Raw genomic sequence first — 57671 nt, forward strand, 5'->3', positions numbered from 1 at the left:
CGGGAAGCCTGCTTCGAGATGAGGACTCCCACCCCCTTGAGGGGTTAAGGCTCCCAGTAGACGACTGGGTTGATAGGCCGGATGTGGAAGCCCAGTAATGGGTGGAGCTGACCGGTACTAATAAGCCGAGGGCTTGTCCATAGGTTGCTCGCGTCCACTGTGTAGTTCTGAAACAACGAACCCCGGTTCGTACAGTTTCATAGTGTTTCGGTGGTCATAGCGTTAGGGAAACGCCCGGTTACATTTCGAACCCGGAAGCTAAGCCTTTCAGCGCCGATGGTACTGCAGGGGGGACCCTGTGGGAGAGTAGGACGCCGCCGAACAATTCTTCAGCCGTGCCCCCGGACTTCTGTCCGGGGGCACGGCTATTTGCGTGGGCAACACCCGTTGTTCATGTTGAGATCAGCATCCACTCACCGGTCACCGTAATCCTGGCGTTGACGGGCAAGTGGAGGTGGGCCTGATGCAGCAGTTCCTGGATCGGGGTGCTGAAGTCGCGGCGCTCGAGGACGAGTTCTCCTCGGCGGTGGACGATCGCCATACCGTCGCGGTGGATTCCGCGACCTCCGCCCTTCACCTTGCGCTGCTGTCGCTGGGTATCGGTGCCGGCGAGGAAGTGATCCTCCCGTCGTTCGCCCCGGTGGAGACCGCGGACGCGGTCCGGCTGGTCGGCGCGGTGCCCGTGTTCGCGGACATCGATCCGCTCACCTTCTGCCTCGACCCGGAGGCCGTCGCTGCGGCGATCACGCCGCTGACGGTGGCGATCCTGCCGGTGCACCTGTTCGGTCATCCCGCGGCCGTCGACCAGCTCGCGGACCTGGCGGCGCGGCACGGCCTGGCGATCGTCGAGGACGCCACCCAGGCGCAGGCCGCGACGCTTGCCGGCCGGCGGGTCGGCACGTACGGCGCGCTGAGCGTCTTCGCCCTCGCGGAGGGCGCCGTGGTGACCACGGAGCACCCCGAACTGGCCTCCTGCGTCAAGCGTTTGAGGGACGGTGCGCACTCGGCGGCGCGACTCGCCGACAACCGGGCCGCGAGCGGACGCGCCGCGCTGCGCAAGCTGGAGGGCTCGATCGCGCGGCAGCGGGCCCACTGCCGGTACCTGGACTCCGCCCTGACGGGCGTGCTGGTGCCGTACGTCGAGCCGGGCGCGCACCACGTCTACCACCGCTACACGGTCCGCATACCGGGCAACGGCCGCCCCGACCGCGACGCGTTCGCGATGGCGCTGGCCTCCCGCGGCGTGCGGGCCGATGTGAGCATCCCGACCCCGGTGCACCGGATGCCGAAGTACCGGTCGCAGTCCTTCCTGCCGCGGACCGAGGCGGCCTCCGGCGAGACGCTGTCCCTGCCGGTCCACCCCGGGCTCACGGAGAAGGAGTTGAAGCGGATGGCCGAGGCGTGCAACACCCTCGGCGGACTGCTCTGAGTGGACGCCGGGCGGATTTCCGAACCCGGCGGTCGATGGGTTAAGATCCTTCACGTCGACGCGCCCCAATAGCTCAGTCGGCAGAGCGTCTCCATGGTAAGGAGAAGGTCTACGGTTCGATTCCGTATTGGGGCTCAGAGAAAGAAGGCCCCCGCCATTCGGCGGGGGCCTTCTTCATTTTGGTGCTTCATTTTGGTGTTCGTCGGTGCAGGGCTACGCGGGCAGTTCCGGAACGCGCATGGCGAGAATGGCCATGTCGTCGGAGGGCGCGTCGGAGGCGAAGCGCTCCACCGCGCGCTGGATACGGGCTGCGACGGCACCGGCGGTGAGGCCCGTGCAGGTGGCCAGGACGTCGGCGAGGCCGTCGTCACCGAGCATGCGGGTGCCCTCGCGGCGTTCGGTGACGCCGTCGGTGACGCAGAGCAGCACGTCACCGGGGGCGAGAGTGACGTTCTGCTCGACGAGTTCGAGGTCCTCGATGACGCCGAGCAGGGGCTGGGGCTCGGCCGCGGGCTCGACGGCGCCGGTCTGGCGCAGACGGAGCGGCAGCGGGTGGCCGGCGCAGACGACCTTCAGTTCGGCGCTGCCGTCGGCCTGGGGCCACAACTCGCCGTACAGGAGGGTCAGGAAGCGGCTGCGGGAGCCCTCGTCGAGGATGGCCGCGTTGAGGCGTTCCAGGACGGACGGCCCGCTGAAGCCCTCGCGGGCGAGCAGGCGCAGCGCGTGCCGGGCGAGGCCGGTGACGGCGGCGGCCTCGGGGCCGGTGCCGCAGACGTCGCCGATGGCGAAGCCCCAGCAGCCGTCGCGGATCGGGAAGACGTCGTAGAAGTCGCCGCCGACCTCGTTGCCCTCGCCGGCTGCGCGGTAGACCACCTCGACCTCGACACCGGGGATGACCGGCAGGCCGGGCGGCAGGAGGCTGCGCTGGAGGGACTGGCTGATGGCCGTGCGCTCGCTGTAGAGGCGGGCGTTGTCCAGGGCGAGGGCGGCGCGGCGGGAGAGGTCCTCGGCGAGTTCGAGGATCTCCTGCCGGAAGCGTTCGTCGGCGGCCCTGCCGAGGGTCAGCATCCCGATGACGCGGTTGCGGGCCACCAGGGGCAGCACGACGGTCTCGCCGCCGACCGCGGCGGCGGTCGCCAGGGCCGTGCCGGGGCCGGCGGCGGGCCGCCCCGTCTCGCCGAGCCCGAGGCTGCGCAGGGAGGCGCGCAGGGCCGTGGAGTGGGCGGCGTCGGACGGGGCGGTCCAGATGCGTGCGCCGGGCGTGGGGTCGGGCCGGGGCGGGGCGAGGCGGGACAGGAGCGCCTTGATGCCGTCGATGCGGTCCTCGTCCTCGTGCAGGACGAAGGCGAGTTCGGGCTCGGAGGCCTGGTCGGCGATGGTGTAGACGGCGCACCAACTGGCCAGGGTGGGCACCGTCATCTGGGCCATCAGCGCGAGGGTCTGGTCGCGTTCCAGGGTGCCGGCCAGCAGGTCGGAGGCCTCGACGAGGAAGGACAGCGAGCCGCGGCGCAGGCGTTCGAGCTCCGTGAGCCGGGCGCTCTCGACGGCGAGGGCGATGCGGTCCGCGGCGAACTGGAGCCGCAGGGCCTCCTCGTTGCTGTAGCGGCCGGGGGTCTCGGCGGCGACGCCGAGGGATCCGGTGAGGCGTCCTTCGACCTTGAGCGGCACGGTGATGACGGACCGCATGCCGGTGCCGGCGAGCAGCGGGACGGCGCCGGGGACGGCCGTCAGGTCCTCGTGGACGGCGGGCATGCGGGCGCTGCCGTAGCGGCCGGTGCCGGCCTCCACGGGGACGCGGGCGAAGCGCTGACGGGCCGAGGGGAGGCCGGTGGAGGCGCGTACCTCCAACTCGGTCTCGTCGTCGGTGGCGAGCAGCAGGTAGGCGGCGTCGCCGTCGAGCATGTCGCGGGCGCGCTCCACGGTGCGCTGGAGCAGGCCGTCGAGGTCGTCGGGCGCGGGGGAGCCGATGAACGACTCGAAGGGGTCGGCGGCCTTGCCGCGGTCCATGCCGCCGTCGGCGGAGACGCCGCCGCCGCGTCCGGGGTTCTGCAGCACGGCACGCGCGTCCTCGCGCACCAGCAGGCAGACGGTGGAGGGCTCGCCGGAGGTGTCGCGGACGCGCAAGTGGGTGCCGTACACCGGCATGATGCGGCCGTCGGCGCCGCGGACGCCGTAACTGCCCTCCCAGCGGGAGAGCAGCAGGGCCTCGGCGATGCCGTGGCCGGTGCCGGGGGTCTGCGGCCAGGCGGCGAGATCGCCGAGCGGCTTGCCGACGATCTGCTCGTCGGGGTGGCCGAAGAGTTCGGCGGCGTCCTGGTTCCAGCGCGTGATGATGCCGGCACGGTCGACCTGGACGACGGCGACACGGACCTGCTCGTCGGCGAGCGGCAGGGCGGCGGCGGGCAGGGCCGGTCCGGCGGAGCGGGTGCCGGCGGGGCGCTGGGGCAGGTCCAGGTGGAACCAGACGTGCTTGTTGGCCGGCGTGTACTCCACGCCCCAGCGGGCGGCGAGGGCCGAGCACAGGAGCAGGCCGCGGCCGCCCTCGTGGTCGGGGTGGATCTGCTTCTTGGCGTCGTGCAGCGGCAGCTCGCGCTCGGGGTAGCGGTCGGCGACCTCGATGCGGACGGCGGATTCGTAGCGCAGGCACTGGACGTCGGCGGCGGTTCCCGCGTGGACCACGGCGTTCGTGACCAGTTCGCTGGTGAGGACGACGGCGTCGTCGACGACCTCGGCGAAGCCCCAGCCCTGGAGCGTGTCGCGGACGAAAGCGCGTGCGGTGGCGACCGAGCGTCCCACCGGCTCGAAGGTGGCCGCTGCGCGCGCCGTGATCACAGATCTCCTTGTTTGTCCGGGGACGTCACCATGTGTCATCCGCTGTACTGTCACCACCGGCCCCCACTTCGAGGTGTACGCCCGGCCCAAGGTGGGCAACCGCATGCCAGGTTACTTACCCCCGGCGACCACGCGTGTGCCGGTTGGGGGTGTTCCTGCCCCGATCGTGGCGACGGTCATATGCGATGCTGCCGAACTGTTATGGCCGGGTGCGGGCATGGTGAAACACTGGGCATGCCTGAACGAGGCACATGCAGTTCGGTCGACCCTCCGGGAGGGACACGGTGGAGTCTGGCGCATCGGCGCGAGGCGGCGCGGCACCCGCGGCGAAGCGGGGTGGTTCCGCGCGGGTGAAGCATGCGCGTTCGCGCACCAATGGGACCGTCGAGGTGGACTCGGCCGCACTGCACAGATTGCTGTCCGCCCTGGAGTCGATGCGGGACGGCAACTTCCGCAAGCGGCTCACGGTCACCGGCGACGGCGTCATGGCGGAGATCGCCGCCGTGTTCAACGAGGTCGCCGACCGCAACCAGCACCTCACCGGTGAGCTCGCCCGGGTCCGCCGGGTCGTCGGCCGGGAGGGCAAGCTCGCGGAGCGCCTGGAGACGGGGGCGTGCGAGGGCTCGTGGGCGGCCGCCATCGACGCCTCCAACGCGCTGGTGGACGATCTCGTGCGGCCCATGTCCGAGGTCGGCCGCGTGCTGTCGGCGGTCGCCGAGGGCGACCTGGAGCAGCGCATGGAGCTGCGCTCGCAGGGGCCGGACGGCGCCGCGCACCCGCTGCGCGGCGAGTTCCTCAAGGTCGGGCGCACGGTCAACGGGCTGGTCGACCAGCTGTCCACGTTCACCGACGAGGTGACCAGGGTGGCCAGCGAGGTCGGCACCGAGGGCAAGCTCGGCGGCCAGGCCCGGGTGCGCGGCATGGCCGGCTCCTGGAAGGACCTGACCGACTCGGTCAACACCATGGCCTCCCGGCTGACGGCGCAGGTGCGCGACATCGCGCTGGTGACGACGGCGGTCGCCAAGGGCGACCTGTCGCGCAAGGTCACCGTGCACGTGGCCGGCGAGATGCTGGAGCTGAAGAACACCGTCAACACGATGGTGGACCAGCTGTCCTCCTTCGCGTCCGAGGTGACCCGGGTGGCCCGCGAGGTGGGCACCGAGGGCCAGCTCGGCGGCCAGGCCAAGGTGGCCGGCGTCGACGGCGTGTGGAAGGACCTGACCGACTCCGTCAACCTGATGGCCGGCAATCTGACGGCCCAGGTGCGCGACATCGCGCAGGTCACGACGGCGGTCGCCAACGGCGACCTGTCGCAGAAGATCACCATCGGCGCGCGCGGCGAGGTCGCGCAGCTCGCCGAGACCGTGAACGCGATGACCGAGACCCTGCGCACCTTCGCCGACGAGGTGACCCGCGTCGCCGGCGAGGTCGGCGCGCAGGGCCGCCTCGGCGGCCAGGCGCAGGTGCCGGGCGCCGCGGGCATCTGGAAGGACCTCACCGACTCGGTGAACATGGCCTTCCGCAACCTGACCGGCCAGGTGCGCGACATCGCGCAGGTGACGACGGCGGTCGCCAACGGCGACCTGTCGCAGAAGGTCACCGTGGTCGTCTCCGGCGAGATGCTGGAGCTGAAGAACACCGTGAACACGATGGTCGACCAGCTGTCGGCCTTCGGCGCCGAGGTGACCCGGGTGGCCCGGGAGGTCGGTGTCGAGGGTGAGCTGGGCGGCCAGGCGCAGGTGCCGGGTGCGGCGGGTCTGTGGAAGGACCTGACGGATTCGGTGAACACCGCCTTCCGCAACCTGACCGGCCAGGTGCGCAACATCGCCCAGGTGACGACGGCGGTCGCCAACGGCGACCTGTCGCAGAAGGTCACGGTGGACGTCTCCGGCGAGATGCTGGAGCTGAAGAACACCGTGAACCGGATGGTCGACCAGCTGTCCTCCTTCGCCAACCAGGTCACGCGCATGGCGCGCGACGTGGGCACCGAGGGCCGGCTCGGCGGTCAGGCGCGCGTCGACGGCGTGAGCGGCGTGTGGAAGGAGCTGACGGACTCCGTCAACTTCATGGCGGGCAACCTGACCTCGCAGGTCCGCCAGATCGCCCAGGTGACGACGGCCGTGGCCCGCGGTGACCTGTCGCAGAAGGTCGACGTGGACGCGCGCGGCGAGATCCTGGAGCTGAAGAACACCATCAACACGATGGTCGACCAGCTGTCGGCGTTCGCCGAGCAGGTGACCCGGGTGGCCCGCGAGGTGGGCACCGAGGGCCGCCTCGGCGGCCAGGCGCAGGTGCCCGGCGTGGCCGGTGTGTGGCGCGACCTGACGGACTCGGTGAACGGCATGGCCGGCAACCTCACCGCCCAGGTGCGCAACATCGCCCAGGTCGCGACCGCGGTGGCCCGCGGTGACCTGTCGCAGAAGATCGACGTCGACGCGCGCGGCGAGATCCTGGAGCTGAAGAACGTCCTCAACACGATGGTCGACCAGCTGTCGGCGTTCGCCGACCAGGTGACCCGGGTGGCCCGCGAGGTGGGCACCGACGGCATCCTGGGCGGTCAGGCCGAGGTCAAGGGCGTGTCGGGTACGTGGAAGGACCTGACCCAGTCGGTCAACTTCATGGCCAACAACCTGACCATGCAGGTGCGCAACATCGCCGAGGTCACCACGGCGGTCGCGCAGGGCGACCTGTCGAAGAAGATCACCGTCGACGCCAAGGGCGAGATCCTCGCCCTGGTGACGACCGTCAACACGATGGTCGACACGCTGTCCGCCTTCGCCGACGAGGTCACGCGCGTGGCCCGCGAGGTGGGCACCGACGGCATCCTCGGCGGCCAGGCCCGGGTGCGGGACGTCTCCGGCATCTGGAAGGACCTCACCGACAACGTCAACCTGATGGCCAACAACCTGACCGGTCAGGTGCGTTCGATCTCCTCCGTGGCCACGGCGGTCGCCAACGGCGACCTCACCAAGAAGATCACCGTCGAGGCGCGCGGCGAGGTCGCCCAGCTCGCCGAGACCATCAACACGATGGTCGACACGCTGTCCGCCTTCGGTGACGAGGTCACGCGAGTGGCCCGCGAGGTGGGCACGGACGGCATCCTCGGCGGTCAGGCCCGCGTGCCGGGAGTGTCCGGCTCGTGGAAGGACCTCACCGAGTCCGTCAACAACATGGCGTCCAACCTGACCGGCCAGGTCCGCAACATCGCGATGGTCACCACCGCGGTGGCCCGCGGCGACCTGTCCAAGAAGATCGACGTCGACGCGCACGGCGAGATCCTGGAGCTCAAGACCACCATCAACACGATGGTCGACCAGCTGTCCGCCTTCGGTGACGAGGTCACGCGAGTGGCCCGCGAGGTGGGCACCGAGGGCCGCCTCGGCGGCCAGGCGCGCGTGCCGGGTGTCTCGGGCATCTGGAAGGACCTCACCGAGTCCGTCAACCTGATGGCCAACAACCTGACCCGTCAGGTGCGCAACATCGCCCAGGTGGCCACCGCGGTGACCCGCGGCGACCTCAACATCCGCACGGACGTGGACGCGGCCGGCGAGATCCTGGAGCTGCAGGACTACATCAACACCATGATCGTCCGGCTCCGCGAGACCACGCTCGCCAACAAGGAGCAGGACTGGCTGAAGGGCAACCTCGCCCGCATCTCCGGTCTGATGCAGGGCCGCCGCGACCTCAACGACGTCGGCGGCCTCATCATGAGCGAGCTGACGCCGGTCGTCTCGGCCCAGCACGGTGCCTTTTTCCTCGCCGAGGAGCCGGCCACCGAGGACATCGCCGAGGAGTACGAGCTGCGCCTGATCGGCAGCTACGGCTTCTCGCCACGGACGATGCCCACCGTCTTCCTGCCCGGTGAGGGCCTGATCGGCACGGCCGCGGTGGAGAAGCGCAGCATCCTGGTGGAGAACGTGCCGCCGGGCTATCTGCGGATCTCCTCCGGGCTCGGAGAAGCGCCCCCGGCGCACGTCATCGTGCTGCCGGTGCTGTTCGAGGACCGGGTGCTCGGGGTGATCGAGCTGGCCTCGTTCCAGCCGTTCACGCAGATCCAGAAGGACTTCCTCGGCCAGATCACCGACATGATCGCGGTGAGCGTCAACACCATCAGCGTCAACACCAAGACCGAGTACCTGCTCAAGCAGTCCCAGGAGCTGACCGAGCAGCTGCGGGAGCGCTCCGCGGAGCTGGAGAACCGGCAGAAGCAGCTCCAGATCTCCAACACCGAGCTGGAGGAGAAGGCCGAGCTGCTGGCGCGTCAGAACCGCGACATCGAGGTGAAGAACACCGAGATCGAGGACGCCCGCCAGGTGCTGGAGGAGCGCGCGGAGCAGCTCGCGGTCTCCATGCGGTACAAGTCCGAGTTCCTGGCCAACATGTCGCACGAGCTGCGCACCCCGCTCAACTCGCTGCTCATCCTGGCCAAGCTGCTCGCGGACAACGCCGAGGGCAACCTGTCGCCGAAGCAGGTCGAGTTCGCCGAGACGATCCACGGCGCGGGCTCCGACCTGCTCCAGCTGATCAACGACATCCTCGACCTGTCGAAGGTCGAGGCGGGCAAGATGGACGTCAGCCCGACCCGGATCGCCCTCGTGCAGCTCGTGGACTACGTCGAGGCCACCTTCCGGCCGCTGACGGCCGAGAAGGGCCTGGACTTCTCGGTCCGGGTCTCCCCGGAACTGCCCGCGACGCTCCACACCGACGAGCAGCGGCTGCTCCAGGTGCTGCGCAACCTGCTGTCCAACGCGGTGAAGTTCACCGACAGCGGGTCGGTGGAGCTGGTGATCCGCCCGGCCGGCCAGGAGGCGCCGCAGGCGATCCGGGAACAGCTGCTGGAGTCCGGTTCGCTGCGGGCCCCGGACGAGCCGCTGATCGCCTTCTCGGTCACCGACACCGGCATCGGCATCGCGGCCAGCAAGATGCGGGTCATCTTCGAGGCGTTCAAGCAGGCCGACGGCACCACCAGCCGCAAGTACGGCGGCACGGGCCTCGGCCTGTCCATCAGCCGGGAGATCGCGCGGCTGCTCGGCGGCGAGATCCACGCCGACAGCCAGCCCGGCCGCGGCTCGACGTTCACCCTCTACCTGCCGCTCAACAGCGGTGAACTGCCGCCGCACGGCTACGCGCAACTCCCGCCCGGCGAGCCCTTCGCCGAGCCGGACGCCTACGCCGAACCGCTGCGCGGCACCGGTCCCGCGCACACCGGCGGGCGGCGCGGCGGCGCGGGAAGCAGCCTTGCGCGGCTGCGCCGCCGCTCGGCCCTCACCGAGCGGCCCATCGCCCAGGGGCAGCCGGACCGGCAGCCGCCGCCGGCCGCCGAGTCGTGGGTGGACGGGGCGCACTCCGACGCGTACACCGGCTTCGCGGGGGGATTCAGTGGCGAGAAGGTGCTCATCGTCGACGACGACATCCGCAATGTCTTCGCATTGACCAGCGTGTTGGAGCAGCACGGGCTCACGGTGCTGTACGCGGAGAACGGCCGGGAGGGCATCGAGGTGCTGGAGCAGCACGACGATGTCGCGGTCGTGCTGATGGACATCATGATGCCGGAGATGGACGGGTACGCGACGACGGCGGCGATCCGCAGGATGCCGCAGTTCGCGGGGCTGCCGATCATCGCCCTCACGGCAAAGGCGATGAAGGGCGACCGGGAGAAGAGCATCGAGTCCGGTGCGTCCGACTATGTCGCCAAACCGGTGGACACCGACCACCTGCTCGCGGTGATGGAGCAGTGGATGCACGCGCGGTGACGGAGCGTCGGACGACGGACGCGGTGACCGCCCGTGCGGTGGTCACCGCGGCGGTGCGGCCGGCCGCGGTCATGACACGGAGTGCTCACGGAGGTGTGAGGGTGCGGGAAACGGGGAACCTTCTGGTCCCCGCTTGCGTTTCTGCTACGTGCACAGTGACATGGCGGTGACAGGGTGTGGCGGACAGCGGGGTGCGGCTACCATGACCGGCACAAGGACGGACGGCGCTCAGGAGTCGTCCATGGGGGCGGCACCCGGTGCAGTGCCGGGACGAGGAGGGCGGGCCATGGTGCAGAAGGCCAAGATCCTCCTGGTCGATGACCGGCCGGAGAATCTGCTGGCGCTGGAGGCCATCCTCTCCGCGCTCGATCAGACACTGGTGCGGGCATCGTCCGGGGAGGAAGCGCTCAAGGCGCTGCTCACCGACGACTTCGCGGTGATCCTGCTCGATGTCCAGATGCCGGGCATGGACGGGTTCGAGACTGCGGCGCACATCAAGCGCCGGGAGCGCACGCGGGACATCCCGATCATCTTCCTCACGGCGATCAACCACGGTCCGCACCACACCTTCCGCGGCTACGCGGCCGGCGCGGTCGACTACATCTCCAAGCCCTTCGACCCGTGGGTGCTGCGCGCCAAGGTCTCGGTCTTCGTCGAGCTCTACATGAAGAACTGCCAGTTGCGCGAGCAGGCCGCCCTGCTGCGGCTGCAACTGGAGCAGGGCTCCCGGCAGGGTGCGGGCGGCGCCAAGGAGCCGGTCGGCCTGCTCGCCGAGCTGTCCGCGCGGCTGGCGGCGGTGGAGGAGCAGGCGGAGGCGCTGTCCAAGCAGTTGGACGAGTCGGCGGACGCGGCGGCGGTGGCGACCGCGGCCCATCTGGAGCGCAAGCTGACCGGACTGCGCCGGGCGCTGGACGCGCTGGAGCCGGGCACCGGCTCGGGCGACAAGAAAATTCCCTCGCAAGAGTGACTCCTGCCGGTCCTTTGACGGCCCGTCACCCTTGACGCGTACGGGGCGCGACACGAACGGGCGTATGTGCGGCCACGGGTGTCGCGCACGGGACGGAACGGTAACCTCGCACCATGGCCCCACGTACGTCCGGCACCGCGAAGAAGGCTGCCGCCAAACCTGCGGCCAGGCCCGCGGCGAAGAAGGCCGCCGCCAAGCAGCCGGCGGCGAAGAAGGCACCGGCCAAGAAGGCCCCCGCCAAGAAGGCGGCACCCCCCGCCAAACCCGCGCCCAAGCCCGCACCCTCACCGACCGGGGCCGTCTACCGGCTCACCCGGGCGCTGTGGCTGGGCCTCGCGCACGGCGTCGGCGCGCTCTTCCGGGGCGTGGGCCGGGGCGCGCGCGGTCTCGACCCGGCCCACCGCAAGGACGGGCTCGCGCTGCTGCTGTTCGGCCTCGCGCTCGTCGTCGCCACCGGGACCTGGTCCGATCTGCAGGGTCCGGTGGGCGACCTGGTCGAGATACTGATCACCGGGCTGTTCGGCCGGTTGGACCTGCTGGTGCCGGTCCTCCTGGGTGCCGTCGTCTGGCGCCTGATGCGCCACCCCCAGCAGTCGGACGCCAACGGGCGGATCGTCATCGGCCTGTCCACGCTCGCCGTGGGCGTGCTCGGCCTGGTGCACATCGGCTGCGGTTCGCCGGGCCGGGGCCAGGGCGCCGACGCGATCCGGGACGCCGGAGGGCTCATCGGGTGGGCGGCCTCCGCGCCGCTGCGCTACACGGTGGGGGCCCCGCTGGCGGTCGCCCTGCTGACGCTGCTGACCTTCTTCGGCCTGCTGGTCACCACCGCGACCCCCGTCAACGCCATCCCGCGCCGCCTGCGGGAGGCCGGCGTACGGCTCGGCCTGGTCGAGGTGCGGCCGGAGGATGAGCCCGACGAGGACGCCGTCCCGTTCGGCGACCTGTTCGAGGACGAGCCCGCCGCCGGACCGGGCGGCCCGGAGGCCGCGCCCCGGCGCCGCGGCCGGCGCCGCCAAGAGCAGCCCCCGCTGCCCGACCTGACGCCCGGCGGCCTCGGCACCGTCGACCTCGCCTACGGCGTCGCCGCGGACCTCGACGGCGCGCTGACGTACGGCGTGCCCGGCTCCTCCGTCGTCGCGGACCTCGTGCACCAGTCGGTGCCGCCGGCCCGGGACGACGGGTCCGCCGACACCGCGGAGGCCACCGGCGACCGCTCCGGGCGCTCCGTGCCGGACCTCACCAAGAAGGCGGCGCCCGACGCCGGGCAGCCCCTGCCGCCGCGCGCCGAGCAGTTGCAGCTGTCGGGCGACATCACGTACTCCCTGCCCTCCCTGGACGTGCTGGAGCGCGGCGGCCCCGGACGTACCCGCAGCGCCGCCAACGACGCGGTGGTGGAGTCGCTCAAGAGCGTCTTCTCGCAGTTCAAGGTCGACGCGGCGGTCACCGGCTTCACCCGGGGGCCGACGGTCACCCGCTACGAGGTGGAACTCGGACAGGCCGTCAAGGTCGAGCGGATCACCGCGCTCGCCAAGAACATCGCGTACGCCGTCGCCAGCCCCGACGTGCGGATCATCAGCCCGATCCCCGGCAAGTCCGCGGTCGGCATCGAGATCCCCAACAGCGACCGGGAGATGGTCAACCTCGGCGACGTGCTCCGGTCGGCGGACGCCGCCGGCGAGGAGCACCCGATGACGGTCGCCCTCGGCAAGGACGTGGAGGGTGGCTATGTGATGGCCAACCTCGCGAAGATGCCGCACATCCTCGTCGCGGGGGCCACCGGCTCCGGCAAGTCCTCCTGCATCAACTGCCTCATCACCTCGGTGCTCGCCCGGTCCACGCCGGACGAGGTGCGCATGGTGCTGGTCGACCCCAAGCGCGTGGAACTGACCGCGTACGAGGGCGTCCCGCACCTCATCACGCCGATCATCACCAACCCCAAGCGGGCCGCCGAGGCGCTCCAGTGGGTCGTGCGCGAGATGGACCTGCGCTACGACGACCTTGCCGCCTACGGCTTCCGGCACATCGACGACTTCAACGCGGCGGTGCGCAGCGGCAAGGCGAAGCCGCCGGCGGGCAGCGAGCGCGAGCTGGCCCCGTACCCCTATCTGCTGGTGATCGTGGACGAGCTGGCCGACCTGATGATGGTCGCGCCGCGGGACGTGGAGGACGCGATCGTCCGCATCACGCAGCTCGCCCGCGCGGCCGGCATCCACCTGGTGCTGGCCACCCAGCGGCCGTCCGTGGACGTGGTGACCGGTCTCATCAAGGCCAACGTGCCCTCGCGGCTGGCGTTCGCGACCTCCTCGCTCGCCGACAGCCGGGTCATCCTGGACCAGGCCGGTGCCGAGAAACTCATCGGAAAGGGTGACGGGCTGTTCCTGCCGATGGGCGCGAACAAGCCGATCCGCATGCAGGGCGCCTTCGTCACCGAGCAGGAGATCCACGCCGTCGTGGAGCACTGCAAGGCGCAGCTGACGCCTGCTTACCGGGACGACGTCGTGGTCGGCACCGGCCCCAAGAAGGAGATCGACGAGGAGATCGGCGACGACCTCGACCTGCTCTGCCAGGCGGCGGAGCTCGTGGTCTCCACCCAGTTCGGCTCGACCTCGATGCTCCAGCGCAAACTGCGTGTCGGCTTCGCGAAAGCGGGCAGGCTCATGGACCTGATGGAATCCCGCGGGATCGTCGGTCCGAGTGAGGGGTCGAAGGCCCGCGACGTGCTGGTCAAACCGGACGAGATGGACGGGGTGCTCGCGGTCCTGCGCGGCGAGACCGGCGCGTAGCCCGTTCGTAGCCCATCCGTAGCTCACTCGTAAGTGGGCGGGGAGCAACCGTTTCTCCTGCCCGTACGTCAAGTTAGTGCAAGGGGAAGCCGTATGGCCGTCCGTCATCGGTGCCGGTCACGACGGCAATCCTGATGGCGGACAAACAACGTCCGCCCGCTTGCCCGACCTTTTGCAACCCCCCCTAGACTGAGTCTCCAGCAGGTGGCTACACGCTCGAAAGGCGCACCCGTGTCCATCGGCAACCCGCCCCCCGACGACCGTCCCTCGGTCGGTCGTGCCCTCGCCCGAGCCCGTCTCGACGCCGGGCTCACCGTCGACGAGGTCAGTTCCACCACCCGAGTGCGGCCGCCCATTGTCCATGCGATCGAACAGGACGACTTCTCCCGCTGCGGCGGTGACGTCTACGCCCGCGGCCACATCCGCGCGCTGGCGCGCGCCGTGGGCCTCGACCCCGAGGCCCTGGTGGCGCAGTTCTCCACCGAGCACGGCAGCACACCGTCCCCCACCCCCGTAGCACCGCTGTACGAGGCGGAGCGGATGCGGCCCGAGCCGCGCCGCCCCAACTGGACCGCCGCCATGGTGGCGGCCATCGTCGCGGTCGTGGGTTTCGTCGGCTTCACTCTGTTCAACGGCGGCGACGACAGCGGCAAGCAGCCCGTCGCCGGCAAGCCGTCCCCGCAGAGCCCCGCCGCCAAGCCCTCCGCGACCCGCAGGACCAGCCCCTCACCGGAGGCGACCGACAGCGCCATCGCCGCCGCCCCCGGTGACAAGGTCACGGTCAAGCTCACCGCCGACAACGGCAAGAGCTGGATCCAGGCCGTCGACAGCAACGGCAAGCAGCTGTACCAGGGCAGCCTGGAGCAGGGCGACGCCAAGACCTTCACCGACAAGAAGAAGGTCAACCTCATCATCGGCAACGCCGGCGCCGTCGACCTCTTCGTCAACGGCAAGGACCTGGGCCCCGCGGGCGACCCCGGTCAGGTCCAGCGGCTGACCTTCACCCCCGGCGACCCGGAAGCCGGGTGACGTCCGCCACCACGGGCGCGCGAGCACACCGCGGCGCCCGGCCCGGGGCACCTGGCCCCGGGCCGGGCGCCGCAGCGCGTCAGAGCCCCGTCAGGGACAAAGTAGGCTGAGCCTATGTCCGAACCCCGTACCGTCGCCCTTGTCACGCTCGGCTGCGCCCGCAACGAGGTGGATTCCGAGGAACTCGCCGGCCGGCTGGCGGCGGACGGCTGGCAGCTCGTCGAGGACGCCGCCGAAGCCGACGTCGCCGTAGTGAACACCTGCGGCTTCGTCGAGGCCGCCAAGAAGGACTCCGTCGACGCCCTGCTGGAGGCGAACGACCTCAAGTCCCACGGCCGTACACAGGCCGTCGTGGCCGTCGGCTGCATGGCCGAGCGGTACGGCAAGGAACTCGCCGAGGCGCTGCCCGAGGCCGACGGCGTGCTCGGCTTCGACGACTACAGCAACATCTCCGACCGCCTGCAGACCATCCTCTCCGGCGGGGTGCACGCCTCGCACACCCCCCGGGACCGCCGCAAGCTGCTCCCGATCAGCCCGGCCGAGCGGCAGTCGGCGACCGGCGTCGCGCTGCCGGGGCACTCCCAGGCCGCCGAGGACGCCCAGGCGGCCGCCTCCGCGCCCGCGGACCTCCCCGACGGCCTGGCGCCCGCCTCCGGGCCGCGCGCGCCGCTGCGCCGCCGTCTGGACAGCAGCCCGGTCGCCTCGGTCAAGCTGGCCTCGGGCTGCGACCGCCGCTGCTCGTTCTGCGCGATCCCGTCCTTCCGGGGTTCCTTCGTCTCGCGCCGCCCCTCGGACGTGCTGGGCGAGACGCGGTGGCTCGCCGGTCAGGGCGTCAAGGAGATCATGCTGGTCAGCGAGAACAACACCTCGTACGGCAAGGACCTCGGCGACATCCGGCTGCTGGAGACGCTGCTGCCGGAGCTGGCGGACGTCGAGGGCATCGAGCGGGTTCGGGTCAGCTACCTGCAGCCCGCCGAGATGCGGCCCGGCCTGATCGACGTGCTCACCTCCACGCCGAAGGTCGCGCCCTACTTCGACCTGTCCTTCCAGCACTCGGCGCCCAAGGTGCTGCGGGCCATGCGCCGCTTCGGCGACACCGACCGCTTCCTGGAACTGCTGGACACCATCCGCTCCAAGGCGCCGGAAGCCGGTGTCCGCTCGAACTTCATCGTCGGCTTCCCGGGCGAGACCGAGGCGGACCTGGAGGAGCTGGAGCGCTTCCTGAGCGGCGCGCGGCTCGACGCGATCGGGGTGTTCGGCTACTCCGACGAGGAGGGCACCGAGGCGGCGGGCTACGAGGGCAAGCTGCCCGAGGACGTCGTCGCCGAGCGGCTGGCGCGGGTCTCCCGGCTCGCCGAGGAGCTGACCGCGCAGCGCGCCGAGGAACGCCTGGGCTCGACCGTGGACGTCCTGGTCGAGTCCGTCGACGAGGAGGACGGCGCTGTGGGCCGCGCCGCGCACCAGGCACCCGAGACCGACGGCCAGATCATCCTGACCTCGTCGGAGGGCCTGGTGGCCGGTTCGTTCGTCGCGGCGAAGGTGGTGGACACCGAAGGCGTCGACCTCGTCGCCGAGCCGCTGGGCACGGAGGAGGCGGACAGATGACGGGAGTACCGGCGTCCGCCGCGGGGAACCACCGTCCCGCCGCTTCCGCCCCGGCGGCAGGGGCGCCCGGGGCGGCGGCCGCGGCCAAGCCCAGCGTGTGGAACATCGCCAACATCCTGACGATGGTGCGGCTGGTGCTGGTGCCGGGCTTCGTCGTGCTGCTCCTGCACGGCGACGGTCACGACCCGGCCTGGCGCTCCTTCGCGTGGGCCGCGTTCGCCATCGCGATGATCACCGATCTCTTCGACGGGGAGCTGGCCCGCCGTTACGGCCTGGTCACCGACTTCGGCAAGATCGCCGACCCGATCGCCGACAAGGCGATCATGGGTGCCGCGCTGGTCGGGCTGTCCGCGCTGGGCGACCTGCCGTGGTGGGTCACCGTGGTGATCCTCTTCCGCGAGCTCGGCATCACGCTCATGCGCTTCTGGGTCATCCGCTGGGGCGTCATCCCGGCCAGCCGCGGGGGCAAGCTCAAGACGCTCACCCAGGGCGTCGCGGTCGGCATGTACATCCTGGTGCTGACCGGCCCGCTGGCGACGATCCGGGCGGTGATCATGGGCGCCGCGGTGTTCCTCACCGTGGTCACCGGACTCGACTACGTGCGGCAGGCCGTGGTGATGCGCCGGGCCGGGCTCGCGGCGCAGCGCGCGGCCGTCGCCAGGGCGGCCGTGGCGGCGGCCGTCGCCGTCCGGGAACCGGGGCCGTCCGGGTCCGCGGGGGAGCCGGGGCAGGACCTGTGAACGCCGCCGCCGAGGTCCTGGAGCTGCTGGCGAGCCGCTCCGCGACCCTGGCGGTCGCCGAATCGCTCACCGGCGGGCTGGTCGCCGCCGAACTGACCGCGGTGCCGGGCGCCTCCCGGAGCTTCCGCGGCTCGGTCACCGCGTACGCCACGGAGCTCAAGCGGGACGTGCTGGGCGTGGACGGGACGCTGCTGGCCGAACGCGGCGCCGTCGACGCGGGGGTCGCCCGAGGCATGGCGGAGGGCGTGCGGCGCGTGCTGCGCGCCGACTGGGGGGTCGCGACGACCGGGGTCGCCGGCCCCGATCCGCAGGACGGCCAACCGGTCGGCACGGTGTTCGTCGCGGTCGCCGGGCCCGGGGGGACGGTCAGCGAGAAACTGCAGCTGAACGGGGACCGCACCGCCATCCGTATCTCCTCCGTGGAGGCCGTACTCACCTTGTTGCACCAGAGTCTGGTGACGGGCGGGGGAACACCTGGCGAATCCGCGGCGGCCAAGGGTAGGGAAGAGAGTGGGGGGAAGGGATGTTTGCAGCCCTGAGTGAACACGTCATCGCTCCCCGCACGGCCGACGCCGGAGGCGGTACGGTGGGGCAAGAAGGTTGCGAATTCGCGGTCCGAGGAGGGAGCCACCGATGATTCTGCTCCGTCGCCTGCTCGGTGACGTGCTGCGTCGGCAGCGCCAACGCCAGGGCCGCACCCTGCGTGAGGTCTCCTCATCCGCCCGGGTCTCCCTGGGCTACCTGTCGGAGGTCGAGAGGGGGCAGAAGGAGGCTTCCTCCGAACTGCTCTCCGCGATCTGTGACGCCTTGGACGTCCCGATGTCCGAGGTGATGCGGGAGGTCAGCGACGATCTGGCGCTTGCCGAGCTTTCCGAGTCGGCTGCCGCTGTCGGATCGGCAGCCGCGCCTGTGCGGCCGCTGCTGGGCGCGGTTCCGTCCGTACCGTCCGGTCGTCCGGACGAGCGGGTCACCATCAAGGCGCCGAAGGCGCCCACCGAGGCCGTGGACGTCGTCGCGGCCTGAGGAGCGACACAAGCAGTTCCGGGACGAGGCCCCGGCCGGTGGACCGCCGGCCGGGGCCTCGTTCTTGCTTGGCACGCACGGTGGGACTGCTTTTGGGCGTGGGGGCGTTGCGGCCGGTCTGCGGGTGGGGGTGCGTGCCCGCGCGTGCCCGGGGAAGGCGTACGGATGTCGCCGGCGAGGCGATCTTCTGTGTCCGACCCGACCGACCTTGGAGGACGCATGACGAGCGTCGTTGTGAAGAGCACCCTGTCCGAGGAGGCCCGCGCGACCGTGGGCAACGCGCTGCAGCACACCCTGGCGGATCTGATCGATCTGTCGCTGGTCGCCAAGCAGGTGCACTGGAACGTCCACGGCCCCCGGTTCCGCTCCGTCCACCTCCAGCTCGACGACGTCGTGACCACCGCCCGGATCCACGCGGACACCGTGGCGGAGCGGTCCGCCGCGATCGGCGTGCCGCCGGACGGCCGGGCCGGGACGGTGGCCAAGTCCAGCCTCGTCCACGAGGTGCACGACGGCTGGATCCGGGACGGCGAGGTCGTGGACGTCATGGTCGAGGCGCTGGCGGCGGTCGTCCGGCGGGTCCGGGACGGCATCGAGGCGACCGGGGACGCCGACCCGGTCAGCCAGGACATCCTGATCGGCCTGGCCGCCGAGCTCGAGAAGCACCATTGGATGTTCCAGGCCGAGAACGCCTGAGCCCCGCGCCCGGCGACGGTCGCCCGCTGTGGACCTGAGCCCCGGGGTCGTCGCAGGCAGTAGCCGGTCGTGTACGCCAGTGGAGTGAACGTCGTGCCGGCTGGGACGGCAGAGGTCTAGGGATCTTGACGGACGGGGATCGCACTTCTGTACGGGGAAAGCCCGGGATCCGTCCCGGGTGATTCCCGCCGCAACCTCGGGGCTCCGAAGGAGGCGGCCATGTGCGTCACTCGGCTGTTTCAGGAGCTGTGGGCCCGGCGGCCCGTCCGCTGGGTCATCGCTTTCGTCGCGGGCGCCTTGTGGTGGTGGGCCATGGTCCGGCTCACCGTCCAGCCCGCCCAAGCAGGTCCCTTCGAAGGCCTCGTCGCAGCCGGCGGCTGGGGTCTGAGCATCATCCCGATGCATTCGGCGAGGTGGTCGCGGGGACCGGACGGCGCGGTGGTACCCGTTCGTGAGGACGGCACCCCCATGGGCAGATGGCCATGGGGGAGAGTACCGGGGCCGCGTAGCCGCTCCCTTCCAGGGCACGACGACTCCGCCGTCGGGCGGATGAATCTGGCCCGTCGTGACGGCTGAGGCCGCACGGGACGGGAACCGGCAGAGCCAGGAGGTGCAGGTGTGCGTCACGTCCCCGGGCCGCCCAGGCGGTCCGGGGACGCGGCGCACGCCACGGTCCGCCCATCCCGGGCGCGGGCCAAGGGGATGACGGACCCCGGGACTTGATCGCCGGGCCGATGTGCGGAAGACCTGCTGCCTGATGACCCGTCAGTAATGACGGGGGTCGGAGCGGGACGGCTCCGCCGTCTGCGGGGCCGGGCCGCGCTGGCAGCGGGGGCACCAGTAGGTCACCCGTGCCTGGCCGCGCGGGCCTTGGTCGGCGACGCGGATGGCGGTGCCGCAGCGCCGGCAGGGCTGATGGGCCCGGCCGTAGACCCAGTGGGTGCGGCCGCGGCGGGTGTCCCCGGTCGTGATGTGGCCGTGCCGGGTCCTGTTGGCCTCCAGCAGCCGCTGTGCCAGGTCCACGACCCGCTCGGGCGCCGGGACTTCACCGACCGGCATCCACGGGGTGACACCGCGCAGGAAGCACAACTCGCACTTGTAGACATTGCCGAGACCCGCCAGGTTGCGCTGGTCCAGCAGCGCTTCGCCCACGGGGCGGTCGGGCTGCGTCCCCAGCCGGTACGCGGCCTCGACGGGATCCCAGTCCGGGCCGAGCAGATCGGGGCCGAGATGGCCGACCGCCTTGTCCTCCTCGGCCGTCCGCAGCAACTCCAGCACCGGCAACCGGTAGCCCACGGCGACCTGTTCGGCGTTGGCCAGCACCGCGCGGATCTGGTGTTCGGGGCCGCCCCGCCAGCGCTCGTCCGGTCCGTACACCTGCCAGGAGCCGTCCATGCGCAGGTGGGAGTGGAGGGTCAGGCCGCCCTCGATCCGGGTGAGCAGGTGCTTGCCGCGCGCGACCACCTCCTCGACCCGCCGTCCGGTCAGATCGGCGGTCGCCAGGCGCGGCACCCTCAAGTCGGCCCGCAGCAGCACCCTTCCTGCCAGCGCGCGGTGCAGGCGGTGCGCCGCGAACCAGATCGTGTCTCCCTCGGGCACGGTGTCCCCCCGGTCAGGCCCGCAGCCGCAGGCCGCGGGGTGTGGCGTGGAATCCGGCCGCCTCCAGGGCGCTGCCGAGCGTGGAGGTGAGGGCCGGCTCGCCATTGGTGCGCTCCACCGTCAGGCGACCCAGCGCCCCGTCCCGTACCGCCAGCGCCAGGGCGTCGGCGGCGGCCTGGAGGCGTTCCTCGTCCTCGGCCCAGGCCAGCAGGGTCTTCCCGCCGCGCTCCACATAGAGCACGAGTTCGCCGTCGGCCAGCACGACCAGCGCGCCCGCCTTGCGGCCCGGCCGGTGGGTCACCCCGGCGGGCTGCTCGGGCCACGGCAGGGCGGCACCATAGGCGTTGGCGGGGTCGGCGGCGGCGAGCACGACCGTACGCGCCTTCTCCTGGCGGCTCCCCTCGCGGTCTCGGGCGTTGCTGAGGGCACGCAGCCGGTCCACGGCGCCGTCCATGGCGAACTGGGCTGCGCCCAGGCCCTCCACGACGTAGCCGCGGCGGGCCTGCCCGGTCTCCTCGAAGGCGGCCAGCACCCGGTAGGCGGCCGAGAAGCCGCCCTCGACGCCCTCGGCGGCCACCGCGCCGCGGGTGACGACGCCGTGCCGGTCCAGCAGGGTGTGGGTGAGGGCGTGCGCCCGGTGCGTGGGGTCGGTCTCCAGGTCCGGTACGAGGGACCAGCGGCCGGCCGTGGTCGGCGGGCCGCCGCGGGACGCCGTGGCCCGTGGCACACCGCCCGTCCGCGCGGTCAGGCCCCCGTAGCGGCCGCGCGGTACCGCGCGGGGTGCCCGGTGGGCGGTGGAGCCCGCGGTGCGGCCGGAACCGAGCAGTGCGCGCAACGGCGCGAGGGTGTCGTTGGTGAGCCGGCCCGACCAGGCCAGGTCCCAGACCACCTCGGCCAGTTCGGGGTCGCCCGGCTCGTGCCCGGCGGCCCTCACCTGGTCGGCGATCTGCCGGAAGAACAGCCCGTAGCCGGCCGACAGCGCCTCCAGGACGGCACGGTGGAGCGGGGAGAGCTCCAGCGGCTGGGGCTCGGGCAGCAGCAGGGGCGCGGTCTCGGCGAGGTACAGCGACACCCAGCCGTCCTTGCCGGGCAGGGCGCCGGCCCCCGACCACAGCACCTCGCCTGCCGAAGTCAGTTCGTCCAGCATCGCCGGGGTGTAGCCGGTGACACGGGCCGGCAGCACCAGCTTCTCCAGGGCCGAGGCGGGCACCGCCGCGCCTTGGAGCTGTTCCACCGCCCGGACGAGCCCGTCCGTGCCGCGCAGGCCGTGGGTGCCCACGTGCTGCCACTGCGGCAGGAAGGACGCCAAGGTGGCCGGCGGCACCGGCTCCAGTTCGTGGCGCAGCGCGGCGAGGGAACGGCGGCGCAGCCGGCGCAGCACGCCCGCGTCGCACCACTCGTGCCCGGCGCCCCCGGGGCGGAACTCGCCCTGGACCACGCGCCCGGACGCCGCGAGCCGGTGCAGTGTGCCGTCCGCGACAGCGGTGCCCAGGCCGAAGCGGTACGCCGCCTCAGCGGAGGTGAAGGGGCCGTGGGTACGGGCGTGCCGGGCCAGCAGGTCCGCCAGCGGGTCCTTGACGGGCTCGGTGAAGGCTTCCGGCACGCCGACCGGGAGCGCGGTGCCCAGCGCGTCCCGCAGGCGCCCCGCGTCCTCCACGGCCGCCCAGCGGTCCGCGCCCGCGATGCGCACCCGGATCGCGCGGCGCGCGGTCTCCAGGTCGCCCGCCCAGCCCGGGGCGGCGCCGCGGGCCGCCAGTCCGGCGTCGTCGAGCGGCCCGAGCACGCGCAGGAGGTCGGCGACGCCCTCGGCGTCCTTGATCCGGCGCTCCTCGGTCAGCCACTGCAACTCCCGCTCCAGCTCGGCCATCACGTCGGCGTCGAGCAGTTCGCGCAGCTCCGCCTGGCCCAGCAGCTCCGCCAGCAGGTGCGAGTCGAGGGACAGCGCCGCGGCGCGCCGCTCGGCGAGCGGGGAGTCGCCCTCGTACAGGAACTGCGCGACGTAGCCGAAGAGCAGCGACTTGGCGAAGGGCGACGGCTCCGGGGTGGTGACCTCGACCAGCCTGACCTTGCGCGACTCGATGTCGCCCATCAGCTCGACCAGTCCGGGGACGTCGAAGACGTCCTGCAGGCACTCGCGGACCGCCTCCAGGACGATCGGGAACGAGCCGAACTCCGAGGCGACCTGGAGCAGTTGCGCGGCGCGCTGCCGTTGCTGCCACAAGGGGGTGCGCCTGCCGGGGTCGCGGCGCGGCAGGAGGAGGGCGCGGGCGGCGCACTCGCGGAAGCGGGAGGCGAACAGCGCGGAACCGCCCACCTGGTCGGTGACGAGCTGCTCGACCTCGCCCTTGTCGAACGCCACGTCGGCGGCGCCCACCGGGGACTGCTCGGTGTCGAACTCGGCACCCTGGCGGGCCGGGTCCACGTCCAGCAGGTCCAGGCCCATCAGGTCCGCGTCGGGCAGGCGCAGCACGATGCCGTCGTCGGCGTGCATCACCTGTGCGTCGAAGCCGTACCGCTCGCCCAGGCGGGCGCCCAGGGCCAGCGCCCAGGGGGCGTGCACCTGGGCACCGAACGGGGAGTGGATCACGACCCGCCAGTCGCCGAGCTCGTCGCGGAAGCGCTCGACCACGATCGTGCGGTCGTCCGGCACATGGCCGCAGGCGCGGCGCTGCTCGTCCAGGTAGGCCAGCACATTGTCGACGGCCCACGGGTCCAGGCCCGCGGCCGACAGCCGCTCGCGTCCCTCGGCGGGGTCGAGCCGGCCGACCTCGCGCAGGAACGCGCCCACCGCCCGGCCCAGTTCCAGCGGGCGGCCCAGCTGGTCGCCCTTCCAGAACGGCAGCCGCCCGGGCACACCGGGAGCGGGGGAGACCAGCACCCGGTCGCGGGTGATGTCCTCGATGCGCCAGGAGGTCGTGCCCAGCGTGAAGACGTCCCCGACACGGGACTCGTAGACCATCTCCTCGTCGAGCTCGCCGACCCGGCCGCCGCCCTTCTTCGGGTCGGCGCCCGCCAGGAACACCCCGAACAGGCCGCGGTCCGGGATCGTGCCGCCGGAGGTCACCGCCAGCCGCTGCGCACCGGGGCGGCCGGTCACCGTGTTCGCCACCCGGTCCCACACCAGCCGCGGCCGCAGCTCGGCGAAGGCGTCCGAGGGGTAGCGGCCCGCCAGCATGTCCAGCACGGCGGTGTACGCCGAGTGCGGCAGCGCCGCGAAGGGCGCGGCCCGGCGGACCACCGCCAGGAGTTCGTCCACGTCCCAGGTGTCCAGCGCCGTCATCGCGACCAGCTGCTGCGCCAGGACGTCCAGCGGGTTGGCCGGGATGCGCAGGGCCTCGATCGCGCCCTCCCGCATGCGCTCGGTGACGACGGCCGACTGCACCAGGTCACCGCGGTACTTGGGGAACACCACACCCGTGGAGACCGCGCCCACCTGGTGCCCGGCGCGGCCCACGCGCTGGAGCCCGGAGGCCACCGAGGGCGGCGACTCCACCTGTACCACCAGGTCGACCGCGCCCATGTCGATGCCCAGCTCCAGGCTGGACGTCGCCACCACGGCCGGCAGCCGGCCCGCCTTGAGGTCCTCCTCGACCAGGGCGCGCTGCTCCTTGGAGACCGAGCCGTGGTGCGCCCGCGCCAGCACCGGCGGCGCCCCGTGCGCGGCACCCGACTGCGCCATGATCTCCGCGGGCGGCGCCCCCTCGGGCAGCTGCTCGCCCGTGGCGCGCTCGTACGCGATCTCGTTGAGGCGGTTGCACAGGCGTTCCGCCAGGCGCCGGGAGTTGGCGAAGACGATGGTGGAGCGGTGGCTCTGCACCAGGTCGGCGATCCGCTCCTCGACGTGCGGCCAGATCGACGGCCGCGGGTCGTCGGTCTCCGACGCGGGGGACCCGCCCAGCTCGCCCAGGTCCTCGACCGGGACGACCACGGACAGGTCGAATTCCTTCTGCGAGGGCGGCTGCACGACCGTCACCTTGCGCTGCGGGGACAGGAAGCGCGCCACCTCGTCCACCGGGCGCACGGTCGCGGACAGGCCGATACGGCGGGCGGGCCGCTCCAGCAGCTCGTCCAGCCGCTCCAGGGACAGGGCCAGGTGCGCGCCGCGCTTGGTGCCCGCCACGGCGTGCACCTCGTCGAGGATCACGGTCTCCACGCCGCGCAGCGCGTCCCGCGTCGAGGAGGTCACCATCAGGAACAGCGACTCGGGCGTCGTGATCAGGATGTCCGGCGGCCGCGTCGCCAGCGCCCGGCGCTCGGCGGCCGGGGTGTCGCCGGAGCGGATGCCGACCCGCACCTCGGGCTCCGGCAGCCCCAGACGCACCGCCTCGTGCCGCAGGCCCGTCAGCGGGCTGCGCAGATTGCGCTCGACGTCGACCGCGAGGGCCTTCAGCGGCGAGACGTACAGCACGCGGCAGCGGCGCTTGGCGTCGGCGGGCGGCGGTGCCGACGCCAGCTGGTCGAGCGCGGCCAGGAACGCCGCGAGGGTCTTGCCCGAGCCCGTGGGGGCCACCACAAGGACGTCGGACCCGCCGGCGATCGCCTGCCAGGCCCCCGCCTGGGCGGCCGTGGGCGCGTGGAAGGCGCCCGTGAACCACGCCCGCGTGGCCGGTGAGAATCCGTCGAGCGCCCCGGCCGTGTCCGCCTCCTCCGGTGCGCCCCCGCTGTTCCGTCGCGACATGCCATCCATCCTGCCTCGCACCACTGACAACGCGCCCTCGTCCGTGCGGACCCGGGCCGCGCGGGTCGGCCTTGCGGCGGACGGTTCCGGTACGCAGGTGACGCATGTGCTCGGTGGGACGGGCGGGTGCGGCGGTGGCGGCGGCCGCCCCGCAGGGATCCGGGCGGCGCAGAATGGGGGCATGGCAGGGGAGGAGCGGGCACGGCACTGGCGGCATCCGGGACTGCCGGACGTCGACCTGCTGCGGGCGCGCTATGTGCGCAAGACGTTCGTGCGGCACACGCACGAGTCGTTCGTGATCGCGGGCATCACCGGAGGCGTGGAGGCCTTCCACCACCACGGCAGGGTCGAGCGGGCCGGCCCCGGCGCGCTGGCTCTGATCAATCCGGGGGAGGTGCACACCGGCCACGCGGGGGTGCCGGAGGGATGGGCGTACAGCGTGATCTATCCCGGGGCGGACGTGGTGGCCGCCGTGGCCGCCGAGACGACGGCGATCCGGGGCTCCGCCCGCTTCGCGACGTCGGTGGCCGACGACCCGCAGTCGGTGCGCCTGGTCACGGAGGTGCTGCGGGCGGCCGAGGCCCACAACGCCCTCGCGGCCGACACCATGATGCGCCGGGTGATCGCCCGCCTCCTGCGGGACCACGGCGGCACCATGGCGGCGCGGGTGCCGCTGACGGCCGGGGCACGCAACGCCCAGCGTGCCCGCGAGCTCCTGGAGGCACGGCTGGCCGATCCGCCGCCCCTGGCCGAGCTCGCGGCGGCCCTGGACACGAGCCCCTTCTCCCTGCTGCGTGCCTTCCGCGAGCTGTACGGGATGCCGCCGCACACCTGGCTGACCGACGCACGGGTGCGCCGGGCCCGCCGTCTCCTGGACGCCGGCACGGCCCCGGCGGAGGCCGCGGTGGCCGTCGGCTTCACCGACCAGCCGCACCTCAACCGGCACTTCACCCGCATCGTCGGCGTCCCGCCCGGCGCCTACCGGCGCGAGCGCAATAACGTACAAGACGGCCCCCAGGGCGCCGCCTAACGTCGGACGGGTGACCGCAGCACCCATGGACGCCGAGAACACCCAGAACACCCAGAACACCGAGAACATCCAGAACACCGCGCCCGAACGGGCGCGCCCCGCACGCCCGCGTGCCGCCGTCGTCCGCGACGCCCTGGGGGTGGGCGTCGCGGTGGGGCTGTCCGGATTCGCCTTCGGCGTGACCTCGGCGGGAGCCGGGCTGAGCCTGCTCCAGACGTGCGCGCTCAGCCTGCTGGTCTTCACGGGCGCCTCGCAGTTCGCGCTCGTCGGCGCCCTGGGCGCCGGCAGCGGTGCCTACGCCGCGGCCGCGGGTGCGCTTTTCCTCGGTGTGCGCAACGCCTTCTACGGGCTGCGGCTGTCCGGACTGCTCGGGCTCCCGCGCGCCCTGCGCCCGTTCGCGGCGCAGTGGGTGATCGACGAGACCTCGGCAGTGGCGCTCGCGCAGCCCGACCGGGCGAGCGCCCGCCTCGGATTCACCGTCACCGGCGCCGCCTTGTACGCGTTGTGGAACCTGACCACCTTCGGGGGCGCCATGGGCGCCGCCGCGCTCGGCGACCCCGCCGACTGGGGTCTGGACGCGGCCGGTCCCGCCGTCTTCCTGGCGCTGCTCGCGCCCATGCTGCGGGGCCGCCGCGAGCGTGCCACGGCCGCCGTCGCCGTCCTTCTCGCCCTGGTCTGCCTGCCGTTGCTGCCGGCCGGGGTTCCCGTCCTGGTCGCGGCGCTCGCCGCGCCCCTCGTCCTGGCCGCCACCCGCCGCAAGGAGAACGACCGTTGAGTACCTGGCTCGCCGTCGCGGCCACCGCCCTCGGCTGCTACGCGATGAAACTGCTCGGCCTGTCCGTCCCGGCCGGATTCCTCGAACGGCCCCTGGTGCGGCGGCTGGCCGCGCTGCTCCCCATCGCGTTGCTGGCGGCGCTGACGGCACTGCAGACCTTCGGTCAGGGCCGCACCCTGGTGCTGGACGCGCGGGGGGCCGGACTGGCCGCGGCCGCCGTGGCGTTGCTGCTGCGCGCGCCGTTCCTCGTGGTCGTGGCGGTGGCGGTCGTCGTGACGGGATCGCTGCGGGCCGTCACCGGATGACGGGTTAGTGTGACCCGTCGAACCGTTGCGGAAGTGGGGGTGGGGACGATGGCGGCCGACGCCCTGCCGGTCCTCTCCGACGCGGCCCGCGCTCTCGCCGCGCGCTGCGAGTCCAAGGTGGGCGATCTCGCCCGCCGGATCACCGAGGCCGGACCGACCGGCCCTCCCGCGCCCGCGGAGCTCGCACCCGAGGCGAAGGACCCCCGCATCGCGGCGGCCGCACGGCACGGGCTGCGCTGGCTGATCCGGCGCGCCGTGCGGGGCGACCGCGGCGACACACGCCTGCTGCGGGAACGCGCCGCCCAGCACGCCGACGACGGGCTGCCGCTCCACCTCCTGCTCCGCGGCCAGCTGCACGGCACGCACGCCCTGTGGCGGTCGCTGCGCGCCGCCGCGCGCCCCGGCGAGGAGGACGCGCTGATCGAGCTGGCGGGCTTCCTCCTGGCCGCCCAGGAGTACCTGGTCGGGGCGGTGTCGGAGACGTACGTCGACGAACGGGCCGCCCTCGCCGCGGAGGAGCGCGAACGCGACCGCTCCCTGGTGCGGGCGCTGCTCGACGGCTCGCTCCCCGCCGACCGCTTCCCCGCGGCCCGGCTCGGGCTGGCGGACGGCGCCCTGGTGCTGGCCTTGCGGCTGCCGCCCGGCGACGGCCCGGTGCGCGCCCCCTTGGCGGTGCGGCGGGAACTGCGCCGTGTGCAGGCCGCGCTCGACCGCACGTACGGCACGGACGTGCCCGCCGTGCTGGACACCGGCGGCGGCCACGCGGTCGTGCCCGGCCACGCCGTGCCGCACGGCACCGACGAGGACCTTCTGGCGCGGCTGAGGCACGCCTGCTCCCCGGAGATACGGGTGGCAGCGGTCCCCGCCGCCGATCCTGGCGCCATCGCCGGAGCGGCCCGTACGGCCTCCGAGATCCTGCGGGTGGCACGGGCCGGCGGACTCGCCGCGGGACTGCACCGTCTCGACGACGTGCTGCTCGAGTACCACCTCGCGCACCGCGACGGCAGCGGCGAGCGGATCGCCGCGCTGCTCGACCCGATCACCGGGCGACCGGACCTGGTGGAGACCCTGCGCACGTACCTGGGCAGCCGGCAGGAGCGCCGCAGCACGGCCCGGCAGCTGGGACTGCACCCCAACACCGTCGACAACCGGCTGGCCCGCATCACCGAACTCACGGGCCTGGACCTCGCCACGCCCCACGGCACGGCCCTGGCGCTGGCCGCGCTCCTGCTGCGCGACGCCGCCGCGGCCGGCTGAGGGGGCCGCGGACCCTTCAGCCGTCCAGGGACCGGCCGTAGGCCCGCAGCGTGCGCAGCGCGTCGACGGTGACCACCGGCCGTGACTCCAGCGCCGTCCCGGGTGCCCACGCGTGCCACCGGACCGGCCAGCCGCCGTCCTCCTGCTGCTGAGCCGCGAGGAAGTCCAGGGCCGCGTCCGTCTCGGCGTCCGAGAACCACTGGCGGGCGAGGGAGTCGGGGCCGGTCGCGTAGTCGTACGCGAAGTGGTGCTCGCCGGGCGCGTAGCCGGACGGTACGGGCACGTCCCCCGCGCGCCGCGGGTCGAGCACGACGAGGCGCTGCTCGCGCACCAGGCGACCGATCCGCGCGGCAGCCTCCCGGGCCCGCATCCGGTCCGGCGCGTTGTCCAGGAACGCCAGGGCTGCCACGACCTCGTACGGATGGGTCTTGTCCAGCGCGTCGACCGCCTCCCAGCAGAAGTCCGTCGCCCGGAACAACCAGGCGTGCCACACCCCGTTGCGGTGCAGCGTCCCGACCACCGGCGCCGTGGTGAGCAGGTCGCCCGGCGGGTCGTCCACCACCGGAAGCCAGGGGGCGGCGGGATAGCCGCGCACTGAGGGGTGCACGGCCGGCAGCGCGCCCTCCGCGGTCGAGACGGCGGTCAGGTAGCGGCAGATCCGCTCGGCGCGCTGGCTGCCGCACCTGCCGATCTCGTCGAGCACGCGCAGGGCGCGGGCGACGTGCAGCGGCTGGCTGACCGGACCGCGCAGGTCCGGCTCCAGCGCGTGCCCAAAACCCTCGTCGTCGTTGCGGTACGCGGTCAGCGCGGCCTCCACCGCGTCCGCCGCCCCGTTCCTGAAGTGGTACGCGAACCTGCGCTGCTCGAGCACGCGTGCGGTCAGCCACACGAAGTACTCGGCGCGCTCTAGCGGGGTTGCTGGCATGTGCGCACAGTAGGACTCCGTGCGCTCTCTGCATACGGCTGCGCCCTTGGAGCACCCTGCCGTGCGACCACGCGCCCCCTGGCGCGGGACACCTGGTGCCGGAGGTTGACGTTCCGTACGAATCGCGCGGTTAATGTGCCCCGGAAACGGCGGAGACGGGAGTCGCAATGGGGGATCCACTGCTGTGGAGGGCGGGTTCGGGAGATCTGGCGACGTGGCTCGGGGGCGTGCAGCGCCTGCTCCTCGGTGAAGCGGTGGCGGGCTACACCGTGCGGAGCGGGCCGGTCTTCCCCGACTACGGCGACGTGATCCACCAGGCCGCGGACACCGGCGACCTGGCGCGTTTCCTCGCCGGGCGGGGCGTGGACGCCCTGCGGGCCACCACCCGCCGCGGCGCGCGGCAGGACGAGCCGGCCGTCGAGTACCTGGTCGAGGGCCGCACGGGCGCCGGCGCACTGCGGGTCACATCCTCCGGGGAACGCGCCGGAAGCGTGCGCCTGCACGCGCCGGTGACCTCCCCCGCGGCCCTCGCCGACTGGCTGCACCGGCTGTCCCCGCTGCTCCCCGTCCCCGTGCCGCGCCGGTCGTGGTCCGCGACGCCCCTCGCGGAACCGCTCGCCGTCACCCTCCACCAACGCGCCGGGACGATCGTCGTCGCCCTGGAGAGCCTCGACACCGGGCCGGGGACGGGCGGCGTCCGCCCGTCCGACGACCGGCTGCTGGTCACCTCCCGCCCGCGGGCCCTCGCCGAGGACACCGCCCTGCTCGCCTCGCCCGCCGCCCTGGAGCGCCGACGGGTCGGCACGGGCGGCGACCTCGGGCAATGGCTTGCCGCACTCGACGGTGCGACGCCCGCCCCGACCGGCCGCGCGGCGCGCGCCGCGCTTCCCAGGACCGGCATGCGGGCCCAGGTGTGGCGGATCGAGCACGGCACCCCGCTGCTCATGATCGGCCGCGCCGGCGGCCCCGAGGTGATGGCCCGCGGCCCCGTGGACACCTTGCAGGCATGGTCCCGTCCGCTGCTCTCGCCGGCCGTCCACGGCCGTGCGGCCGCCCCGACACGGCGCCGTCTCGCCGCGTGGCTGCGCGCCGTGGGGGAGGCCGTCTTCGGCGGCCCCGCCGCCTGGAGCTTCGGCGACGCGCCCGCCCCCGTGGGCACCGACGACCTCGCCGTGTCGCTCTCCCGGGCCGCCGACCCGCGCGCCCCCGGCGTCGACCGGCTCGCCCCCGGCAGCGTCACGCTCAGGGGTGCCGTCACCGCCGCCGGGCCTGTCGGCGTCACCGGCCGTCCCGCCCCCTGAGCCACCATCACCCGCCCCGGTGGCGTGCGCCCGGTGGCACCCGGGGGTTTGAATGGGAGGGAAGTCCAGGAAAGCGGGCGCATGGGTGAGCACCCACCACACCGATCTCCGCAATCTCCGAGCGCTGCCCGACGGCGGCGGCGCCGTGCTCGTGGTCGACGCGCACGGCAGCATCGTCATGTGCAGCGAGGCGGTGCGCGAACTCCTCGGCCTGACACCCGGGGACCTGTGCGGCCGCCCGGTCGCCGACCTGCTCGCCGACGCCGGCATGTGGCCCCTGAAGGGGATGCACGGCGACCTGGAGTTGCGCCGCAGGGACGGCACGACGGTCATGATGTGCCTGGAGGCGCTGCCCATGATGGCGCCCGGCGGCGAGGGACTCGTCGTGCACATGACGCCCCTGCAGCTCGCCCTTCGCCGCCAGGAGGACGAAGCGCTGGTCAGGGCCCTGTTCCGGCAGCAGCGGGTGGGGCTGGCGATCCACAGCATGGACCTGACCACGACCCGCCTCAATCTCTCCTCGCACCACCTCGGCACGGCGGAGGTGGGGGCGGAGGGCGACACGGACCCGGCGTCGGCGTACGGCCGCTGCGTCGAGGAGACACTGATCCCGGCGGACGCCGAGGCGGTCCTCGCACAACTCCAGCGGGTGGCGGAGACGGGCGAGCCGATGGTCGACTGGGTGCACAGTGCCCGGCTGCGGAGCGAGCCCGGGCGGGAGCGGGCCCAGTCCTTCTCCGCGTTCCGGCTGCATTCCGCCACCGGGCGTGCCATCGGTGTCGCGGTGGTCTTCACCGACGTCACCCAGGAGCACGCGGCACGTGAGCGCATCTCGCTGCTCCAGGCCGCCGCCGAGGGCATCGGCCGCAGCCTGGCCGTTCCCACCGTCGCCCGGGAGCTCGCGGACGTCCTGGTGCAGCGGGGGTTCGCCTGTATGGCGGCCGTGGACCTCACCGAGGGCGTGCTGCTGGGGCAGGAACCCGGTGAGGCGGGGCCGGATACGGCCTTCCAGCGGGTCGCCGTCGCCTCCTCCGACGGGGAATGGCCCCCGGAGATCCACCCGTCGGGCGCCACCTTCGAGATGCCCGGCCTGGCGGAGGAGCAGGTGCGCCGGGGCACGGGCGGGCTCCGGCCGCGCCTGGACCAGTGGCGGGCCGGTCCGGTCCTCGACTCCGACGAGGCCCAGGTGCTGCTGCCGGACGCCGCCGAGTCGTTCCTCCTGGTGCCGCTCAGCGCCCGCGGCCTGGTGCTCGGCACCTTGATGCTGTGGCGCACCGCGGCCGTCGCCCCCTTCGGCGAGGACGACGCCGCCCTTGCCGAGGAGATCGCGTCACGGGCCGCCCTCGGGCTGGACAACGCCCGCCGCTACACCCGCGAGCACCGCACCGTCGAGGCGCTGCAGCGCAGCCTGCTGCCGCCCGCCGTCACCGAGACCCGGGCGGCGCGGACCGCCGGCAGCTACGTCCCGGCCGGCAGCACCGAAGGGGTCGGCGGCGCCTGGTTCGACGTCATCCCGCTGTCCTCGTCGCGGCTGGCGTTCGTCATCGGCGGTGTGACCGGCCACGGACTCAACGCGGCCGCCACCATGGGGCGGCTGCGCACCGCCGTGCAGACGCTCGGCGACCTCGACCTGCCCCCCGGCGAACTCCTCGCCCATCTGGACGACCTGGTGGTCCGGCTCGGCGACGTGGAACCGCCGCCCGGGGACGCACCCGGGGACGCCCTGCCCACCGCGACCGGGGCGACCTGCCTCTACTGCGTGTACGACCCGTTGGCGGGGCGCTGCGAGATGGCCAGCGCAGGGCACCCGCCGCCGGTCTTCGCCGCCCCCGGCGTCCCCGCCGAGGTCGTCGACGTCAAACCCGGGCCGCCGCTGGGCGTGGACAGCCTGCCCTTCGAGCCGGTGGGCTTCGACATCCCGCCCGGCAGCATGCTCGCCTTCTACAACCTGCCGCTGCTGTCGCAGCCCGACGGCACCCCGGCGGAGCGCCTGGCCCGCATGCGCGCGGTACTCGCCGCCGACGCGTCGGAGGGCACCACGCCCACCCGCACCGGCCGCACCCTCCTGCGCGACCTGCTCCCCGGGCCGCCCGACGACGACGTGACCCTGCTGGTGGCCCGCATGCGGCCGCTGCCCCCCGACGCCGTGGCCACCTGGCGGTTCCCCGCCGACCCCGCGGTGGTCGCCGAGGCCCGCACCGCGGTGGAGGCGCAACTGGAGCGCTGGAACCTGACGCACCTCGCGTTCCCCACCGAGTTGATCACGAGCGAACTCGTCACCAACGCCATCCGCTACGGCGGCGCCCCCGTGGGCCTGCGCCTGATCCGCGACGAGAACCTGGTGTGCGAGGTCTCCGACGCCAGCCAGACCCAGCCGCGGCTGCGCCGGGCGCGCCTTTCCGACGAAGGAGGGCGCGGCCTGTTCCTGATCGCGCAGCTCTCCAGCCGCTGGGGGAGCCGCTACACGGACACCGGCAAGACGATCTGGGCGGAGCAGCCCCTGGGGGACGCCGGGCGGTGACCGCGGCGTTCACTATTGCGGGTGAAACGTGCGGACCCGCGCCCTGGGTGCCCCCGGTTCGGCGCTGCCGGGAGGTTCCCTCGTAGCAGGAACACGAGGGGGTCCCCATGCGGCCTGTCGCCGGTACCCGCCGCCCCACGCGGCGCGGCATGCGGTGCGCGGCGCTCCTGTTCGCCCTGTTCGCCCTCCTGCACACCGCTTTCACGCCCGCCGGGGCCCATGCCGCCGACATCGGGACCGGCCGCTGCGCCGCGCCCGCGTGCGCTCCCCTCCAGCCGCTGGCCGCCCCGGCCGACAACGGGCACCACGGGGGAGGCCCGGACTCCTGCCACATCGCCGCGCCGCACCTGCGGTACGGGCACGCCGTGCGCGACCTCGCGGCCGCCGTGACGCACGACGACGGTGCCCCGGCCGCCGTGCCGGACGACGGCGCCCGCTGCGCCGCTGCCGCCGCCCAACCGCCGAACGCCCCCTCGGCGCCTCCCGTTCCGCGCTGCTGACAGGGCCGGGGCCGTCCGCCCCCGCGCGGGGACGCGTCCCGTCCCCGGTCCGCCCGGCCTTCCTGGGCTCGGCACCCCCTGTCCGCGTTCCGCAATGAAGGTGTACGCCATGCCTCCTGCCGTCCCGTCCGTCACGCGCGTCCTGCGCACCGATGTCACCGCGTCGCTCGTCGTCTTCCTCGTCGCCCTGCCGCTCTGCGTGGGCGTCGCCGTCGCCTCCGGCGTCCCCGCGGAGCTGGGGCTGGTCACCGGCATCGTCGGCGGCCTGGTGACCGGCCTGCTGCCCGGCAGCAGCCTCCAGGTCAGCGGGCCGGCCGCGGGCCTCACGGTGATCGTCCACGAGGCCGTACGGGAGCACGGCGCGGCCGCGCTCGGCGTGGTCGTCCTCGCCACCGGTGTGCTGCAACTCGCCCTGGGCGCGGCCGGTCTCGGCCGCTGGTTCCGGGCCATCTCGGTGTCGGTGGTGGAGGGCATGCTCGGCGGCATCGGCCTGGTGATCATCCTCGGGCAGCTGTACGCGATGGCCGACCATGGGGCACCCGCCTCCGGGCCCGGCAAACTGGCCGGTCTGCCCGGCCTTATCGCGCACGCGGCGACCGAACCGCGGGCCCTGTCGGCCCTGGCCGTCGGGGTGGGGACGATCGCGGTCATCGTGCTGTGGCAGCGGCTGCCGGCCAGGGCCAGGGTGGTGCCCGGGGCGCTCGTGGCGGTCGCCTGCGCCACGGCGGCCGCGGCGCTGCTGCACCTGCCGCTGAAGACCGTCCAGGTGCGGGGCCTGGCCGACGCGCTGCGGCTGCCCGGCGCGGACGCCCTCGGCGTGCTCGCCTCGCCCGCCGTGCTCGGCACCGTCGTGGCGTTCACGCTGATCGCCTCCGCGGAGAGCCTGTTCAGCGCGGCGGCGGTGGACCGGCTGCACGACGGCCCGCGCACCCGCTACAACAAGGAACTCGTGGCCCAGGGCGCGGGCAACACCGTGTGCGGGCTGCTGGGGGCGCTCCCCATGACCGCCGTCATCGTGCGCAGCTCCGCCAATGTGCACGCCGGGGCCCGCACGAAGGCGTCCCGCGTCCTGCACGGGGTGTGGCTGCTGCTGTTCGCCGCGCTCCTGCCGGCCGTCCTGGAGTACATCCCGCTCGCCGCCCTGGCAGGTGTCCTGGTGCACGCCGGCGTCAAGCTGCTGCCGGTCGCCCCCTTGCGGGCGCTGTGGTCCGCGCACCGGGGCGAGGCCGTCGTCCTGGCGGTGACCGCCACGGCCATCGTGACGGTCAACATGTTCGAGGGCGTGCTCATCGGGCTGGGGCTCGCGGTCGCCAAGACGGCCTGGGAGATCTCGCGGGTGCACGTGGCCGTCACCGACCACGGCCAGGGCGCCATCACGGTGCGGCTGAGCGGGAACGCAACCTTCCTGCGCCTGCCGAAGATGCTCGACGTCCTGGAGGCCCTGCCCGCGCACCGGCCCGTCGAGCTGGACCTGACGGGGCTGCGGCACCAGGACCACGCCAGCGGCGTCGCCCTGCGCTCCTGGGCGGAGACCCGTACCGCCCCCGGGACGGCCGCCGTACGGCCGGCACCCGCCCTGTGACCCGGGCCGTGCGGCTCAGGCGAACGGCGGCGGTGCGTTTGCCGATGCCACGGCACCGGCGGAGCGTTGCCGTACACACCCCGCGGCGCGTGGCCGCGACGCGGTGGCGAGGGAATGGGAAGGGAAGGGGCCGGCGATGAAGGACACCAGGGCCCGGCGCATCGCGGAGTTCATCGAGCCGCTGCGTGTGGCGCCCGGGTCGAAGGTGGACCTCGCCGAGGACTTCGACCCCCGCTACAAGGCCCACCTGACCAAGCCGGAGGGCGTGGAACTGCTCAAGGCGGGCGTGGCACTGCTCGCCGAGTACCAGGCGCGGCTGGCCGCCCAGGACACCTACGGCGTGCTGCTGTGCCTCCAGGCCCTGGACGCCGGGGGCAAGGACGGGACGATCCGCCACGTCATGAGCGGCGTCAACCCGCAGGGGGTGAAGGTCAGCAGCTTCAAGGTGCCCTCCGCCGAAGAGCTGGACCACGACTACCTGTGGCGCTACGCCCGCAGGCTGCCGGCCCGCGGGGACATCGCGATCTTCAACCGCTCGCACTATGAAGAGGTCCTCGTCGTACGCGTGCACCAGGAGGTCCTCGACCGCCAGCGGCTCCCTGGCGCCCCGCACGGCAAGGCGCTGTGGAAGCGCCGCTACCGGGAGATCAACGACTGGGAGCGGTACCTCACCGACAACGGCTTCAAGGTGGTCAAGGTCTTCCTGAACCTCTCCAAGGAGGAGCAGCGCGCCCGATTCCTCAAGCGGATCGACCTGCCGGAGAAGAACTGGAAGTTCTCCGCGGCGGACGTCCGCGAACGGCGCCACTGGGATGCCTACCAGGAGGCGTTCTCCGAGATGCTGTCGGCCACGAGCACCACGTGGGCGCCCTGGTACGTCGTCCCGGCGGACCGCAAGTGGTTCGCGCGGATCTGCGCGGCCGCCGTGCTGGCGCACATGCTGGTGGAGATCGACCCCCGGTACCCCACGGTCGGCGCCGAGGCCCGCGAGGAACTCCTCACCGCCAGACGGGAACTCGAAGCCGAAGCCCCCGAGGGCGCCCCCGCAGACCCGTACGCGGCGGGCCACCCGCGCGACGGGCACGGCTCGTGACCGGCTGATCGGAGGCAGGAGATGACGGAGGAGCCCCTTCCCGCGCCACCAGGTCCCGATGCCCCGGACGACTGGTACGCGCGTGCTCCCGAGGACGTCGCAGCGCTCCTCGGGGTGGACCCGGCGGCCGGCCTGTCAGCGGCACGGGCCGCCGAACTGCTCCTCGCGCACGGCCCGAACGCACTGCCCGAGGAGAAGCCCCCGCCGGCCTGGCGCCGGTTCCTCGACCAGTACCGCAGCTACATGCAGATCATCCTGGTGGTCGCGGCGGTGGTCTCGTTCCTGATCCAGCAGTGGAGCACCGGCATCCTGCTCGTACTCCTCACCCTGCTGAACGCGGTCGTCGGACTGCGCCAGGAGGGCAAGGCCGAGAGCGCGATGAACGCGCTGAAGTCCATGATGAAGGTGACGGCACGGGTCCGGCGCGGGGGCGCGGAGTCGGAGGTGCCGGCCGAAGAGCTCGTGCCCGGCGACGTGGTGCTCGTCGCCGCCGGCGACCAGGTCCCCGCCGACGGGCGCCTTGTCGAGGCGCACGCGCTGCAGATCGACGAGTCGGCGCTCACCGGCGAGAGCGTCCCCGCGGTCAAGGACGCCGGCACACTGCCGCGCGGCACGAGGCGCCCGGGGCCCGGCGACCTGCCGAACTCGGCGTTCATGAACACGACCGTCACGCACGGCAGCGGGGTGCTGCTCGTCACCGGGACGGGCGCGGACACCGAACTGGGCAAGATCTCCGGGATGCTGTCGGCCACCGCCAAGGAGCAGTCGCCGCTCACCCGGGAGCTGAACAACCTCACGCTGTGGATCGCCGCCGCGGCCGGCCTGACGATGATCGTGATGTTCGCGCTCGGCCGGACCCGCGGCCAGGCCTGGGACACGCTGTTCGTCAGCGCGGTCTCGCTGGCCATCGCCGCCATTCCCGAGGCACTGCCGACGGTGACCCAGGTGATCCTCTCCGTCGGCAGCCTCAACCTGGCCCGGCGCAGCGCGATCGTCAAGGAGCTGCCGTCGGTGGAGACGCTGGGCTTCACCTCGGCGATCAACTCCGACAAGACCGGCACCCTGACGCTGAACCAGATGACCGCCGTGGAGGTGGTCACCCCCACCGACCGGTACACCGTCTCGGGCACCGGCTACGCACTGGAGGGCCGGATCCACCACGCCGCGGGCTCCTCCGCGGGCATCGAGGACGCGATCCTGCCCTACCTGGTCGCCAGTGACGCCGGGCTGGTGGACGGCGAGGTCGTGGGCGACCCCACGGAGGGCGCGCTGCTCGTCCTCGGGCACAAGGCGGGTCTGGACATCGACGGGACCCGTGCCCGGCTGCCCCGGATCGCCACACTGCCCTTCGACCCCGACTACAAGCTGATGGCCACCTTTCACACGGCGGCCGACGCGTCCGGCCGCCCGGTCGTCCGCTGCTTCGTGAAGGGCGCCGCGCCCGCGGTCACGTCCCGCGCCGCCACCGCGCTCTCGGCGGGAGAGGGCATCCCCTGGGACGCGGAACTGCAAAGTCGCGCCCAGGAGCAGATCGAGCGCATGGGCAGTGAGGGACGCCGGGTGATGGCCGCGGCCACACGCGATCTGGACCCCGCGGCCTTCGACCCGGACGGCGACCTGCTCGCCCTCGTCACCGGCCTGCGCATGACCAGCCTCGTGGCCATGGTGGACCCGCCTCGTGAGGAGTCGCGGACCGCGGTCGCCGAGGCGCAGAAGGCGCACATCCGCGTCCGCATGGTGACCGGTGACGACGTGACCACCGGCGCGGCCATCGCCCGGCAACTCGGCATCCCGGGCGAGGCGATCCTCGGCGCGGACTTCGCGGCGCTTCCCGAGAGCGAGCAACTCGCCCGCATCGACGGGATCGGAGTGGTGGGGCGTGTCGCTCCCGAGCACAAGGTGCTGCTCGCCGACACGCTCAAGAAGAAGGGCGAGGTCGTAGCGATGACCGGCGACGGCGTCAACGACGCGCCCGCCATCAAGGCGGCCGACATCGGCATCGCCATGGGCAGCGGCACGGACGTGGCGAAGAATGCCGGCCGCATGATCCTGTCCGACGACAACTTCGCCACGATCGTCCACGCCGTGGCCGAGGGCAGGAAGCTCTACGACAACCTCACCAAGTACATCCGCTTCGTCCTCCTGCTGCTGGTGGCCTTCGTCCTGACCTTCCTGGGCGCCACGGTGCTCAACATTGCCGCCGGCGAGCCGTTCAGCCCGGCACAGGTCCTGTGGGTGCACTTCGTCGTCAACGCGCCGTTCGGCTTCGCCCTGGGCTTCGACAGGGAGAGCCCGGGACTGATGAGGCGCATGCCGCGTCCCCGCGGGGAGTCCGTGCTGACCCGGCCGGTCCTGGTCACGGTCGGGCTCGGTGGACTGGCCCTGACCGTCCTCCTGCTCGCGCTCATCAAGGTGGGCGAAGCCCGTTTCGGCAGCGCCGGGACCGGCAATGCGATGGCGTTCACCGCCTTCGCGCTCTGCCTGATCGTGGCCGCCTTCGAATGCCGCAGCGAGACGGAATCGGTCCTGACGACGTCCACCTTCGACAGCAAGCAGATGAACCGGGCGGCGCTGTGCGAGTTCGTCCTCGCCGTGCTGGTGACACAGGTGGACGGATTCCGTTCCGTGCTCGGCACGACCCGGATCGATCTGCGCCAGTTCGGCTGGGCGCTCCTCGCTGCCGTCGTCCTCCTGCTGCTGTGGGAGGCGGGCAAGCTCCTCGCGCGCAGGGCGCGTTCGCGCGCGGGCACGGTCGCGGTGCCCGATCCCGGGCGCGTGGCCGCGTAGGGCGGCTTCCGCCGCGCCGGGGCCGCCTCAGTAGTGCCGGAGGGTCTTGGCGCGCTCCAGGGCGGTGCGCACCGCGGCCGACAGCGTCTCGATGTCGTACGCGCCGTAGTGGCGGCGGCCGTTGATGAAGAACGTGGGCGTCCCGGAGACGTTGCTGAGGTCGGCGGACTCGGCGTCCTCCGCGACCCGCAGCGCGACGGGGCGGGCGTCCAGGTCGCGGCGGAAGCGTTCCATGTCGAGCTCGATGGCGGTCGCGAGCCGGTCCAGGCCCGGGCCGTCCAGGGACTGGGGGTGGGCGAAGATCTGGTCGTGCATCTCCCAGAAGCGCTTCTGGACCGCGGCGGCCTCCGCGGCGCGGGCGGCCATCACGGCGTTGGGGTGCACATCGGAGAGCGGCAGATGGCGCCAGACGTACCGGACGTCGCCGAAGTCCGCGAGCAGGTCGCGGATGACCGGCTCCGCCTCCCCGCAGTAGGGGCATTCGAAGTCGCCGTACTCGACGACGGTGACCATGGCGTCGTGGGGACCGCGGATGTGGTCCCGGTCGGGGTCCACGGGCTCGGCCAGGTCCTCCAGTTGCTGCGCCCTGCCGAGCAGCGCCCGGCGCCGCAGGGCCCGGGGCAGCCGGGCCAGTACGAGCGTGACGAGCCAGGTGAGGACGAAGGCCAGCAGGACGGCGCAGAGGATGCCGATCTTGGCCTCGGCCAGTTGCTGCCCCTCGAAGGCCCGGTTGGCGATGAGCAGCGCAATGGTGAAGCCGATGCCCGAGACGGCCCCGCCGACCGTCACCGAGCCCCAGCCGACGGGCGGGCGCAGCCGCCCCCGGCTCAGCCAGGTCGTCAGCGCGGAGCCGCCCACCATGCCGAGCGGTTTGCCGATCACATAGGCGGCGATGATGCCCAAGGTGATGGTGGAGGTGAACGCGGCCGACAACTGGGAGGCGTTCACGGTGATGCCCGCGTTGGCCAGGGCGAACACCGGCACGATCACATAGCTGGTCCAGGGGTGGAACAACTGCTGCAGCCGCGCGTTCAGCGACACCGACCTCGCCAGGCCGCGGCGCGCGGAGCGTTCCAGGCTCGGCGTCGGCTGCTCCCGGAACTGCAGGTAGAGCCGGCTCGCCCGGCGCAGGTCCTCGCCGCGGGCCGGGTAGTCGCACGCCATGAGGCCCAGCGCCAGGCCCGTCACGACCGGGTCCACACCCGACTCCAGCAGGGCGAACCAGACGGCGACGCCGGTCAGTGCGTACGCGGCGCCGCGCCACTCGCCGCAGACGCGCACCACGTAATTGGCGATCCAGATGCCCGCGGCGAAGAGGCCGATCGCGGCGAACAGCGCCGGCCAGGACACCCCGGTGGTGTAGGCGACCGCGATGACGGCGAGCGCGACGAAGTCGTCGACGACGGAGGTCGTCAGCACGAAGGCCCGTGTCGCGACCGGCAGCCGCCGCCCCACGAGGGCGTACATCCCCAGCGCGAACGCGGTGTCCGTGGAGATCACGGTGCCCCAGCCGCCCGCGCCGCCCGTGCCGTGGGTGAAGGCGAGGTAGATGGCGAGCGGCACGAGCATCCCGGCCAGCCCCGCCGCCGTCGGCAGGGTGATCCGCATACGGTCGCGGAACTCGCCGAGGTCGAACTCGCGCCGGGCCTCCAGGCCCACGATGAAGAAGAACAGCGTCATCAGGCCGCTGTTGATCCACTCGCGCAGGTCCAGGGAGACCTCGTTGGACCCCAGGGCCAGCGACAGATGGGTGTGCCAGACCGAGGCGTAGCTCCCGGGCGCGGCGTTCGCCCAGACCAGGGCGATGATCGTGGCGGCGAGCAGATAGGCCGCGCTCGCCGTCTCGGTCCGCAGGAACCGCAGCAGCGGCGCTGTCGTGCCGGCGCTGCGCGGCGTCTGCCCCGATGCCCGCAGGGACGAGAAGGCACTCACCCGGTCATCCTGGCACGTGCCGCCGGCGGCGGCCCGTCCTTCCGGCGAGGACGGCCTCCGGTTGTGCTCGCCGGAAGGACGGGCCGTCCCCGAGCGCGGCCGGACGCCGGGGTTCAGCGGGACGCGTCGCGCAGCAGTTCCCCGATCGCCCCGAGCACGGCGTCGGGGCGTTCCTCGTGGAGCCATCCGTGCCCGGCGGCGTCGAGGACGCGGTGGGTGCCGCGCGGCACCGACGCGGCGATCCGCGCGTGCAGTCCGAGCTTGGCGGCGTTCATCTCCCGCACCGTCCCCTCGGACCACAACTGCGCCTGGGTGGGGTCGACGCCCATGGCCGAGAGGACCGTCAGCGGCACGTCGGGCAGCTCCCGCGCCTGCCGGAGCTCGTCGGCGACCACGGTGTGCAGATTGCCGTCCTCCTCCCAGCCGGTGCGCCACGACACGAGGTGGTACTCGGCGAGGGCTTCCCGGACGTCCGGCGGCCAGGCGGCGAAGTGGCGCCCGAGCACCTCGCGGGAGCGGTCGATCTGTTCCTGCGTCGCCTCCGGGAGATCCGCCTTCTTCATCAGCTCCAGCTTCTCCCGGACTTCGGGCGGCGCCTGGGCGTACATGTCCTCGTGGAACGGGTCCAGCAGGAGCAGGCCGGCGGTGTCGGAGGGGAAGCGGTGCGCGAAGTGGCGTGCGTACGCGGCCCCGAGGGAGTGGCCCACCAGCAGGTAGGGGCCCGGGACGCCCGCCGTGCGCAGCAGGTCGCGCAGTTCGGCGGTGACGTCGGACGCCGTGCGGGGCAGTGCGGCCGGGGCGCTCCATCCCGTGCCCCCGCGGTCGTAGAGGACGCAGGTGGTGAACGCGGCCACGCGGTCGTGGAGGTTCAGGTAGTCCAGGCCGATCATGCCCGCTCCGGCGAGCAGCACCACGGCCGGGCCGCCGGTGCCGGAGCGGTGCAGCAGGAGCCGGCGCCCCGCGACGTCGTGGAACTCTCCGCGTGGCGGCTGCCGGTCGGCGGCGGGCCCGGTGCCGTCCGCGGCTCCCGGGCCGGCCGTTGTCCCGTGCGGTCGTTGTGTCATGCGGGCTGACTCCCTCCCCAACGTTCTCAACTTTGAGAAAGGTATCGGACATGAGATCGTGCGTCCATGGAACCGGTCGACCTGCTCCTGCACCCGGTGCGGCTCCGCATCGTGCACGCCCTGTCGGGCGGCCGGACCCTCACCACGACACAGTTGTGCGGCCTTCTCCCGGACGTCTCCAAGGCGACCGTCTACCGGCACGTCGGCCTCCTGGCCGACGGCGGCCTGCTGGAGGTCGAGGGCGAGCAGCGGGTGCGCGGCGCCGTCGAGCGCCGCTACCGGCTGCACCGCGCCCGCGCCACGGTCGACGCCAGGACGGCCGCGTCCGTCGGCCGTGACGACCACCGGCGGATCTTCGCGGTGGCCATGGCCACCCTCCTCGCCGAGTTCAACGCCTACCTCGACCGCGACGGCGCCGACCCGGCCGCCGACGCCGTGGGCTACCGCCAGCACGCCGTCTGGCTCAGCGAGGACGAACGCGCGGCGATGATCGACGAGTTGCGCGCCGTCCTCCTCCCGCGGCTGGCACAGGGCCCGGCGCCGGACCGGACCCGGCACCTGATCAGCCCGGTCCTGTTCCCCGCCGAGGAACCGCCCGGGCGCCAGGACCGCTGACGGACGTACGGCCCTGGACCAGGGCCTCCGCGGCCGGCGCGGCGGCGGGGGCGGGCAGGTCGTCGCCGTACTGGACGGCGATCAGCGCGATGTCGTCGTCGAGCTCCATGGGGGCGCCGCCCCCGACGTGGTGGGACAGGCCGTCCAGCACGTGCCGGAGCAGGTCCTCCGGCTGGGAGCCCGGCCAGGCGGCGACGTGCGCCCCGAGGTCGTAGAACTGGCCGTCGGAGTTGCGGGCCTCGATCGCGCCGTCGGTGTAGAGCAGCAGCGTCGCCCGGCGCGAGAAGGGGAACGTGTCCACCGCGTAGTCGCCGGCGCTCAGACTGCCCAGGCCCAGCGGCGGGGACGGCGACCTGGGCGCCAGCAGCAGGGTGTCCGCCCCGTGCGCCAGGTACGGCGGTGGATGGCCGCAGTTGACCGCCCGGACCGTGTCGCCCTGGTCCGGCACCTCCAGCAGCAGGGCCGTGATGAAGCGCTCCACGGCGTCGGCGTCCGTCAGACCCGCCTCCTCGAAGTGGCCGCGCACGCTGAACTCCAGCTCGGCGATCAGCTCCGGCAGCGACCGCGTCCTGCGGGCGCCGGCGCGGAACGCGCCCAGCAGCGCCTCCGCGTCCTCCACCGCGGGCAGGCCCTTGCCCCTGACGTCGCCGATGAGGATGCGCACCCCGGCCGCGCATCTGGAGACCGCGTACAGGTCGCCGCCGATCTGCGCGTGCGGATGCGAGGCGTGGTACGTGGCGCGGATCCGCAGATGCCCCACGTGCGGCGGCAGCGGCCGCAGCAGCACCCGCTGAATGGTGTCGGAGACGATCCGCACCTCGGTCAGCTCGCGCACACTGCGGTCGCGGATGCTGCGCGAGGCGATGACGAACGCGGAGATCAGCCCGATCTCCGCCAGGTGGACGACGGGGATCGAGGTGCCCAGGAGGTCGTCGTGGGCGTCCAGCACGAAGGCGGCGACGCACGACAGGGCGGCGATCACCGCGGTCAGCCGCGGCCCCGCCAGCGCCGCCGTCGTCGCGGGGACGACGGCCATCAGCGAGGCGAGGTGCTGCGTGGTCGGCACGACGAAACCGGCGATGAGGATGCCGGCGATCATCACCAGTGCCACGACGAGCGGTCCCGGGCCCTGCGCCATCATCATCCGCCAGGACCACGCACTCGGCGCGCCCGGAGAGGCGGTTCCCTGCGGCGGGTGCCACCGGAATCGGCGCCAGAAGGTGCTGCTCATCGCGGTCCCATGGCGTCAGAGGACCCGCAGCCCCGCTTCTCGGGCCGGCAGCCGCGCGCCGGCGGTTGGCTGTCGCATATGTCGAATGTACGCCCGACCGCTCCCCGGCCGTCGGAACGATCAGGACGGGCCGCGGCCCGGAGCCCGACGGCGGCCGATCCCGGCGCTGTCAGCGGGGCGTGCCAGGGTGTGGCCATGGTGGCGATCACGGTGCACACGGAGGACGGTCGGCGGCACGTCCGGCCGTCGGCGGCGGAGTTGGCGGGACTCGTCCGGCGGATCGGGCAGAAGGGCGACCGGTTCCTGGTCCTCCAGCGGGTGCCCGACCTTCCCGACGTCTTTGCCCAGGTCTGGCACGAGGCCGGAGGCGCATACGTACTGGAGCACCGGGACGGGGCCTTCGACCGGCACTTCCACGCGACCCTGGACGCTCCGGAGCCCGTGATCGCCGCACTCACCGGCTGGGCGTCCGGGGAGCCGGGCTGGGCGGAGGGCGCGGACTGGGCGCCGCTGGACCTCGGCCCGGCACCCGAGCCCGTACCCGAGCCGGATCTGAGCCGGCAGGACCGGGAGGTCCTGGAGGCACACGTCCGCGAGCTGCTGATCGGCGGTTTCGCCACGCGGGCCGAACTGGCGGAGACCGCGGAGGACCACCTCGTCTCGGGCGACGACCGTCCGGTCTCGCCCGAGCAGGCCCGGCAACTGGTCGACCGGATGTGGCGGGAACGGGTGGCGGAACAGGCCGGCTGGGACGGCGAGACGGACCCCGAGCGGCTGACCCGGGCCTTCGCGGCACTGGAGGCGTCGGGCGTCACCGCCCGCGAGAACTTCACCTGCTGCCATTCCTGCGGGCAGAGCGAGATCGGCGCGGCCGGGGCACCGGACGCCCGCGGCTTCGTCTACTCCCACAGCCAGTGCACCGGCTCCGCCGCGGCCGGGCGCGGGCTCACGCTGCTCTACGGCGGCTTCGACGGCTCCGAGGGGACGACGGCGGCCGTGGGCCGGGAGGTCGTGGCGGCGCTCACGGAAGCGGGGCTGTCCGTGGAGTGGGACGGGGACCCCGGGCGTGCGATCACCGTGACGCCCCTGGACTGGCGCCGGCGTCTCGTCGGCTAGCCGCGGAGCCACCGGACCGCGGCCGCGGCCCGTCGGCCGCCGGAGCAACGGTCAGCCGCGGCCCAGCATCCTGCGGAACCAGCCCGGGCGGCGCGGCGGCCGGGGCGGGACGACCACCACGCTGCCGCCGACGATGCGGCCGGTGACGACGATCCGGTGCAGGACCGGGCCGTCCTGCTGCTGCTCGCCCTTGCGGCGGCGTACGACGGAGCCGCCGCGGATCTCGACCCCGGCCGCGTCCACGTCGTGGCCCGCGGGGACGATCAGCCGCAGATTGCCGCCGCGGAGGGTCACATCGACCTCGGTGACCGGCTCGGTGACGGTGGCGGAGGTGAAGTCGAGGACCACATTGCCGCCGCGCACCTCGGCCTCCAGCCGCTTCGGCACCAGCCAGGCCCCCTCGCAGCGGAGGTTGCCACCCACCCGCCGGGTCCGCACGACGTCCTTCGCCTGCGGCTGCTGCGGCGGCTGCCGCACCAGGCCCTGACCGGGGAGGTCGGCGACGAGCGGGGCGAGGTCGGCGTAGGTGCGGGCCGTGTAGCAGGCCTCCAGCCGCTCCTCCAGTTCCTCCAGGCTCAGCCGGCCGTCCCCGGCGGCGACCCGCAGGACGTCGGATATCCGGTCGCGGTCCTCGTGCGAGGCCCGCTGCTCCAAGGGGCTCTTGGGTTCCCACGGGGTCGGATGGCTCATGACCGGCACCTTATGGCAGGACGCGCGGGTGGTGTGCGCGCGGCCGGTGGTCGCGGTCACCGGCGACCGGTCGTCAGCGCCAGGACGTGGACCGGGCCGGTGCCGGGCGCCCGTCGTCGCGTCCCGAGGAGCGGACCAAGGTGCCCTCCCGCGCGCGGTGCTCGTGCACGAGGCGGATCGCCATGGCGCCCTCCCCGGCGGCCGCGGCCACGCGTTTGACCGAGCCGCTGCGGACGTCCCCGGCGGCGAACACCCCGGGCAGGGTCGTCTCCAGCGGCAGCGGGCCGCGGCCGAGCGGTGCCCAGAGCTCGGGGTCGGCCGCCGCCTCGGCGGCGGGACCGGTGAGGACGAAGCCGTGCTCGTCCAGGCCGACCGCTCCGCGCAGCCACGCCGTGCGCGGGCGGACGCCGATGAGGACGAACAAGGCCCGCGCGGGGATCCGGCGGGGCACGCCGGTCACGGTGTGCTCCACCGTCACCGTCTCCAGCGCGTCCGTCCCGGAGACCGCGCGGACCTCGGTGTCGAGCAGCACCTCGATCCGCGGGTGGCGGCGTACCCGGTCCACCAGGTAGCGCGACATGTCCCGGCCGAGGTCGCGGCCGCGGACGACGAGGTGCACGCGGGGCGAGCACCCGGCGAGGAACAGCGCCGCCTGGCCCGCGCCGTCGCCGCCGCCGACGACGGCGACAGGGTCCGCCCCGCAGCGGCCCGCCTCGTGGGCCGTTGCGGCGTGGAAGACGCTGCCGCCCTCGAAACGCTCGATGCCGGGGACGTCGAGCCTGCGGTAGCGCACGCCCGGCGCCAGGACGACGGTTCCCGCGCGGCTGCGCGAGCCGTCGGCGAGGACGACCGTGCAGTGGTCGTCGCCGGCCTCCAGCGCGGTCGCCTCCGCGGGCACCGTCAGCCGCGCCCCGCACCCGCGTGCCTGGAGCGCGGCGCGCTCGACGAGTTCGCGCCCCGAGATGCCCGAGGGGAAGCCGAGTTGGTCCTCGATGCGGGAGGCGGTGCAGGCCTGGCCGCCGGTGGCCACCGCGTCGACGGTGACCGTCGTGAGCCCGTCGGACGCGCCGTGCACCGAGGCGGCGAGGCCCGCCGGGCCCGCGCCGATCACGACGAGGTCGAGGACGGCGGGCCGCCGGCCGGGTGCGGGCAGCCCGATGAGACGGGCGAGTTCGGCGGGGGCGGGGTTGCGCAGCACCTGCTGCCCCTCCCAGATGACCATCGGCGTCTGCTCGGGACGGATGCCGAACCGGCGCAGCAGCGCCTCCGCCTCCTCGTCCCTCTCGAGGTCGGTCCACCGGTGGGGCAGCCGGTTGCGCGCCGCGAACTCGCGCAGCCGCAGCGTCTGCGGCGAGTAGCGGGAGCCGAGGACGCGGAAGCCGCCGCCGGGCCCGACGAGCAGGGAGCGGCGCCCGAGGTGGGCCCGCAGCACCAGGTCGCCGAGGACCGGGTCGCGGGCCACCAGTTCGCGCTGGCGGGCGACCGGCACGGCGAGGATCTCGCCGGGCTCGCGGACCACGGCCGTCTCGAGCGCCGCATGCCCTTCGAGCAGGCCGAGTTCGCCGAGGAACCGGCCGGGGCCGTGCACGGCGACCGTCCGCTCGTCCGGTCCTCCGCGGTCGTGGAGGATCTCCACGGTGCCGCCGAGGATGGCGAGGAACTCGTGGAGGGGCTCGCCCTCGCGGAACAGCAGCTCGCCGTCCTGGGTCCGCCGGCGTTCGCCGTGCGCCGACAGCTCGCCGAGCTGTGCCTGCGTCAGCCGCGGGAAGGCGCCGTAGCGGTCGGGTGTCTCACGCGCGACCCGGCGCGCGTGGGTGGCCGGGGTGTCCATCAGACCGCGGCCGGGTCCGTCGGCGGGACCGGGTCCGGGGCCGGGCGCGGGTCCGGTTGCGTCACCATGACAGTGCTCCTTCCGCCGGCCGGGCGGCGTCAGCCGCGGTCCGCGATGTTCTCCTCCACCCATCGGCGCAGTTCGTGGTCGGGCGCCGCGCCCGCCCGCCGGGTGATCTCCTTCCCCTGGCCGAGCAGGACCAGGGTGGGCACCGCCATCACCTGGAAGCGCTGCGCGAGCGCGGGCGCCCGGTCGATGTCGACCTTGACGAGCTTGATCCTTCCGGCGAGCTGCCGGGCGACCCGCTCCAGGGCGGGGCTCACCATGCGGCAGGGACCGCACCAGGTGGCCCACAGGTCCACCAGCACGACCGGGCCGGTCTTCGCCGCGATCTCTGCGATCTCCGCGAAGTCCTCGTCGCCCGCGTCGACGATCCACGGCAGCGCCGCGCCGCAGGCGCCGCAGCGGGGACGCCCCTGCGCCGCCGCCGGCACGCGGTTCGTGCGCCCGCACGTGCCGCAGGCGACGGTGGTGCTCCGGTTCACGGACGTCACGGACATCGTGTTCCCGCCTCCCGTCGGCCGTTCATGAGGCCAGCCGGTTCCGGGCGGCCGCCTGGGGGCGGTCGCCGTAGGTCACCACCAGCTCGCCGTCCCGGGCGTCCACCCCGATCGTGGCGCCGTCCTGCACGTCGCCGCGGATCAGGGCCCGGCCCACCAGCGTCTCGACCTCGTGCGAGATGTAGCGGCGCAGCGGCCGGGCGCCGTAGACCGGGTCGAAGCCCTGCTCGGCGATCAGCTCGCGGGCGGCGTCACTGAGTTCGACGGTGATCCGCCGCTCCGCCAGCCGCCGGCGCAGGTCGTCGATCTGCAACTCGACGATGCGCTCGATCTGCTTCAGGCCGAGCGGCCTGAACAGCACGATGTCGTCGACGCGGTTGAGGAACTCGGGCCGGAACCGGCTCTGGAGCTCGCCCATCACCAGCGCCCTCGCGTCGGGCTTGACCTCGCCGTCGGGGGTGACGCCGTCGAGCAGGTGGGCCGAGCCGATGTTGGAGGTCATGATGACGATGGTGTTGCGGAAGTCGACGGTGCGGCCCTGGGCGTCGGTGATCCGGCCGTCGTCGAGCACCTGGAGCAGGGTGTTGAACACGTCCGGGTGGGCCTTCTCGATCTCGTCGAAGAGGACCACGGAGTACGGCTTGCGGCGCACGGCCTCGGTGAGCTGCCCGCCCTCCTCGTAGCCGACGTACCCGGGAGGAGCGCCGACCAGCCTGCTGACGGTGTGCCGTTCCTGGTACTCGCTCATGTCGAGCCGGACGATGTTCTCCTCGGTGTCGAAGAGCGTCGCGGCCAGGGCCTTGGCCAGCTCGGTCTTCCCGACGCCGGTCGGTCCGAGGAAGATGAACGAGCCGATGGGGCGCCGCGGGTCGCGGATGCCCGAACGGGCCCGGATGATCGCGTCGGTGACCAGCCGGACGGCCTCGTCCTGTCCGATGACGCGCTCGGTGAGGATGTCGTCCAGCCGCAGCAGCTTCTCCCGTTCGCCCTCCTGGAGCCTGGCCACCGGGATGCCGGTCCACGCGGCGACGATCTCGGCGATCTCGTCCTCGGTGACGACCTCGTGCAGCAGACGGCTCTCGCCCTGCTTCGCGGCGAGCGCGTCCTCCTCTGCGGCGAGCCGGCGTTCGAGGCCGGTGAGCGTGCCGTAGCGCAGTTCCGCCGCGCGGTTGAGGTCGTAGGCGCGTTCGGCCTCCTCGGCCTCCTGGCGGACCTGCTCCAGCTCCTGGCGCAGCTGCTGCACCCGCCGGATGGCCTGGCGCTCGGCCTCCCACTGGGCCTGCATCGCGTCGGCCTGGGCGCGCAGGTCGGACAGCTCGCGGCGCAGCTCCTCCAGGCGCTCGGCGCTGGCCGGGTCGGTCTCCTTGCCGAGCGCCGCCTCCTCGATCTCCAGGCGGGTCACCCGCCGTGTGATGCCGTCCAGTTCGGCCGGCATGGAGTCGATCTCGGTCCGCAGCCGGGCGCACGCCTCGTCCACCAGGTCGATGGCCTTGTCCGGCAGGAAGCGGTCGGAGATGTAGCGGTGGCTCAGTGTCGCCGCCGCGACCAGCGCGGTGTCCTGGATCTTCACGCCGTGGAAGACCTCCAGGCGCTCGCGCAGCCCGCGCAGGACGGACACGGTGTCCTCCACGCTCGGCTCGTCCACCACCACCTGCTGGAAGCGGCGTTCCAGGGCCGCGTCGGACTCGACGTACTTGCGGTACTCCTCCAGCGTGGTGGCGCCGATCATGTGCAGTTCGCCGCGTGCCAGCATCGGCTTGAGCATGTTCCCGGCGTCCATGGCGCCCTCGGACCCGCCGCCCGCGCCGACCACCGTGTGCAGTTCGTCGACGAACAGCAGGATCCGGCCCCCGCCGCCCTTGACCTCGCTCAGCACGGCCTGCAGCCGCTCCTCGAACTCGCCGCGGTACTTGGCGCCCGCCACCAGCAGGCTCATGTCGAGGGAGAAGATCGTCCTGTCGCGCAGGCCGTCGGGGACGTCGCCGCGGACGATCCGCTGCGCCAGTCCTTCCACGATCGCCGTCTTGCCGACGCCCGGATCGCCGATCAGCACCGGGTTGTTCTTCGTCTTGCGGCTGAGGATCTGGACGACCCTGCGGATCTCCTCGTCCCTGCCGACGACCGGGTCCATCCTGCCGCTGCGGGCCTCGGCGACCAGGTCGCGGCCGTACTTCTCCAGCGCCTCGTAGGAGGCCTCCGGAGTGGCCGAGGTGACCCGCTGGTTCCCGCGGATCCGCGTCAGCGCGGTGAGGAACCCGTCCTCGGTGATGCCGTGCTCCTTGAGCAGCCGGCCCGAGGCGGTGCGGGAGCCCTCGCCGGCCAGCGCCAGCACCAGGTGCTCCACGGACACGTACTCGTCCTTGAGCCGCTTGGCCTCCTGCTCCGCGGTGTCCAGCAGCCGGGCCAGGCGCTGCGTGATGTACACCTGGCCGGGAGCGGCGCCCGGGCCGGTCACCTGGGGCCTGCGCGCCAGCTCCTGCGACAGCTCCTTGCGCAGCGCACCGACCTGCGCGCCGGTCTGCTCGAAGAGCCGGGGCACGAGCCCCTCCGGCTGGTCGAGGAGGGCGAGCAGCAGGTGCTCGCCGTCGACCTCGCTCTGGTGCAGCCGGCCGGCGATCGTCTGCGCCTCCTGCAGCGCCTCCTGGGACTTCTGGGTGAGCCGGTTCATATCCACGATTCATCACTCCTGGAGCCGGCGTTCGCCCTCCTCAGGGCGGCCTCGAGTTCGGCGATCCGGTCGAGCAGGTCGAGCACCACACCCAACGAGGCGTAGTTCAGGGGCAGTCCGGCCCGCAGCCGCTGGACACGGGCCAGCTTCGCCGGGACGTCCGGCGCGAACCACAGCCGCCCGCCCGCGTCCCGGTCGGCGTCGACCAGGCCGAGCGCGACGAATCTGCGCACCAGGTCGGGGTGGAGGCCGGAGCGCCGTGCGACGAGCTCCAGGTCGAGCCGGCGGACCGGGACCATGGCCGTACCGCGTACGACGACGTTGAGCACCGGACGGTGCGCCGGGGCGGCCGCCCTGACGACCGGGGCCGGCCGGCGGGCGGCGGCACGCGGCCGCGGATCGCTGGTCATCCCCGCCTCCTCGGGTCGAAGGAGGAGACGCCGGCCAGCTCCTCGTAGAGCCGGCGCTCCTGGTCGCCGACATCGGGCGGCACCATGATGCGGACCTCCGCGTACAGATCGCCCGCGGCGCCGCGCGGATGCGGCATGCCCTCGCCGCGCAGACGGAGCCTGCGCCCGCTGGACGAACCGCCCGGGACCGTCACCTTGGCGGTGCCTCCGGGAGTGGGGACCGGCACTGTCGCGCCGAGCGCCGCCTCCCAGGGCGTGACCGGCAGGACGACGTGGATGTCCCGGCCCTCCAGGCGGAACCGCGGATCGGGGGTGATCCGCACGCGCAGGTACAGATCGCCCGGCGGGGCGTCGCCGCTGCCGCGGCCTCCCTGACCGGCCAGCCGGATGCGCTGGCCGTCGGTCACGCCGCGGGGGATCGTCACGTCGTACGTCCGCTGCCCACCGGGCCCGCCGAGGGTGATGCCGCGCTTCCCGCCGTGGTAGGCCTCCGCCACGCCGAGCCGGATCTCGGCCTCCTGGTCGGCGCCGGGCACCGGGCCCCGGGTGCCGCCGCGGCCGAACATGCCGCCGAACAGGTCCTCGAAGTCGACCCCTTCGAAGCCCTCGCCGGCGTCCGAGACGAAGCGGACCCGGCCGCCGTCGCCGCCGCCTCCCGCGCCGCCGGGCCGGCCGCCGCGGGCCCGCGCCCCCGCACCGACGCCCGCGCCCACACGCTCGTCCCAGTCCTCGGGAACGCGGCGGAAGTCCTCGCCGAAGCGGTCGTAGCGCCGCCGCGTGGCGGGGTCGGACAGCACGCCGTACGCCTCGTTGAGCTCCTTGAAGCGCTCCTCCGCGCCCGGGTCCTTGTTGATGTCCGGGTGGAACTTGCGGGCCCGGGAGCGGAACGCCTGCTGGATCTCCTCGGACCCCGCGTCATGCGCCACCCCGAGCACCTCGTAGTAGTCCCGTGCCATCGGACGTCACTCCTGACGCCTGGCGACCACGACGGACACCGGGCGCAACTGCGTCTCGCCCTCGCCGTAACCGGGACGCACCACCTGCACCACGGAGTTGGGCTCCGCCTCTGGGTCGTCGACGACCCCGACGACCTCGTGCAGGGCCGGGTCGAAGGGCACGCCGGTCTCCTCGTGGCTGGGGAACCCCAGGCCGCGCAGCACCTGCACGGCCTGGTCGCGCACCGCCTTCACGCCCTCCAGCACGGCGGAGCAGTCGGACCCGGAGTGGGCCAGGGCCAGTTCGAGGTTGTCGACCACGGGCAGCCAGGCGGCCGTCGTGCGGGCGCGCTCGGTGAGCCGTTCGCGCTCCAGTTCCCTGCCGTGGCGCTTGCGGAGGTTGTCGAGGTCGGCCAGGGCGCGGCGCCAGCGGTCCTGCAACTCCTCCAGCGCGGCGGTCCGTTCGTCCGGCCCGGGGGCGGCACCGGGAGCGGCCGCCCCCGGCACCTCCTGCGGGGCCTGCCCGCGGACCCCGTCGGGTACGTCGACCGGTGCGGGTCCGGCCGGGGGCGTCGTCGGTTCCTGTTCGGTGGACATGAGCGCGCATCAGCCCTTGTCGAACTCGGCGTCGATCACGTCGTCGCCGGCCCCCGCGCCACCGCCGACGGGGCTCTCCTGCCCCGCGCCCGCCCCGGCCGCCGGCTCCTGCGCCCCCGGACCCGTGGAAGGCCGGGCCGCGGCCAGCGAGGCATGGACCTGCTGCAGGTCCGAGGTCAGCGACCGCACCCGGTCCAGCGCCGCCTCCTGCTTGACGGCCTCCCTGGCGTCGGCCACGAGCATCTCCGCCCGCGCCTTCTCGTGGGCCGGGGCGGACTCGCCCAGCTCGTCGAGCCGGCGCTCCACCTGGTAGGCGACCGCGTCCAGCTCGTTGCGGGCGTCCACGCCCTCGCGCAGCGCCTTGTCCTCGCCGCGGTGCTGCTCGGCCTCCCGGACCATCCGCTCGATCTCGCCCTGGGCCAGGTTGGACCCCTCGCTGATGGTGATGCCCTGCTCGGCGCCGGTGTCCTTGTCGCGGGCGGTGACGTTCAGGATGCCGTTGGCGTCGACGTCGAAGGTGACCTCGACCTGCGGCTCCCCGCGCGGTGCCGGCCGGATGTCCCCCAGCTGGAAGCGGCCGAGCACGCGGTTGTCCGCCGCGGACTCGCGCTCGCCCTGGAGCACCACCACGTCCACCGCCGGCTGGCTGTCCTCGGCGGTCGAGAACGTCTCGGCACGGCGCACCGGGACGGTGGTGTTCCGGTCGATGATCCTGGTCATCACGCCGCCGCGGGTCTCCACGCCGAGCGACAGCGGGGTCACGTCCAGCAGCAGGACGTCCTTGACCTCGCCCTTGAGCACGCCGGCCTGGATCGCGGCGCCGAGCGCCACGACCTCGTCCGGGTTGACGCTCATGTTGGGTTCCTTGCCGCCGGTCAGCCGGCGGACCAGCTGCTGGACGGCGGGGATGCGCGTGGAACCGCCCACGAGGATGACCTCGTCGATGTCGTTCTCGCCGATCTTGGCGTCGGACATCGCCTGCTTGACCGGCCCCATGGTGCGCTCGACCAGGTCGGAGGTGATCTGGTCGAACGTGGAGCGCATGACCGTCTCGGTCAGGTGCTTCGGGCCGGACGCGTCGGCGGTGATGAACGGCAGGCTGACCTGCGTCTGCGTCACCGAGCTCAGCTCCGTCTTGGCCTTCTCGGCGGCCTCGAAGAGGCGCTGCAGCGCCTGCGGATCCTTGCGCAGGTCGATGCCGTTCTCCTTCTGGAACCGGTCCGCGAGCCAGTCGACCAGGCGCCGGTCGAAGTCGTCGCCTCCCAGGTGGCTGTCGCCCGCCGTGGAGCGCACCTCGACCACGCCGTCCCCGACGTCGAGCAGGCTCACGTCGAAGGTGCCGCCGCCCAGGTCGAACACGAGCACCGTCTCGTGCTCCTTCTTGTCCAGGCCGTAGGCGAGCGCGGCGGCGGTCGGCTCGTTGATGATGCGCAGGACCTCCAGGCCGGCGATGCGGCCGGCGTCCTTGGTGGCCGTGCGCTGGGCGTCGTTGAAGTAGGCGGGCACCGTGATGACCGCCTCCGTCACGCGCTCTCCCAGCTGCTTCCCGGCGTCGTCGGCGAGCTTGCGCAGCACCAGGGCGCTGATCTCCTCCGGCGCGTAGAGCTTGTCGCGGATCTTGAAGCGCGCGTTGCCGTGCTCGTCGGGCACGACGTCGAAGCCGACGGCCTTCGCTTCCTCCGGGATCTCGTCGTAGCGGCGGCCGATGAAGCGCTTGGCCGAGTAGATGGTGCCCTTCGGGTTGAGGATCGCCTGCCGCCGGGCGAGCTGGCCGACCAGGCGCTCGCCGGTGTCGGTGAACGCGACCACTGACGGGGTCGTGCGGCTGCCCTCGGAGTTGGGGATCACCGTCGCCTCCCCGCCCTCCCAGGCGGCGATCACCGAGTTGGTGGTCCCGAGGTCGATCCCGACTGCCTTGGCCATGGGGTGCTCCTTAACGTCGCGGGCTTCCCGCCCGTCCGCGCGCTGCGCTGCGGGCCGGCACCGGGGCCGGCGGCCGCCCCGCAGGAGACCTGTGGGCGCGGAGCGGCCTCGACGGCCCCCGGTGCCGGCATCGGCTCCAGCGTCCCGGCCGGAACCGGTCGGCGGCCTGCGCCTGCGAGGACCAAATCCGCGGTGTTTCTCGTCCTGGCATCACAAGGTGTCGATTGGGTACAAAAGTCAGCAAGTCGTGCACATCGTGTATGCCCCGGCCAGGAGCGGCGACGGGGCGTGCGGAAGCGGTTCGTCGACGAGGAGCCGGCTCACCATGAGCGTTTCCACGAGCGGGACCGGCCGGGCCCCCGAGGTCCGCACCAGGAACTGGGACCGCGAGCACCTGGCGAATCTCTACAGCCTTTTCGTGCTCTCGATGATCATGAACGACGGCCGGGACGAGGCCGACATCATGCGGCTCGCCCTGACGTCCGTCGCGGCACTCGGCCCCTGCCGGGCGGAGGCCGGTCACCTCACCTCCGAAGGGTCCCACGCCGGCGTCCCCGCGGCCGGGCGGTCCGCGGTGCCGGGACTCGGCGACCGGCTGCGGCAACTGGACGGCAGGGAAGGCCCCGTCCTTGTGCGCGGGCGCGCCTGGGGCTGGGCCTTCGCCCTGCACACCCGGGGCGGCGGCATCGGGCACCTGGTGGTCAGCGCTCCCGCGACGCCCACCGACGACGAGCGCTTCCTGATCCATGTGCTCGCCCAGCAGACCTCCGCCGCCCTGGCGAACGCCGCGGCCCGGCGCCGCGAACGCGAGCACGCCGAGGAGCTGCGGCGGCTCAACGAGGAACGGGAGAGCGTGAACGCGCGGCTCGCCGCGTCCGTCGCCGAGCTCACCTACCAGCGGACCGTGCACGAGGTGCTCAGCGAGGCGACGGCGAGCGGCAGCGGCGCGGCGGGCATCGCCGCCGCCGTCCACCGGCTCACCGGCTGCCCCGTGGCCATCGAGGACCGCTTCGGCAACCTGCGGGCCTGGGCCGGACCCGGCCGCCCCGACCCGTACCCCAAACCCGACGCCACCCGGCGTGAGCAGCTCCTCCAGGAGGCCGCCCGCCGGCTGCGGCCGCTGCGCGTCGGCGACCGCCTCATCGCCGTGGTCCAGCACCGCGGCGAGGTCCTGGGCGCCATGGCGCTGGTCGCCGCGGCGGACCGCCGCGGCGAACAGGACGAGTTCACCCTCGACCACGCGTGCACCGCGCTCTCCCTGGAGCTGGCCCATCAGCACAGCCTCGCCGAGGTGGAGCTGCGGCTGCGCCGCGAACTCGTGGAGGACCTGATCGCGGGCACCGACGACGAGAGCGCGTACGCCCGCGCCGCCGCGATCGGGCACGACCTGCACGGTCCCCACTACCCGGTCGCCGTCCAGTGGGAGGGCCGGGCGGCCGACGACGCCTTCGTCCAGGCGGTCGGGCGCGCCGCCGCGGGACTGCGCCTGCGGTGCCTGCCGGCGCGACGGTCGGGCATGGCCGTGCTCGTCCTCCAGGGGCGGCCCCCCGCGGACGCGCTCTATCGGGCGGTCTCCCGCGAACTGGGCACCTCCGCGGGCGCGATCGGCGTCGGAGGCCGCTGCGACGCCCCGCGCGACCTGCCGCGCTCGTTCCAGCAGGCGCTCAGGGCCCTGGAGGTCCGCTGCCGCTCCCAGTGCCCGAACGGTGCCACGACCTTCGACGACCTGGGCTTCTACCGCATCCTCGGGCCGGTGGACGGCGACGACCAGGAGGTCAGGCACTTCGTCAGGGAATGGATCGGCCCGCTCCTGGACTACGACGTCGCGCACCACTGCGATCTGGCCCGCACCCTTGCGCAGTACTTCGAGTGCGGGGGCAACTACGACCAGGCGGCCGCCGCCCTGGGCATCCACCGCAGCACGCTGCGCTACCGGCTGCAGCGCATCCGCGACGTCGGCGGGCACGACCTCACGGACGTGGACAGCCGGCTCAACCTGCACGTCGCGACACGGGTGTGGCGGGTCCTGGACGGCGGCGGCCCGTGAGGAGGAGCGCGCCATGGACGGGGAACGGCACACCGCCGGCGGGACGGCCCTCGTGACGGCCTCCGCCACCGTCGCCACGGTGGGCGGCACGCCCCTGCGGCAGGGGGACCACATCTGCGCGTTCTACCGGGGACACGCGGAACGCGACCGGCTCGTCACCTCCTTCCTCGCCGAGGGCCTGCGCGCGGAGCACGTCTGCACGCTGCTGGCCGCGCCGGAGGACGCCCGGGCGTACCGCGACGCGCTGGAGGCCGAAGTGCCCTCCCTGGTGCGGGCGGGCGGCCGTCTCGTGGTCGGGGACCCGCAGGACACCTATCTGCGGAACGGCGCCTTCGACGCGGACGGCATGCTGGCGTCCCTGCGCGGCTGGGTCGCCGAACTCCTCGACGGCGGCGGGGCCGCGGCCGTCGACGGCCGGGGGAGGCGCCGTCCCCGGCTGCTGCGGATCGCCGCGGACATGAGCTGGGCGCACGCCCTGGTGCGGCCGGGCTTCGTCCGCGAGCTGGTCGCGTACGAGACGCGCGCCACCTCCTGGCTGAGGGCCTGTCCGCAGGTCGGCGTCTGCCTGTACGACCTCGGGCTCTTCGGCGGGGACCTGATCATCCCCATGGTCAAGGCGCACCCCAGGGTGTGGCTCGGCGGCATGGTGGTCGAGAACCCGTACTACCTCGACCAGGAACCCGGTCCGGGCAGCGGCGCCGGCCCCGCGGGGGCCGTCGTGAACTGACGGCCGCGGCGCCGGACGGCCCGTCCGAAGCCCGTCCGCGGTCCGTCCGCGGCACGCGGGATACTGGCCGCATGAAGCTGACGGTGTTCTGGGAGCGGATGCACGCGCACTTCGG

At 73.3% G+C, this 57671-nt stretch carries 40 protein-coding genes, 1 tRNA gene and 2 rRNA genes (1 of these 43 running past the window's edge); 28 read left to right on the forward strand and 15 right to left on the reverse strand.

Annotated elements, in window-relative coordinates; all coding sequences use genetic code 11:
• From ACIP64_RS31115 to ACIP64_RS31130, 4 genes are all read left to right on the forward strand, one after another.
• Window positions 1-141: ribosomal RNA gene (locus ACIP64_RS31115) — 23S ribosomal RNA — on the forward strand; the annotation flags it as partial.
• A gap of 65 nt (window positions 142-206) precedes the next feature.
• A 5S ribosomal RNA gene (gene rrf, locus ACIP64_RS31120) occupies window positions 207-323 on the forward strand.
• Window positions 324-463: 140 nt separating this feature from the next.
• A complete protein-coding gene (locus tag ACIP64_RS31125; protein ID WP_401593141.1) occupies window positions 464-1429 on the forward strand; it encodes a DegT/DnrJ/EryC1/StrS family aminotransferase in 966 nt (321 codons plus the stop codon).
• Window positions 1430-1491: 62 nt separating this feature from the next.
• Window positions 1492-1564, forward strand: a tRNA-Thr gene (locus tag ACIP64_RS31130).
• Between the two features lie 78 nt (window positions 1565-1642).
• Here ACIP64_RS31130 and ACIP64_RS31135 read toward each other — a convergent pair.
• Window positions 1643-4261, reverse strand: coding sequence for a SpoIIE family protein phosphatase (locus ACIP64_RS31135; protein ID WP_401593143.1), 2619 nt, complete (start codon window positions 4259-4261; stop codon window positions 1643-1645).
• 284 nt (window positions 4262-4545) lie between these two features.
• Between ACIP64_RS31135 and ACIP64_RS31140 the strand changes: the two genes are divergently transcribed.
• The 9 genes from ACIP64_RS31140 to ACIP64_RS31180 all read left to right on the forward strand — a co-directional run bounded on the left by ACIP64_RS31140 (window position 4546) and on the right by ACIP64_RS31180 (window position 18857).
• Window positions 4546-10014, forward strand: a complete 5469-nt coding sequence (locus tag ACIP64_RS31140) for a HAMP domain-containing protein (RefSeq protein ID WP_401593145.1) — start codon at window positions 4546-4548, stop codon at window positions 10012-10014.
• Between the two features lie 286 nt (window positions 10015-10300).
• Window positions 10301-10981 carry a response regulator gene (locus tag ACIP64_RS31145; protein ID WP_360917201.1) on the forward strand — a complete coding sequence of 227 codons (681 nt, stop codon included), beginning with the start codon at window positions 10301-10303 and terminating at the stop codon, window positions 10979-10981.
• 113 nt (window positions 10982-11094) lie between these two features.
• The gene (locus tag ACIP64_RS31150) at window positions 11095-13764 is read left to right on the forward strand and encodes a DNA translocase FtsK (protein ID WP_401593147.1); all 2670 of its coding nucleotides are present in this window, start codon (window positions 11095-11097) and stop codon (window positions 13762-13764) included.
• A gap of 231 nt (window positions 13765-13995) precedes the next feature.
• Complete coding sequence (locus ACIP64_RS31155; protein WP_401593149.1) at window positions 13996-14793, forward strand: helix-turn-helix domain-containing protein; 798 nt, start codon at window positions 13996-13998, stop codon at window positions 14791-14793.
• A gap of 114 nt (window positions 14794-14907) precedes the next feature.
• The gene (rimO, locus tag ACIP64_RS31160; RefSeq protein WP_401593151.1) at window positions 14908-16398 is read left to right on the forward strand and encodes a 30S ribosomal protein S12 methylthiotransferase RimO; all 1491 of its coding nucleotides are present in this window, start codon (window positions 14908-14910) and stop codon (window positions 16396-16398) included.
• Complete coding sequence (gene pgsA / locus ACIP64_RS31165) at window positions 16395-17138, forward strand: CDP-diacylglycerol--glycerol-3-phosphate 3-phosphatidyltransferase (protein WP_401593153.1); 744 nt, start codon at window positions 16395-16397, stop codon at window positions 17136-17138. Before rimO ends, pgsA begins: the two co-directional genes overlap by 4 nt.
• Complete coding sequence (locus ACIP64_RS31170) at window positions 17135-17677, forward strand: CinA family protein (RefSeq protein ID WP_401593155.1); 543 nt, start codon at window positions 17135-17137, stop codon at window positions 17675-17677. The genes pgsA and ACIP64_RS31170 overlap by 4 nt, the downstream gene beginning before the upstream one ends.
• Window positions 17678-17771: 94 nt before the next feature.
• Window positions 17772-18161: a helix-turn-helix transcriptional regulator gene (locus ACIP64_RS31175; protein WP_360917182.1), complete on the forward strand. Its 390-nt coding sequence runs from the start codon at window positions 17772-17774 to the stop codon at window positions 18159-18161.
• A gap of 219 nt (window positions 18162-18380) precedes the next feature.
• Window positions 18381-18857, forward strand: coding sequence for a Dps family protein (locus ACIP64_RS31180; protein WP_401593158.1), 477 nt, complete (start codon window positions 18381-18383; stop codon window positions 18855-18857).
• Window positions 18858-19622: 765 nt separating this feature from the next.
• Here ACIP64_RS31180 and ACIP64_RS31185 read toward each other — a convergent pair.
• A complete protein-coding gene (locus ACIP64_RS31185) occupies window positions 19623-20456 on the reverse strand; it encodes a DNA-formamidopyrimidine glycosylase family protein (protein ID WP_401593160.1) in 834 nt (277 codons plus the stop codon).
• A gap of 13 nt (window positions 20457-20469) precedes the next feature.
• On the reverse strand, window positions 20470-25134 hold the full coding sequence (locus ACIP64_RS31190) for an ATP-dependent helicase (RefSeq protein ID WP_401593162.1): 4665 nt from the start codon (window positions 25132-25134) through the stop codon (window positions 20470-20472).
• Window positions 25135-25315: 181 nt separating this feature from the next.
• Here ACIP64_RS31190 and ACIP64_RS31195 point away from each other — a divergent pair, with 181 nt between their 5' ends.
• Genes ACIP64_RS31195 through ACIP64_RS31210 form a run of 4 tightly spaced genes read left to right on the forward strand, consistent with a single transcriptional unit; the run spans window position 25316 to window position 28501 of the window.
• Window positions 25316-26164 (forward strand): AraC family ligand binding domain-containing protein, encoded by an 849-nt coding sequence (locus ACIP64_RS31195; RefSeq protein ID WP_401593164.1) that lies wholly within the window; start codon window positions 25316-25318, stop codon window positions 26162-26164.
• Between the two features lie 10 nt (window positions 26165-26174).
• Window positions 26175-26939 (forward strand): AzlC family ABC transporter permease, encoded by a 765-nt coding sequence (locus ACIP64_RS31200; RefSeq protein ID WP_401593166.1) that lies wholly within the window; start codon window positions 26175-26177, stop codon window positions 26937-26939.
• Window positions 26936-27244 (forward strand): AzlD domain-containing protein, encoded by a 309-nt coding sequence (locus ACIP64_RS31205; RefSeq protein WP_401593168.1) that lies wholly within the window; start codon window positions 26936-26938, stop codon window positions 27242-27244. Before ACIP64_RS31200 ends, ACIP64_RS31205 begins: the two co-directional genes overlap by 4 nt.
• A gap of 48 nt (window positions 27245-27292) precedes the next feature.
• On the forward strand, window positions 27293-28501 hold the full coding sequence (locus ACIP64_RS31210) for a PucR family transcriptional regulator (protein WP_401593170.1): 1209 nt from the start codon (window positions 27293-27295) through the stop codon (window positions 28499-28501).
• 16 nt (window positions 28502-28517) lie between these two features.
• Here ACIP64_RS31210 and ACIP64_RS31215 read toward each other — a convergent pair whose 3' ends face one another.
• Window positions 28518-29426, reverse strand: a complete 909-nt coding sequence (locus ACIP64_RS31215; protein ID WP_401593172.1) for a hypothetical protein — start codon at window positions 29424-29426, stop codon at window positions 28518-28520.
• Window positions 29427-29593: 167 nt separating this feature from the next.
• On the opposite strand from ACIP64_RS31215, the gene ACIP64_RS31220 reads away from it, so the two are divergent.
• From ACIP64_RS31220 to ACIP64_RS31245, 6 genes are all read left to right on the forward strand, one after another.
• A complete protein-coding gene (locus tag ACIP64_RS31220) occupies window positions 29594-30727 on the forward strand; it encodes a hypothetical protein (RefSeq protein ID WP_401593174.1) in 1134 nt (377 codons plus the stop codon).
• An 85-nt stretch (window positions 30728-30812) separates the two neighbouring features.
• Window positions 30813-33248, forward strand: a complete 2436-nt coding sequence (locus ACIP64_RS31225; protein ID WP_401593176.1) for a SpoIIE family protein phosphatase — start codon at window positions 30813-30815, stop codon at window positions 33246-33248.
• Window positions 33249-33355: 107 nt separating this feature from the next.
• The gene (locus ACIP64_RS31230; protein WP_401593178.1) at window positions 33356-33748 is read left to right on the forward strand and encodes a hypothetical protein; all 393 of its coding nucleotides are present in this window, start codon (window positions 33356-33358) and stop codon (window positions 33746-33748) included.
• Between the two features lie 109 nt (window positions 33749-33857).
• The gene (locus tag ACIP64_RS31235; protein WP_401593180.1) at window positions 33858-35330 is read left to right on the forward strand and encodes a SulP family inorganic anion transporter; all 1473 of its coding nucleotides are present in this window, start codon (window positions 33858-33860) and stop codon (window positions 35328-35330) included.
• 136 nt (window positions 35331-35466) lie between these two features.
• The gene (locus ACIP64_RS31240; protein WP_401593182.1) at window positions 35467-36423 is read left to right on the forward strand and encodes a polyphosphate kinase 2 family protein; all 957 of its coding nucleotides are present in this window, start codon (window positions 35467-35469) and stop codon (window positions 36421-36423) included.
• Between the two features lie 21 nt (window positions 36424-36444).
• On the forward strand, window positions 36445-39210 hold the full coding sequence (locus ACIP64_RS31245; RefSeq protein ID WP_401593184.1) for a cation-translocating P-type ATPase: 2766 nt from the start codon (window positions 36445-36447) through the stop codon (window positions 39208-39210).
• Window positions 39211-39237: 27 nt separating this feature from the next.
• On the opposite strand, the gene ACIP64_RS31250 is transcribed toward ACIP64_RS31245, so the two are convergent.
• Window positions 39238-41142, reverse strand: coding sequence for a Na+/H+ antiporter NhaA (locus ACIP64_RS31250; RefSeq protein WP_401593186.1), 1905 nt, complete (start codon window positions 41140-41142; stop codon window positions 39238-39240).
• 113 nt (window positions 41143-41255) lie between these two features.
• Entirely contained in the window at window positions 41256-42206 is a 951-nt protein-coding gene (locus ACIP64_RS31255) for an alpha/beta fold hydrolase (protein WP_401593188.1), read from the reverse strand.
• Between the two features lie 66 nt (window positions 42207-42272).
• Between ACIP64_RS31255 and ACIP64_RS31260 the strand changes: the two genes are divergently transcribed.
• Window positions 42273-42821 (forward strand): helix-turn-helix domain-containing protein, encoded by a 549-nt coding sequence (locus ACIP64_RS31260; protein ID WP_401593190.1) that lies wholly within the window; start codon window positions 42273-42275, stop codon window positions 42819-42821.
• On the opposite strand, the gene ACIP64_RS31265 is transcribed toward ACIP64_RS31260, so the two are convergent.
• Window positions 42769-44052 carry a PP2C family protein-serine/threonine phosphatase gene (locus tag ACIP64_RS31265; RefSeq protein ID WP_401593192.1) on the reverse strand — a complete coding sequence of 428 codons (1284 nt, stop codon included), beginning with the start codon at window positions 44050-44052 and terminating at the stop codon, window positions 42769-42771. The genes ACIP64_RS31260 and ACIP64_RS31265 overlap by 53 nt on opposite strands.
• A gap of 195 nt (window positions 44053-44247) precedes the next feature.
• On the opposite strand from ACIP64_RS31265, the gene ACIP64_RS31270 reads away from it, so the two are divergent.
• Window positions 44248-45168 carry a DUF6891 domain-containing protein gene (locus ACIP64_RS31270; protein WP_401593194.1) on the forward strand — a complete coding sequence of 307 codons (921 nt, stop codon included), beginning with the start codon at window positions 44248-44250 and terminating at the stop codon, window positions 45166-45168.
• 51 nt (window positions 45169-45219) lie between these two features.
• On the opposite strand, the gene ACIP64_RS31275 is transcribed toward ACIP64_RS31270, so the two are convergent.
• The 8 genes from ACIP64_RS31275 to dnaK form a co-directional block, all read right to left on the reverse strand.
• Window positions 45220-45858 carry a DUF1707 domain-containing protein gene (locus tag ACIP64_RS31275; protein WP_401593196.1) on the reverse strand — a complete coding sequence of 213 codons (639 nt, stop codon included), beginning with the start codon at window positions 45856-45858 and terminating at the stop codon, window positions 45220-45222.
• A 73-nt stretch (window positions 45859-45931) separates the two neighbouring features.
• Entirely contained in the window at window positions 45932-47689 is a 1758-nt protein-coding gene (locus tag ACIP64_RS31280; RefSeq protein ID WP_401593198.1) for an FAD-dependent oxidoreductase, read from the reverse strand.
• Between the two features lie 98 nt (window positions 47690-47787).
• The gene (trxA, locus tag ACIP64_RS31285; RefSeq protein ID WP_401593200.1) at window positions 47788-48249 is read right to left on the reverse strand and encodes a thioredoxin; all 462 of its coding nucleotides are present in this window, start codon (window positions 48247-48249) and stop codon (window positions 47788-47790) included.
• A gap of 25 nt (window positions 48250-48274) precedes the next feature.
• A complete protein-coding gene (gene clpB, locus ACIP64_RS31290) occupies window positions 48275-50923 on the reverse strand; it encodes an ATP-dependent chaperone ClpB (RefSeq protein WP_401593202.1) in 2649 nt (882 codons plus the stop codon).
• Window positions 50914-51327 carry a chaperone modulator CbpM gene (locus ACIP64_RS31295; RefSeq protein ID WP_401593204.1) on the reverse strand — a complete coding sequence of 138 codons (414 nt, stop codon included), beginning with the start codon at window positions 51325-51327 and terminating at the stop codon, window positions 50914-50916. Before ACIP64_RS31295 ends, clpB begins: the two co-directional genes overlap by 10 nt.
• Window positions 51324-52283: a DnaJ C-terminal domain-containing protein gene (locus ACIP64_RS31300; protein ID WP_401593206.1), complete on the reverse strand. Its 960-nt coding sequence runs from the start codon at window positions 52281-52283 to the stop codon at window positions 51324-51326. The genes ACIP64_RS31295 and ACIP64_RS31300 overlap by 4 nt, the downstream gene beginning before the upstream one ends.
• 6 nt (window positions 52284-52289) lie before the next feature.
• Window positions 52290-52859, reverse strand: coding sequence for a nucleotide exchange factor GrpE (locus tag ACIP64_RS31305; RefSeq protein WP_401593209.1), 570 nt, complete (start codon window positions 52857-52859; stop codon window positions 52290-52292).
• Between the two features lie 9 nt (window positions 52860-52868).
• On the reverse strand, window positions 52869-54782 hold the full coding sequence (dnaK, locus tag ACIP64_RS31310; RefSeq protein ID WP_401593211.1) for a molecular chaperone DnaK: 1914 nt from the start codon (window positions 54780-54782) through the stop codon (window positions 52869-52871).
• A gap of 325 nt (window positions 54783-55107) precedes the next feature.
• Here dnaK and ACIP64_RS31315 point away from each other — a divergent pair, with 325 nt between their 5' ends.
• From ACIP64_RS31315 to ACIP64_RS31325, 3 genes are all read left to right on the forward strand, one after another.
• Window positions 55108-56829 (forward strand): PucR family transcriptional regulator, encoded by a 1722-nt coding sequence (locus ACIP64_RS31315; RefSeq protein ID WP_401593213.1) that lies wholly within the window; start codon window positions 55108-55110, stop codon window positions 56827-56829.
• 13 nt (window positions 56830-56842) lie between these two features.
• On the forward strand, window positions 56843-57556 hold the full coding sequence (locus tag ACIP64_RS31320; protein WP_401593215.1) for an MEDS domain-containing protein: 714 nt from the start codon (window positions 56843-56845) through the stop codon (window positions 57554-57556).
• Between the two features lie 71 nt (window positions 57557-57627).
• A protein-coding gene (locus tag ACIP64_RS31325; protein WP_401593218.1) for a DUF3046 domain-containing protein crosses the window boundary here: on the forward strand, window positions 57628-57671 show its 5' portion. Its footprint extends 151 nt past the window's final position; the window shows 44 of its 195 coding nt (coding positions 1-44); it begins with the start codon at window positions 57628-57630; the stop codon falls past the right edge of the window.

It is taken from the genome of Streptomyces sp. NPDC088733 (assembly GCF_044751185.1).
Lineage (GTDB): Bacteria > Actinomycetota > Actinomycetes > Streptomycetales > Streptomycetaceae > Actinacidiphila.

Bases quoted from the DNA above. Each gene is read 5' to 3' on its own strand.
- ACIP64_RS31125 (WP_401593141.1), top strand. From the start codon at position 464: ATGCAGCAGTTCCTGGATCGGGGTGCTGAAGTCGCGGCGCTCGAGGAC.
- ACIP64_RS31145 (WP_360917201.1), top strand. From the start codon at position 10,301: ATGGTGCAGAAGGCCAAGATCCTCCTGGTCGATGACCGGCCGGAGAAT.
- ACIP64_RS31150 (WP_401593147.1), top strand. From the start codon at position 11,095: ATGGCCCCACGTACGTCCGGCACCGCGAAGAAGGCTGCCGCCAAACCT.
- rimO (WP_401593151.1), top strand. From the start codon at position 14,908: ATGTCCGAACCCCGTACCGTCGCCCTTGTCACGCTCGGCTGCGCCCGC.
- pgsA (WP_401593153.1), top strand. From the start codon at position 16,395: ATGACGGGAGTACCGGCGTCCGCCGCGGGGAACCACCGTCCCGCCGCT.
- ACIP64_RS31175 (WP_360917182.1), top strand. From the start codon at position 17,772: ATGATTCTGCTCCGTCGCCTGCTCGGTGACGTGCTGCGTCGGCAGCGC.
- ACIP64_RS31180 (WP_401593158.1), top strand. From the start codon at position 18,381: ATGACGAGCGTCGTTGTGAAGAGCACCCTGTCCGAGGAGGCCCGCGCG.
- ACIP64_RS31190 (WP_401593162.1), bottom strand. From the start codon at position 25,134: ATGTCGCGACGGAACAGCGGGGGCGCACCGGAGGAGGCGGACACGGCC.
- ACIP64_RS31195 (WP_401593164.1), top strand. From the start codon at position 25,316: ATGGCAGGGGAGGAGCGGGCACGGCACTGGCGGCATCCGGGACTGCCG.
- ACIP64_RS31210 (WP_401593170.1), top strand. From the start codon at position 27,293: ATGGCGGCCGACGCCCTGCCGGTCCTCTCCGACGCGGCCCGCGCTCTC.
- ACIP64_RS31215 (WP_401593172.1), bottom strand. From the start codon at position 29,426: ATGCCAGCAACCCCGCTAGAGCGCGCCGAGTACTTCGTGTGGCTGACC.
- ACIP64_RS31220 (WP_401593174.1), top strand. From the start codon at position 29,594: ATGGGGGATCCACTGCTGTGGAGGGCGGGTTCGGGAGATCTGGCGACG.
- ACIP64_RS31230 (WP_401593178.1), top strand. From the start codon at position 33,356: ATGCGGCCTGTCGCCGGTACCCGCCGCCCCACGCGGCGCGGCATGCGG.
- ACIP64_RS31235 (WP_401593180.1), top strand. From the start codon at position 33,858: ATGCCTCCTGCCGTCCCGTCCGTCACGCGCGTCCTGCGCACCGATGTC.
- ACIP64_RS31240 (WP_401593182.1), top strand. From the start codon at position 35,467: ATGAAGGACACCAGGGCCCGGCGCATCGCGGAGTTCATCGAGCCGCTG.
- ACIP64_RS31245 (WP_401593184.1), top strand. From the start codon at position 36,445: ATGACGGAGGAGCCCCTTCCCGCGCCACCAGGTCCCGATGCCCCGGAC.
- ACIP64_RS31255 (WP_401593188.1), bottom strand. From the start codon at position 42,206: ATGACACAACGACCGCACGGGACAACGGCCGGCCCGGGAGCCGCGGAC.
- ACIP64_RS31260 (WP_401593190.1), top strand. From the start codon at position 42,273: ATGGAACCGGTCGACCTGCTCCTGCACCCGGTGCGGCTCCGCATCGTG.
- ACIP64_RS31265 (WP_401593192.1), bottom strand. From the start codon at position 44,052: ATGAGCAGCACCTTCTGGCGCCGATTCCGGTGGCACCCGCCGCAGGGA.
- ACIP64_RS31270 (WP_401593194.1), top strand. From the start codon at position 44,248: ATGGTGGCGATCACGGTGCACACGGAGGACGGTCGGCGGCACGTCCGG.
- ACIP64_RS31275 (WP_401593196.1), bottom strand. From the start codon at position 45,858: ATGAGCCATCCGACCCCGTGGGAACCCAAGAGCCCCTTGGAGCAGCGG.
- ACIP64_RS31280 (WP_401593198.1), bottom strand. From the start codon at position 47,689: ATGGACACCCCGGCCACCCACGCGCGCCGGGTCGCGCGTGAGACACCC.
- trxA (WP_401593200.1), bottom strand. From the start codon at position 48,249: ATGTCCGTGACGTCCGTGAACCGGAGCACCACCGTCGCCTGCGGCACG.
- ACIP64_RS31295 (WP_401593204.1), bottom strand. From the start codon at position 51,327: ATGACCAGCGATCCGCGGCCGCGTGCCGCCGCCCGCCGGCCGGCCCCG.
- ACIP64_RS31300 (WP_401593206.1), bottom strand. From the start codon at position 52,283: ATGGCACGGGACTACTACGAGGTGCTCGGGGTGGCGCATGACGCGGGG.
- ACIP64_RS31305 (WP_401593209.1), bottom strand. From the start codon at position 52,859: ATGTCCACCGAACAGGAACCGACGACGCCCCCGGCCGGACCCGCACCG.
- dnaK (WP_401593211.1), bottom strand. From the start codon at position 54,782: ATGGCCAAGGCAGTCGGGATCGACCTCGGGACCACCAACTCGGTGATC.
- ACIP64_RS31315 (WP_401593213.1), top strand. From the start codon at position 55,108: ATGAGCGTTTCCACGAGCGGGACCGGCCGGGCCCCCGAGGTCCGCACC.
- ACIP64_RS31320 (WP_401593215.1), top strand. From the start codon at position 56,843: ATGGACGGGGAACGGCACACCGCCGGCGGGACGGCCCTCGTGACGGCC.